Below are 57,671 nucleotides of genomic sequence, written 5' to 3'. Positions count from 1 at the left end.
CCACCCGATATTTCATTAGAGCAGTTGGAGTTGGGGCAGCATCCAGCACAACAACGCTTAGCCTTAGAAGAGCTGACCGCACATCAAGTATCTGTACGCCAGCTAAGACAGAAAAGTGATCTACATAAGGCGCAAGCAATCGTAGCTGATGGTCGACTGCAACAGCAGCTGCTGGCTCAGCTACCATTCAGCCCAACTAATGCACAGCAGCGGGTGGTGAAGGAGATTACTGCAGACTTAGCTAAAGCTCACCCGATGATGCGGCTGGTGCAAGGCGATGTGGGCTCAGGCAAAACTCTGGTAGCAGCGATGACAGCAGCATTAGCGCTACAACAAGGTGGGCAAGTCGCACTGATGGCGCCAACGGAACTGCTTGCAGAACAACACGCGCTGACCTTGGCGGCCTGGTTCGAGCCACTAGGGATAAAGCTCGCTTGGCTAGCAGGCAAGCTAAAAGGTAAAGCCCGACAAGCGTCACTCGATGCTATCGCCAACGGCGAGGCGCAATTAGTGGTCGGCACCCATGCCATTTTTCAAGAGCAGGTGGTTTTCCACGATCTGATATTAGTGATCATCGATGAACAACATAGATTCGGTGTGCATCAACGCTTAGCATTACGAGAAAAGGGCAACAAATCATCTGGCTACCCCCATCAATTAATCATGACCGCCACGCCCATACCTCGCACCTTAGCGATGACTGCCTATGCCGATCTTGATACCTCGATCATCGACGAGCTGCCACCAGGGCGCACACCGGTTACGACTGTCGCTATACCTGATAATCGCAGAGAGGAAGTTATCTCACGGGTCAGTATGGCATGTAGCGAAGGCAAGCAGGCCTATTGGGTATGCACCCTGATAGATGAGTCTGAAGTGTTACAGTGCCAAGCGGCCGAAGAATCAGCTACTGCACTGCAAGAGCTGCTTCCCCACTTAAATATTGGCCTAGTACATGGGCGGATGAAGGCTGATGAAAAGCAGCAAGTGATGACGCAGTTTAAGTCTGGTCAGCTGCAATTACTTGTCGCTACCACCGTCATAGAAGTAGGCGTGGATGTACCGAATGCCAGCTTAATGATCATAGAGAATCCAGAACGCTTAGGGTTGGCGCAGCTACATCAACTACGTGGCCGCGTTGGCCGAGGTAGTGTCAGCAGCCATTGTGTTTTGCTTTACCATGCACCGTTGTCAAAAACAGCCACTAAACGTTTAGGTGTACTACGACAAACCAATGATGGCTTTCAGATCGCCCAGCACGATTTAGAGATCCGCGGGCCAGGGGAACTGTTAGGCACCCGGCAAACCGGACTGGCACAGCTTAAAATAGCCGATTTGTTGCGAGATCAGGGCCTCATCCCGATGGCACAGCGGATCGCCGAGCAGCTCCATTCGCGATACCCAGCCTATCTATCACCACTGACGCAGCGTTGGTTACAACAAGAGTTGGATTATGGTGCCGTTTAACAATTACACAAAAAATTAAATATTTCGTTACATTTACCTGTTTTTATTCCGAAAAATCTACATACTAAGTAAAGCTATTCAGAAGAAATAGCTCCTCTTTCCAATGCATGCGGAATAAAAATATGAAAAGGATACTGCTCGTCGGAGCGATGTTGCTGCTGTCTGGCGCTTCATACGCCGCCGAAAACTACGATTTCCCATTCACCGACCCATTCAAAGCCACCGTATTTGGTACTCCGGCAGCTTATAAGGCTGATCTTCCGAAAGATGATGAGATCAATCGTGAAGTTCTCTCGCTAGATATTTTTCCGGAACGCGAAGTTCCTGAAGTTTTTTGGTATCAAGAAGAATTTGAGTATTCGGTCGTATATCAAGAGAAACCCGCGCCATTAGTTTTCTCCATCGCTGGTACTGGCGGTAAATATAATGGCGGCAAGATGAAAGCGCTGGAGAAAGCGTTTTTCAAAGCTGGCTACAACGTTATCTCTATCACCTCACCAACCCACGCCAGCTTTATTGTTGCCGCATCAGAATCACAACTCCCTGGCGACTTAGCCAATGACGCGGAAGAGATCTACGGCGTGATGCAAAAAACACTGGCTCACGCAAAAGATGAGCTAGGAGACAAGCTGCAGGTCACTGACTTCTATCTAACAGGTTATAGCTTGGGCGGTGCCCATTCCGCTTTTATAAGCAAGTTAGATGAAGAGAAAAAAGTGTTCGACTTTAAGAAAGTCTTTCTCGTTAACCCCCCTGTTAGCCTCTACAACTCCGTCATCATTCTTGACGGCTATGTTGAGTCGGTCGGCACCGCTGCCGTCAAGCAAACCATAGACAGCATTTTTAGACGCCTCGGCGAAAACGTATCTCATGCTGACCGTGTCGAATTAACCCCCGATTTCATTTATAAAATGTTTGTCGCTGCAGGCGTTAATGATGCAGAGCTGGCACAACTTATCGGCCTAGCCTTTCGCCTCAGCTCAACCGATATGATTTTTGCGATTGATGTGATGCAAAACTGGGGCGCGATTACCTATAAAAACCATGACATATCTAAGCATGAGAGTATCAGCCACTCATTTGCTCGCGGCGCACAAATAGGTTTTTTGACCTACTTTGAACAAGCCATGGTACCAATAGCTGAAGAGAAAGATCCCAGCATGGATCGTACCCAAATGATCAACCGTCTCAGTTTAACCAGCCTGGCTGGCTATCTGATGTCAGCAGATAAAATTTCTGTAGTCACCAACGCTGATGACATTATCCTAGCAAGCCCTGACCTTGCGTTTCTCACCAAAACCTTTGGTGACCGAGCGAAAATATATCCCTACGGTGGCCACTGCGGCAACATGGACGAAAAAGTCTGGGTTGAGCATATGCTGGCCTTTTTCGCGGCTGAGAAGTGAGCAGGGAGCAAATAATGATGAATAATATGAACCATATACGTAATGCATTGCTCGTTTCTGTTGCTCTGTTACTGGGGGCGTGTAGCGCCACTCCAGAACTAGAAGCTGATGCGGTCGAGCCGAAGTTGCCGATGCCAGCTCCGCCTGCAGATCCAGATGAGAAAGGAATTTCTTACAGTAACGATCCTTGGGAAGGCTTTAACCGTCGCTCCTACTACTTCAATGCCAAAGCCGATGAGTATGTGATCTTACCCATCGTCAATGGTTATCAGTGGATCACTCCTGATATTGTGGAAACAGGCGTAAGCAACTTCTTCAGTAACTTGGGTGAACTGACCACCTTTATGAACTCGGTATTACAGTTAAAGGGTGAGCGGTCAGCGACAACTGCCTTTCGCTTTGTGACTAACACCACCATCGGCTTGCTCGGTGTTTGGGATCCGGCAACAAAGATGGGCGTTTACAAAGAAAGAGAGGATTTCGGCCAAACGCTGGGGCACTGGGGCGTAGGTGCTGGGCCTTACTTTGTTATCCCTTTACTTGGACCATCAAGTGCACGTGATGCGTCAGGTCTATTGGTCGACACCTTGGTGTTCAATGCCATCATTAGCGAACTCGACATGAAAAGTGAAGAGGAGTTAGCACTCACTCTGATGCGGGCCATTGATACACGGAAGAATATTCCATTCCGTTATTATGGTTCAGGATCTGCGTTCGAATATGAGCTAATCAGATTCCTATACTTCAACGCACGTGAAATCGCCGTGAAGCGGTAATCGTTCTAAACAATAAACATGGCCGCTATCGCGGCCATGTTTGTTTTTTGACCAAGCTATTAAGCTAAGGTATTATCAAGGCTGTACAGGAAGTACCACACACGGAAGTAAGGAGTGCACAATGGATATGTGCGTAATCGAGCAAAAAACCCTCTCACTGATACAACATACCGCCTATCGCTGCCTATTTTGGCTTGCCTTAGTCACTTTATTTTCTTTATTTGGTGAAGCCATCGACGGCGCAATTAGCCTGTCGGACCTATCTTTTACTCTCAATTTTGTTATCCCCTGCGCACTGCTGGCATTGGTGTATATCGGCTTAGCACTGATCAGCAACAACTATGGCCAGGAACTAAGACTTATATGGAATGGGGCGCAACTTCAATACGACCGTTATGGCCAGTCACAGATCTTTTTACCTAGCCAGATACGCATGGCAAAACTGGAAGGAAAGGTCACTCCACAGCTGACCTTGTACTTATCAAATACGGACAGTCCGCGTCGACTCTCTTTAGAAGGGTTACCTTTAGCCGAATGTGAAGATTTACTACAGCAGCTTTCGTTTCGAATCGAGTCCAGTGAGAAAACAATGTTGCGGTCAAAAGCTGAAGGTGAATCGCTAGCGAATAACGTCAGTTTGGCGTGAAGCCTGCGAGACCCTTGGATAAAAATCGAAATAGGCTAAGCATACCTTTCCCTGCGATTGCCTATTTCTCTTTTAAAACCATACAGTTTGCTTTGTTTATTGGCGAGTCACCTAGTTTTTAACGCTATACTGACTCAATATATCCAAAGATAGTCTTGCCATGAATATTCGTCGTTTAGTTAAATGGACTGCAGCCACCCTCATAGCCGTGCCGATATTAGCTATCGTGGCTTTCTTGCTTTGGTTTAAAGGGGATTATTATCGCGGTCATTTAGAACGCCTGGTGACAGACAACACACCGATTGCTCTAACAATTAATGCCCCCGTCGAATACTCTCTCACAGATCCCTATCTGATCACTTTGCGCGCCCTTGAATTTAGCTTCAACTCGAAGCCAATTTTAACGCTTGATCGTTTTGCCCTGCGGATTGACGAACTTTCCCTATTAAAACGAGCAGTTGTTATTGAAGGGATCAGCGTAGACAGACCCGCCTTGGATATGAGTCCAGAGCAGTTAGAAGACCTGCTTGCAGCATTTGCAGAAGGGAAAGAGGCTGAGCCACAAGGCCAATCCAAAGAGGAGTTATTGCTCCCCTTATCAAGTTTGTCCCTGAAACAACTAAATATTGATGGCCTATCACTACGTTGGGAAGATCTTAAGCAACCTATTCGACTTAAAGAGCTCACTCTCGCAATCACCAACTGGCAGGTAATCCAAGAAGCTAAACTGTTACCCACAAATTGGCAGCTAGCGGTCTACCTATTTGCAGAGGAGGTTACCTGGCAACATGTTTCAGCTGAAGATCTAACGCTGCACGCACTCATGGATGAACACAGATTTCGCATAACAGATGCCAGTGTGCAGATCTTTTCCGGACAAGCAACTCTCGCTTCCAGCACGGTATTAGATGCAGGGTTTGCTACCACAATACACAGTGCTACCGTTGAGCAGATAACCTTAGATGACGCCCTGTTTGGCCCTTTACTGTCATTAGAGCAGGACACGAGCAATGCCGAACCAATGCCTGAGCGCCAAGACAAAGATCTGTTAACCACGATTTCACTCCCCATATCCACGTTCAATATTGAAAATCTTGAGATCAGCGAATTAGGTCTAAATAGTGAGATCCTTGGACAAGGATTAGCACTCAACAACTTTTCTCTCAACGCGAGAGATATGGTTCTGGTCAATGATTATAAATTCGATCCCGCAGTGATCAGCGGTACTGTCGAAGCAACATTTGATCGGCTGATATCGCAGCAACATCAACTCGACAATCTTATGGCCGAGTTAGGTTTATCCAACGGTACCCTGCTGTTGAACAAGCTTGAAGCGGAGCTGCTAAATGGTTCGTTAAGCCTTGTGGCAAAAACCCAACTCGCCGACCACCTGCAAACAGAAATCACCTTATTACAATTAAAAGATCTGCAGATTAGCGATACCTTGTGGGCACAAACAACTCCGCCAGCAGATGAAACGGATGAACCAACAGCGACGGTAGACGATGAACCAACGGCAATGCCATTGAAGGGCCTATACATCAAACAAGTCGAGGTTGAGCGCCTGCAATTAAACTTAACTCAGATGGAGCCCCAGGTAGCTGCAGATTCCCTCAATATGAGCTTAAGTAATTTGGCTCTCATCGAAGATTTTACGCTGGCAACTTACCCCGACCTGTTAGCTTTGCCATTTGCACTAACGCTCACAGGTGCCAACATTTCATCCGCTGATAGGGAGATAGATGCCACAACCATCGCCGTCAAAGGGGGTCAGCCGTTTGAAATTTCAAAGTTTAATATTGAGAGTAAGCAAGGCACGGTGGCAGGTCATGGGACCATTGAAACGCAGGACAGTACGTTACCATTTGAACTGACATTGGCAGGAAAGCAGCTGGATCTTACGCTGCTTGATCCTCTCGATACTGGTTACCCTCTGAGCGGCAAAGCACAGCTGGATGCCTCGCTCACTGGCTCGGCAGTTTCCAGCGATGCTTTATTAAACTCTCTCACCGGCCCTGTGCATCTGAGCACTGGCCGAGCCACCATGTACAACATCGACGTTGATATGACTTTACAGGGCTTTCTCGACAGTCAGGAGCTCACACTTACCGATGTAGGCGCATTTGCGTTACTTGGCCCCATCGGACTCGCGGTGAGCAAAGCTAGCGCTGTCAGCAGTGCCGCTGCTGGCGCACTGGCAGGTGGAGAAACGCAGATAGCCGAGACGGACATCAATATCAATTTTAACAGCGGAGTAATCGACTTTGGCCCCTCGGCCATTGCCACAGAGAAACACCGCGTTGCCCTTTTTGGCGATATCGATCTACCAAAGCAACGTTTTGACCTATTGCGCACCACCGTATTGGATGATGAAGCCTGTGTGCGGCTTGCGCGAAGTATCGATGGCCCCTTCAGTAACCCTGATGTGCAGGTCGCCAGTGCTATCACGGGGACGGTAACCGGTCTATTCAGTGGCGCATTCTCGGGCACAGAGAAATACTTTGGCGATGGTTGTGAGCCGGTCTACAGCGGCCCAGTAAAATCACCAAAGCCATTCGATTTCGAAGCGAATGCAGAAAAATTAGTACAGCAAGAAAATGACCTTTTAAAGACACTACCTGCAGCAGCCCAACGTGCCGAAGAGGAGATGAAGAAAGCCATGTTTGAGATTATCCAGCAGGCAAAAGAGCAATCAACTGATACCAGCGGATAGCACCAAATATTCTCCTTTAAACTGTGCAGCTAAGGGCTGCTTGCTATCTTCCAGCGTCACCGTCACAGACAGATGCGCCTGCTCGCCACGTCGCAGCGGGTGCACACTGCCCTCAACTTCCGCTCGACTTACGTAAGCGGTAGGCTCCTCCGTCAGCGGACGCAAATGGCGAATTTCACCGTGGCTTAAAGCGATACTACCGGAAAGCCCTTGCTCTTTAAGCATCATGTAGATCATCCCCCAGCCAGTTAAACAAGCTTGAGAATATGCACTACCGGCAAACAACGTACCGTGCAGATTAATGTTGGCGTTAAACGCGGCACGAGTTTCAAAGCGCTCACCGCTATACTCAATGATCCGGATCCCCAATGCTTGACTGATTGGAATGCCATCACGCCATATTTTTTGTAGTTCCTCACACCAATCAGCGTGGCGGGTACGATCATTCAGTGCAGGGAGTTCCTTCAGCATTTGCTGGTGATGGATCTGGCCAAAATGGGTTGGCCCCTCGCCAACTGCTTGATACCCCTGCTTCTCATAAAATGGCAATGCTTGCTGCCTTGCGTTGAGCACGATACGTTTCAGTCCCAATTCACGCGCTAACTGTTCCAGCGCGAATATCACCTGAGAACCCAGGCCACTGCCTCGCATATCGGGATCCACCGCCATATGGCGTAACTGCCCTTCATCTGCACTACTTTGGTAAAGCCGTCCAACGGCACGGGGGAGCCCCTGTTCGTCAACTAACATGCGATGATGGGCGTAAGGATCAAATTCATCCTTTTCCGAGCCCTTCGGCAGCTGAAACGGTGCCCTCATTACTTGCCAGCGAAACTCAAAATAGCGTTCAAGCTCTTCATCTGTCTTTGGCTCAATTAAGGTAAACATGGCCCCGCATCCTTGAACTCGTTTTGCACACCGACACTGATGCACAGTTATATTTGAGCACTTTTTATCCGTGCTTTTGCCGATGGAGTCAATCAATTTGTTTTCTCTGCAGATCACACAGCAATGCGACCGAGTAATCGAGAGCCATGCCACGCTTTCAATGGATAAGGCTTGGTAAGGCCTTATCTCAGGACTATGCTCGGTATCATATGGCAACGTTAGAGCAGATGTTATGAACAACCCGCAAGATCGATCGAACCAAGGTTTACTGCAGTTTTTTCTTTCGAACAAACAGCCTTTTGCCATAGCGACATTGAAAGTAAGAGAGATCGTTAACTTTCAAGCTCTGACCCAGTTGCCCCACAGTCACCCAGCTATCCTTGGCGCAACAACATTACGCGATGAAACCATCTCTATCATAGATATGGCGATGGCTATCGGTTATCCGCCGGTCGCAGAGGAAGACCTAAAGAACTGCAGTATTATCGTGACGGAATTCAGCCGTAAACAAACCGGCTTTCTGGTGCGAGGGATCGACAAAATCATCGAAGCCGAGTGGCAAAAAATTGCTGCGCCGCCCGCTAGTTTGGGGGCACAAACCTATATCACCGGCGTGATAAGAAGCGATGCAGGACTTGTTCAAATCATTGATGTTGAAAAGATCTTAGAAGAGATTGAGCCACCGGAAAGCGGCTCAGTCTCAACCGATTACGGCACTGAAGATCTGGCTCCTTTGGCAGATAAGAGCATACTGTTAGTAGATGATTCCCTCGTCGCCAGAAAGCAGATATCTCATGCATTGGATGATGTAGGTGCTTCATATTTTGTTACCAACAATGGCCATGAAGCGTTGGCTTTCTTGCAGGAGATGGCCAATGAGGGTGGCGCGGTAGACATTGTTGTCAGTGATATCGAAATGCCACTCATGGATGGTTACGAACTGACCCGAGAAATTAGACGAGACCCACGTTTGAGTAAAGCCTATGTCATTCTGCATACCTCCCTCTCCAGCACCATCAGTATGGATCAGGCAAAAGATTGTGGTGCAGACAAAGCTTTAACCAAGTTCAATGCCAACGACCTGATCCACACCATGCTGGAAGGTGCACGGCACGGTCGACAAAGTTAAAGTTGCAGTGAGAAGGTAACAGGACCATCGTTTTGTAGGCTGACTTGCATATCTGCACCGAACTGGCCTGTCGCAGTCGTTACACCGAGCTGTCGCAACTGGGTAACGAAACGCTGATAGAGTCGTTCCCCTTCGGCAGGTATCGCAGCGGAGCTAAAGCTCGGTCGCAGGCCTTTTCGCGTATCAGCGGCAAGAGTAAACTGAGAGACGACAAGTATCTCTCCACCGCTTTGCAATAGGCTGAGGTTCATCTTCCCAGCATCATCCTCAAACACCCGATAGTCGATCACCCGACGCGCAAGCTTGTCACAACCACTATCGGTATCACCTTTTTCAACACCTAAAAACAGCAGTAGCCCAGAATTAATCGCCCCAACCGTTGCACCATTAACTTCAACGCGAGCGAACTTAACCCGCTGGATCAGCGCTATCATTCTGCTTCATCATCCTTTTGTTCTGATTCGGCTTCCAACTCGCCAAGCGCTGCAGTCAACTCAGCGCCAAGCAACACAACGCTCCACGCTAAGTAAATCCAGATAAACAGCAAAGGAATCGCAGCAAGTGCACCGTATATCGCCTCATAAGAGGGGAAGTGAGTGACATACAGAGCGAAACCTTTCTTGGTCAATTCAAATAACACAGCGGCCAATACGGCACCTGCGAGGGCATTGCGAAAACGAACAAAGGTGTTCGGCACGAGCGTATAAAGAATAATAAAAGCACAAACGGACAACAGAAAAGGAAGAAAGCGCAACACCGTTGGTAACATGCCGCCAATCGCACTATCACTAAATATTTTTAAGGAAACTAAATAGGAGGTCACGGCAATACTAGAGCCGATGAGAACAGGCCCTAAGGTCAGCACCATCCAGTAGATAGAGAAGGAGATAATCGTCCTGCGCCCCCCAGATATCCGCCAGATACGATTCAGTGTCTTATCGATAGCGGATATCAATAGCAGCGCCGCAGCGACCAAAAAGCCTATCCCGATCGCGGTCATTCGCTTGGCATTCTCTGCGAAACCGGTCAGATGCTGACGTACCGCGTCACCAGACGCGGGGACAAAGTTATTAAATACAAAGTCTTCAATTTGCCCCTGCACCGACTGAAACACCGGAAACGCAGAAAACACAGAGAAGGTCACAGCAACCAGAGGAACCAGAGACAACAAGGTAACGTACGCAAGATAGCCCGCCACCATAGTGATCTCATCTTGCTGGATCCGCTTTCGAATATGTAACAACAGAGTGACTGCCTTGTCGACATACGCTCGCAGCGATTGGATCAATTCTTTACGATTAATCGGTTGCATACCCTTGCCATCTCCTATCGTAGGAGTCTAAAGTCTTAGCTGTTAGTCATATACAATAGCAAATTCAGACGGTTAATAATCTACTTAACGGTCACAGAACGTAAGGAGCTTTTATGTCAGGTCAAGGATCAGGAGGCAATGTACTTGCCGCTATCTGTAGTTTTTTTATTCCCGGATTAGGCCAATTGGTTCAAGGACGCATTCTGGCCGCACTGCTGTTCTGTGTCTTTATCTTTGCCGGTTATGCAACCGCGTGGTTGATTGTGCCGGGCATCATCGCATTAGTCCTGCACATCTGGTGCATCGTTGACGCCGCCATGTTCAAAGCCAGTGGCGAGTAAGCAGATGACGATATTTAAAGCCCTTTGTCTAACTTGTTGTTCCCTGCTTTTTGTCTGTGGGTGTGAATCAACCTATTACGCCACCATGGAGCAGGTGGGTGTGCACAAACGCGACATACTTAAAGACCGTGTCGAAGAAGCTAAAGAGGCGCAAGGTGAAGCGCAACAGGAGTTCAAAGATGCGTTAGAGCAGTTCTCCGTGCTGGTCAATTTTGATGGTGGTGAGCTGCAGGATATGTACGAGCAGACAGAAGACGCCTACGAAAGCAGTGCCGATGCAGCAGCAGAAGTCACAGAGCGTATTGATGGCATAGAGACAGTTGCAGACGCTTTATTTGATGAGTGGGATGACGAGTTAACACAATATACTAACGCCAATCTCAAACAACAAAGCGCGCAAAAACTTAAAGCAACCAAACGCCAATACACTAAGTTACTCAAATCCATGCGTCGTGCCGAAAGTAAAATGGCGCCGGTGCTCGCTGCACTTAAAGACAACACGCTTTATTTGAAGCATAACCTTAACGCGCAGGCTGTGGGTTCACTGAAGGGTGAGTATCAACGAATAAAGAAAGACACCGATCTTTTGATATTAGAGATGAACAAAGCGATCTCTGAATCTGAAGCATTCATCGCCACGCTAAAATAGGCATGAAAGCAAAAAAAAGGGTAACCATTCGGCTACCCTTCTAACTCCACCAACGCTGCTACTTATTCAGCAACGTTGCGTGCAGCACGCTTACGTTCATTTTCTGTTAACAGCTTCTTACGCAAGCGGATGTGATTAGGCGTCACTTCAACCAGCTCATCGTTGTCGATAAACTCCAACGCTTGCTCAAGTGTCATCTTAATTGGCGGACTCAATACCTGCGCTTCATCCGTACCAGACGCACGAACGTTGGTCAGCTGCTTACCTTTCAACACATTCACCGTCAGGTCGTTAGAACGGTTATGAATACCGACTAATTGGCCTTCATACACTTCGGCCGCATGCTCAGTAAATAAGCGTCCACGCTCCTGCAGGTTAAACAGTGAATAGGTCAACGCTTTACCTGTCGCATTGGAGATCAAGACGCCATTCATCCGCTGACCAATAGTGCCACCTTTATGTGGACCATAGTGATCAAAGGTGTGATACAGCAAACCTGAACCAGAGGTCAGAGTCATAAACTCGGTCTGGAAGCCAATCAAGCCGCGACTAGGGATGATGAAGTCCAAACGCACGCGCCCCTTACCATCAGGCTGCATGTTGGTCATCTCAGCTTTACGCAAGCCAAGTTGCTCCATCACTGAACCCTGATGAGGCTCCTCAACATCAACCGTCATAGTTTCAAACGGTTCTTCTAACTGACCATCGACTTCACGCAAGATAACTTCTGGACGCGATACGGCCAGCTCGTAACCTTCTCGGCGCATGTTTTCAATAAGGATCGCCAAGTGAAGCTCACCACGACCAGACACACGAAACTTATCCGGATCCGGCATCTGCTCTACACGCAGTGCAACGTTATGAACCAGCTCTTCTTCCAGACGGTCAAGGATGTTACGTGACGTGACATATTTACCATCCAAGCCAGCAAACGGAGAGGTGTTTACCTGGAAAGTCATGGTCACTGTTGGTTCATCAACACTGAGCGGTGGTAATGCTTCAATCGCACTCGGATCGCACAGAGTGTCAGAGATCTTAAGTTCACCAAGACCTGTGATAGCGATGATGTCACCAGCAGCAGCATCTTCGACTTCATGTCGCTCTAATCCAAGATAGCCCAGTACCTGGCCCACTTTACCATTGCGCTGCTTACCGTCAGCACCAACGATAGTTACCTGTTGATTTGTCTTAACGCGGCCTTTGGTTATGCGACCAACACCGATAACACCAACATAGCTAGAGTAGTCCAGCTGTGAAATCTGCATCTGGAACGGCGCATCCTGAGTCGCTTCTGGGGGGGCAACCTTTTCGACGATAGTTTCAAACAGCGGCGTCATATCATCACTGGCGTCGTCCACTTCTAACGTGGCAAAACCATTAAGAGCTGAAGCATAGACAATCGGGAAATCTAGCTGCTCATCAGTGGCACCTAAATTATCAAACAGGTCAAATACCTGATCGATAACCCAGTCAGGACGAGCACCTGGGCGGTCAATTTTGTTAACAACGACAATCGGCTTGAGTCCCTGAGCAAACGCTTTTTGCGTTACAAAGCGGGTTTGCGGCATGGGGCCATCAACAGCATCAACCAATAGCAGTACAGAATCTGCCATTGACAATACGCGCTCAACCTCACCACCGAAGTCAGCGTGTCCAGGAGTATCGATGATATTAATATGATAGTCGTTCCAATGGATGGCGGTGTTCTTAGCCAGGATCGTGATCCCACGCTCCTGCTCCAACTCGTTGGAGTCCATCACACGCTCACCATGATTGGCACGTTCGTTAAGGGTACCCGACTGCGCTAACAGCTTATCAACCAAGGTAGTTTTACCATGGTCTACGTGGGCAATAATGGCGATATTACGTAGCTTCTCGATCACCTGAGGCCTTCCATCTAATAAGGGTGGTCTTTACAAAGGGCGCCTATTGTATAGGCGACGTGACTTAAATCCCATTTTTTAATCGTGCAAAAGATAGTCAAAAATGGATATTTTGCATGAATAATCAATATTTCCTTTATAAACAAAGGGTTAAAAATCACCTTTGATATTTATTTTTATAAACGGCAATCAACTTGAAAGAAGTTAGATTTCTCACTAACCAAAAGTGTGATATCTGTATACCCCTCTTTACGTTATGGGATATAGCACCAGATTGGCACTATGCATCATGGTGGTGCAGAGACGCACAATTACAGTGCAAACTCTATCACCTTTAGATCCCAGAAAAGTAAATTAATTGTTTTAAAACAGCCACATAATATAGTGGCACGAATTTCGCTTTTGAAGCGCAAGCTTCAATATATCTAAACATTGACACCGGAGGATGAACTAGGATGTCAGTCGCAAATGTTCTCGAACTGATTAAATCAGAAGAAGTAAGATTCATTGATCTGCGTTTTACCGACACAAAAGGTAAAGAGCAGCACGTGAGTATCCCAGTAAGCCAAATCGACGAAGAATTCTTCGAAGAGGGCAAGATGTTCGATGGCTCATCGATCTCTGGCTGGAAAGGCATTAACGAATCAGACATGGTACTGATGCCTGACGTATCAACTGCGGTATTAGACCCATTCTCAGAAGAGTCTACGTTAATCGTCCGTTGCGACATCTTAGAACCAGATACATTGGCTGGCTACGACCGTGATCCACGCTCTGTTGCCAAACGTGGTGTTGAATACCTGAAGTCAACTGGCATTGCCGACGATGTGTTCATCGGTCCTGAGCCAGAATTCTTCATGTTTGATGATGTTCGCTTCCACACCGACATGAGCGGTAGCTTCTATAAGTTAGATTCAGAAGAATCTAAGTGGAACAGCGGTAAAGAATATGCAGACGGCAACCTGGGTCACCGCCCAGGCGTAAAAGGCGGTTACTTCCCTGTACCTCCTGTAGATTCAGGTCACAACATCCGCTCAGCAATGTGTATCGTGATGGAAGACATGGGCTTGGTTGTTGAAGCTCACCACCATGAAGTTGCTACCGCTGGTCAGAACGAAATCGCATGTAAGTTCAACAGCTTGGTTGAAAAAGCTGATGAAGTTCAGATCTACAAGTATGTCGTCCACAACGTGGCGCACCTGTATGGTAAGACTGCGACCTTCATGCCTAAGCCAATCGTTGGTGACAACGGTTCAGGCATGCACGTTCACCAGTCTTTGAGCAAAGGCGGAGAAAACATCTTTGCTGGTGACAAGTACGGCGGTCTGTCGCAAGAAGCGCTGTGGTACATCGGTGGTATCATTAAGCACGCTCGCGCGATCAACGCATTCGCGAACGCTTCAACCAACTCTTATAAGCGTTTGGTTCCAGGCTTCGAAGCTCCTGTTATGCTGGCATACTCTGCACGTAACCGTTCTGCTTCTATCCGTATCCCTGTGGTACCGAGCCCGAAAGCACGCCGCATCGAAGTTCGTTTCCCTGATCCAACTGGTAACCCTTACCTGTCATTCACAGCGATGTTGATGGCTGGCCTAGACGGAATTAAGAACCAGATCGATCCAGGCGAAGCAATGGACAAAGATCTATACGACCTGCCAAAAGAAGAAGCGTTGGCCATCCCAACTGTTGCTGCTTCACTGGAAGAAGCTCTGGCTGCACTCGATGCTGACCGTGAGTTCTTGACTGCTGGCGGCGTAATGAGTGATGACAGCATTGACGCATACATCGCGTTGAAGCAAGACGAAGTTGAGTTGCTGAACTCAACGACTCACCCTGTAGAATTCGACATGTACTACAGCGTGTAAGTAAGTTGACCATCCTCACAAAAGCCCACTGAAAAGTGGGCTTTTTTTTCGACAGCGCTTTTTGATGGTGACAAACTAGTCGATCCCAAATATAGTAAGAGATATGTAGGAAAAAGGTGAAAAGTTATGGTCGTAAAACGCATCGCCTTGCTCTTGTGTCTGTTAGGTGCAGCAACCGCTCACGCGGGTAAACTCTACACATGGAAAGACGCTAACGGTGTCGTCCACTACTCAGATAAACCAGTGCAAGGGAACAAAGCACAGCAGGTGCAACCTAAGGTTGGCACTAATGTGATCCCTCGATTGAATGATGGTGTTATCGAAACGAATAAAGGCCCGGAAGGCAAAACTTCGTTCAAGGTATCTATTCGTTCGCCCCACAATGAAGCTACAGTCCGTGACAACATGGGCCGGCTTTCTGTCGTTGGTCAGGTCGAACCTGAGATCCAAGATGGCTACAGCTATCGTCTTAAAGTCAATGATCAAGTACTAGGCACATCTGAAGATGAACCAGTATTTCATTTGATGAATGTTAATCGCGGCGAACATAAATTAAAGTTAGAACTGCTAGATCAAAGAGGCAAGGTTATTGCATCCTCCCCGGTACGGATCATTTATCTGCACCGCGCCTCGGTATTACAAGCTCGCTAAGCACAAGGAAAGTGCAGCAAGCTGAGTAAAGTGCTAGAGTGCAGGTGCATTCGCACCAAATTGGTGCGACACATGGGGAAGACGCACCGTGCTCTCACAGCAGAACGGATCACATCAGAACGCCTTGTCAGGGGTGACAACCACCCTGCTAGATGTTCTCAGCACCGCTATTATTCTTCTCGATCACCACTTGGTCATTCGTTACATCAATTCGGCGGGCGAACAATTACTTGAACAAAGTTCGCGTCGGCTGATTGGCGAACCGCTACCTAAGCTATTTGAACACCTCTCTCTCGATATCCAGCTGATCAACGAGACACTGACCCTTGGCAATAGCTTTACAGACAGCGACGTCTCAATGGTTAAACAAGATGGCATCCACATCGCTGTTGATGTCACGGTCTCTCCTTTTGAACGCGGCGACCAACGCTATGCGCTACTCGAGCTTAAGCAGATCGATCAGCAAAAGAAAATCAGCCATGAGCTTTATCAGGCCAGCCAACAACAAGCAGCAAGGGAGCTCGTCCGAGGCTTAGCTCATGAAATTAAAAACCCGCTAGGTGGGTTAAGAGGCGCGGCGCAGCTACTGGAAAAAGAGCTACCAAGCCCAGAGCTAAAAGAGTTTACCGGCGTGATCATAGAGCAAGCTGATCGGCTTAGAAATCTAGTCGATAGGCTGCTTGGACCACAACGCCCCTCTACCCATAAGTCCCATAATATTCATATGGTGCTAGAGAAAGTTTGCCAATTAGTGAACATGGAAGGCTTAGATCAGTTAGTCGTCAACCGTGACTATGATCCAAGCTTACCCGATATCGAAATGGATCCAGAACAGCTCGAGCAAGCTGTTCTGAATATCGTTAAGAACGCCGTTGAGGCGATGCATGGCAAAGGCACAATCAACGTTTCAACCCGTTCAGCCAGCCAGATAACTCTGAACGGCGAACGCTACAGACTGGTTGCCGAAATAAAAATCACAGACAACGGCCCTGGTATCCCTCCAGCCCTGCAAGACACTCTGTTCTACCCCATGGTGACAGGAAAGGCTGACGGGACAGGGCTTGGCCTCTCCATTGCACAAACATTGATCACACAACACAAGGGCCGCATTGAATGCATTAGCTGGCCCGGACACACCGAATTCATTATTCACCTGCCAATCAGGAAATAAGGGAGCAGTATGACTGACGCACAGGTTTGGATCGTCGATGACGATAGTTCAATTAGATGGGTACTTGAACGCGCTCTCGCAGCAGCAGAAATTAATGTAAGTAGCTTTGAATCAGGCGAGGATGCGCTGCAACAGCTTCGCTATCAGACCCCAGATGTCGTTCTGTCTGACGTGCGCATGCCAAATATGGATGGCCTGACGCTGTTAGACAGGATCCATGATGTCGGGTCGGATATTCCCGTGATCATCATGACTGCACATTCTGATTTGGATAGCGCGGTTTCGGCCTACCAAAGTGGTGCATTCGAATATCTGCCGAAGCCCTTTGATATCGATGAGGCTGTCGCTTTGGTGCAACGCGCCATCACCCACAGCCAAGAAAATCGCCGCAGTCGCCGTCGCCGAGAAGTTGAAATACCAGAAACCGAGATCATAGGTGAAGCACCCGCCATGCAAGAGGTGTTTCGCGCTATCGGTAGGCTCTCTCGCTCCTCAATTAGCGTTCTCATCAATGGTCAATCAGGTACGGGTAAAGAACTCGTTGCGCAAGCGCTGCATCGGCATAGCCCACGTTCTGACGAGTCTTTTATCGCATTAAACATGGCGGCAATACCTAGAGATCTGATTGAATCAGAGCTGTTCGGCCACGAAAAAGGTGCTTTTACCGGGGCCAATACGGTCCGTCAGGGGCGCTTTGAGCAAGCCAACAATGGCACACTGTTTCTCGATGAGATCGGCGATATGCCGCTGGATATTCAGACTCGCTTGCTGCGAGTACTTTCTGATGGCCAATTCTACCGTGTCGGCGGCCACTCACCGATAGAAGTTGACGTGCGCATTATCGCCGCGACTCACCAAAACCTGGAAGAGTTGGTGCGGCAAAACAAATTTCGTGAAGATCTGTTCCATCGCTTGAACGTAATTCGTGTGCACCTGCCACCACTGTGTGAGCGCGGCACCGATGTCGGCCAATTGGCCAAGTACTTTTTACGTAAAGCTGCTGAAGAGCTTGGTGTTGAAGCGAAGACGCTGGCAACAGATACCGAAACTTATATGTGTCAATTGCCATGGCCAGGTAACGTTAGGCAGCTTGAGAATACCTGTCGCTGGCTGACCGTGATGGCCTCGGGACAAGAGGTGCTGATCTCTGATCTGCCGCCAGAACTGCAGCAGTTACCTCCACCTGTCATCAGCGACGGCGAAGCCCCAGCTGCACAAACCTGGCAACAATCGCTCAATCACTGGGCTGAACAGCAATTGGCGACAGGTCGTATAGACATACTCAATGATGCATTACCGGAGTTCGAACGAGTCATGCTGAGTACGGCCTTACGCCACACTGGCGGACACAAGCAGGAAGCGGCCAGGCGTCTTGGCTGGGGGAGAAACACCCTAACCCGTAAACTCAAAGAGCTAGATATGAGTTAGTCTCTGTTACTAGCATAAAAAAATGGCCTCAGTTGAGGCCATTTTTTGTTTCAATCTTTAGCCCCTGCGAAGGGGCTTTAAATTAAGGATGAGCGCAGGTATCTGTCCAACCTTCAACCGCATCGAAACAGCCATTAGCATCTCGATACAGGTTGTCAGTTTGAGCACCAGAACCACCGTCTGCCGCATCATTGAAGATCAAGTCGACGGCACGTACGCCATCGGCAAACTGGTAACGGAACCAACCATCGCCAGCATCTTCCATGGTATAGCCAGGCCAGCTTGCTGGAGCACCTTCAACACCCCAGTAGTAAACCTGAACAGCAGTCCAAGCATCTGGCTTCTTAAACCAAACTTCGATGCCTGGCAGCACGCAAGTATCAACCCATGCGCCATCAATGTAACAACCGTCACCTTCACGGAAACTGTCAGTCGTCTGCTCACCAGCACCGTTATGGAACAACATGTTGGAACCAGTGACACCATCTTCAAATTGGTAGCTGAAGAAACCACCGCCCAAAGATGACATCAGCAGTCCAGGCCAATCTGTCGATGACGAAACACCCGCAGATGCCCAGTAGTGAACATAAGCTTCAGTCCAAGTTTCCGGCGCCTTGTAGTAAACCGTAATTCCCGGTTCCAATGCAGGCTCACCACAAATATCTTGCCACTCGTTTACGACATAACATCCATCCTGCTCAGCAAACAGATTTTCTGTTTGTGATGCGCCATCGTTAAAGATGATGTTCGCAGACGTTGCATTCAGCGGGAAGCTGAAGCTATATGAACCATCAGCTTCTGCGGTCATCGGAACACCTGGCCAATCAACGGCAGGCGCGTTGGCAGCATCCCAATAATAGATGTTAACGTCACTGCCCCAACCGGCTGGAGGAACAAATCCAAGCTCAAGGCCTTTTACCGGTGCAACGCAGTTGTCGTCCCACACATCGGCGACGTAGCAGGCATCTGTATCGTGGTATAGATTCGCAGTCTGATTGCCGCTGTTGTCATTGAAGATCATATCGGCAGCGCCCACGTTCACAGGGAACTGGAACGTATACCAGCCATCACCAACTAACTCGGCTTGAACACCTGGCCACGCACTGTTGTCTGCAGGGGCTGCATTCCAATAATGAACGTGGATATCATCGCCCCACTCAGCAGGCTTTTTGAAATGAACAGTCATGCCAGGAACAGGCAAAGCACAACTGTCGCTCCAGTTGTTATTCTCGAAGCAAGCATCACCGTCGGCAGTCAAGTTTTGAGTTTGCAGCCCTTGGCCATCATTAAAGATGATGTTGGCAGCTGTCACACCGTTCTCAAACTCGAACTTGTACCAATCGTCGCCCATGTGCTCCATAGCAGCACCTGGCCAGTCAACGGCTGGCTGAGGGTCTGCAGACCACCAGTAGACATTGGCGCCGACCCAATCAGTAGGCTTCTTCAACCATAAAGTCATGCCTTCCTGCACACCTTTCTCAACGGTGGTCTCTGCACTGCTTTGACTGCCGTTGAAGTTATCTACCGTGGCACGGAAGGTGAACTGGGTGCCATCTTCATAAGAAGAAACGTCATAATAGACTTGGTACTCAGGGGTGTAGTCAACGCCAAGAGACTCGAAATCACCTTCATTAACACTGACTTCGAAAGACACGTTGTACAGAGGCAAGGCTTCCGCGTCGATCCCTTCTAGCATGGCATTAACGTTTACACGGTGAGATACCTTGCTACCGTCAGCAGGTGCAGCGATAGTCAGCGTCGGCGCTTCAGCAGCATACTCGATCAGATCGTCAGCACGATAAACCACGGTGCTAAACGGCTCCACTGTCACATCAATCAGGTTTTCACCGTTGGCGGCAAGCTCTGTACCTTTCTGTGGCCAAACCTGACGATAAGTAGCACTGGTTGCGGCCAGGCTCACTGATTTTTCTTCTGCAGACGTGTTCAACACGACCAAATATTCACGTGGCGTTTCAGTTTCAACGCGCGAGAATGCAAAAAGACCAGCTTCACCTTCACTGTAGCGAACAAACTGCTTACCGCGACGCAAAGCAGAATGCTTCTTAGAAAGTTTGCTCAGCTTTTTGATTTGACGATAAAGCGGATGACGGCGATCGAAGTTATCATCGGCAGGTGTTGCGTCAGTACCGATCTGCGTCAAGGCTTGATAATCAGGTGTTTGCGAAGGCATCATGTCTTCACGTGCACCGGTATCACCGCCCAAGCCTGTGAAGCCCTGCTCATCACCGTAATAGACAACTGGAATACCACGGCTAAAGAACAAGATCTCGTTTGCGAGTTTTGCTCTAGCAAGACGCTCTTCTTCTGTGGCTGTCGGGTTTTCCTGATCGATGTGGAAACCGATACGGCCTACATCATGGTTACCAGCAAAGTTCATCAACAAACCAGCATGGCTATCAGCATCAGTGTAGTAATCATCTTGGCTGAACAACCAAGCCAGACCATCTGTCGCCTTATTAGAAGCTACAGTGTCTTTAATCTGGAAATACAAACCAAAATCGAGAACTGATGGCAATTTGCCTTCGGTAGTAAAGGTACTCAATACCTTAGGATGACCTTCAAATACTTCACCGAAGATAAAGAAGTTCTCAATGCCTTCAGCATCAGCGTGATCCATGATCTCTGGCGTCCAGTCAGCCCAGAACGGCATATCAACGTGCTTCACTGTGTCGACACGGAAACCATCAATTTTGAACTCGCTGATCCAACCTTTGAAGATATCTTTCATACCCGCCAACACATCTGGGTGCTGCGTGTTGATATCATCCAAACCTAAGAAGTCACCATAGATGGCCGACTCACCAGACCAGGTGCTATCACCCTGGTTGTTGTATAGCTCTACATTGTTAAGCCAAGCAGGAACCTTCACATCTTCCTGACCTGCAGGAATAAAGGTGGTGTATTGGCCATCAGCGCGGTTTTTATAAGGGCAAGTGTCCAAACCTTCTAGCAAATAGCCATCGGCATCATGACACTCTTCATACTTGATAACGTCAGCAGTGTGGTTGATGACGATATCAAAAAAGACTTTCATATCACGCTTTTTGGCAAGACGGATCAGCTGCTTCAGCTCATCGTTACTGCCCCAGTGCGGATCAATCTGGGTGTAATCTGTGGTCCAATATCCATGGTAGCCAGCCGATTCACCTTGAACAGCCTGGTTTTTGAATACTGGCGTCAGCCAAAGTGCAGTGATCCCCATATTGTCGAGGTAAGATAGCTTCTCTATCAAACCTGCAATGTCACCACCGTGATAGTAACGAATATCTGAAGGATCAAACCCTGTCTGTGAGCGATCACCACTCAGTCCACCAAGGTCATTGTTAGAATCACCGTTTTGAAAACGGTCGGGCAATACGAAATAAAACACTTCGTCTTCGATTTGCCTATCTTGTTTACAACCAGCCATAGACATGACTGCGCCAGCCATACACAAGGCTGCCAGGCTCTTTTTAAAGATCATCGCCTTACAAACTCCTTTTATTACAAATATCCGGTACAACACCCGTTTTGAGTGCTAACTACGCAAATAAACAAGTATCCGGCTGATGACGATAATCATCTAAGCCTAATTCTCTGAATCTGAATAGATTAACATCGACGGTCAAAACAATGGCAGATTAATTTCACATTTTTGTTACATTGGTGGTCAAACCAGCCTACAACAAATGATAACGATACCATTACGGCGTTTGTGGATTGACTGCAGCTGTTCCCAGCAGTGCCTATGCCGCCTGACGTCACGGAAAATAAATTCTATTGTCACTGCCCACCCTGTAGCGACAAAACGAAAACACTGTGCACAGATAAACTTTGAGCGTACACTTGTACGCTCAAAGTTTTGTACGGCAGATCTTATTCGTGAGCGACACCCAATACAGTCCGGCAGAAGAGTTGGCCAACACAGTTACCCACCTTATAGGCGCCCTGCTCGCGGTCGCAGCCTTGGCAATGATGATCAACGTCTCATTGGCTCAGCACGATCCTTGGCGACTGACGTCGAGCTTGGTTTATGGCATCAGCCTGTTAACCCTTTTTGCGTCATCTTCGTTCTATCACGCAATATCCTTCCCTAGGCTCAAAAGCCATCTAAAACTGTTAGATCATTGCGCCATCTACCTGCTGATCGCCGGTACTTATACCCCTTTTCTACTGGTCAGTTTACGAGGATGGATAGGTTGGACCCTGCTAGGCACCATATGGAGCCTGGCCATTGCCGGTTTAGCGCTAAAAATAGGCTTTGGTAATCGATTTAAGGCGTTGCGGGTTGGCAGCTATATATTAATGGGTTGGCTGGTAGTGATTGCCGGTGCCCCCCTTGCCGACGCAATTGGCCGTGGAGGTATGATCTGGCTGGTTGCCGGTGGCCTTTGTTATAGCCTTGGTGTCATCTTCTATCTCAATAAAAAAATGAGATTCAGTCACAGCATCTGGCACCTGTTTGTTTTAGGCGGCAGTATCTGCCACTTTTTTGCCATTTGGTATTACGTGCTAGCCGAGAGCAATTGACCCTTTCTGTCACAATCCAAACAATGGACACTTTGCAGCTGATGCCAACCTCACTAGCTGACTTTTTCCGCAAACAGAAAAGGGGCTCATATGAGCCCCTTTAACTAACGTTTCTTACAACTCATAACAAAGCGTTATTTCTTTTCACCTGCGTAGACAACCACAACGCGGTCATCACCTTTGACTCGGCTAAACGCATAGGGCTGTTCACTGAGCATTTTATGCTCACCCGCGCCCACAGCCACGTGGTTGTTACGGAACTGACCAACCTTCTGCCAGTGAGCCACCAGCGCTGCGCGATCCCCCTTAAGCTGATCCCAGTTCATAAATGAACGGGTCGGAGAATCAAACGCGTCGCTCATAGGTCCCGCTGGACGCCCGCTCTCATCGCCGTAATAAATCTGAACACCACCCGGCATCAATAGCAGGCCATTGGCGGCGCCTTTCTGCAGCTCCAGGTTCTCATAACGCTGGAAGAACAGCTTGGTATCATGACTAGAGATATAGGTCAGCAGGTTAAAGTCTGGGTCGGTATTAATATCTTTAGCATAAGTTGCATACAGATCTTCATTCTGATTAATACACTGCGCACCTTTCACCGCCTGCATTTCACCGGCGTAATCAAAGTTAATCAGGCTATCCATACCGTGGTCGAAGTAGAAATCCTTGTAAGCGCCATGGTGCCAAACTTCACCGACCATCCAGAACGGCTTGTCATCAATCGCCTTATCCGGGTTCTCAGCTTTCCACTCAGCCAAGGCTTTGGTCGCAGAGTCTTTTAACTTAGTCCAGACTTCAGCTTCAACGTGCTTTACCGTATCAGCGCGGAAGCCATCGATACCATACTTGCGAACCCAGGTGGTATGCCATTCCACCAGGTAATCAACCACAGTGTAGCCTTCACGCTCCACTGCACGTGTATCCGGCTTGTTCTTCAGGATCGGTGGCAAACCGACATGCTTTTCGCTTTCGGTCAAAAAGTCAGGTAGGCCAGCCAAGTTCATGGTGATGTCATCGCCACCCGGTGCGGTGTACCCAGCCATACCACTGCGCACCCAATCTGGTCCCCACCATTTCTCAGCCCACTCGCTGGAACCCCAGCGGATATAGTTGTTGTAACGATGCCAGTTCTGTCCCTTCTTCTCATCCGGCACCCAATCAGTCCACTGATCTGGCACTGGCGCGTTTGGCGCTAACGCATTGATGTCGAATGTTTGCATGTCATCTAGGGTTGGATAGCCGGCATGGTTCATTACCACATCGATGACAACGCGAATTCCGCGTTTATGTGCTTCCGTCACTAGGCGCTCAAGATCTTCATCGGTGCCGAAGTTTGGATCCAAACGGGTAAAATCCAACGCCCAATAGCCGTGATAGCCATAGAATGGGAAGCTGCCCTTCTCACCACCGCCGATAAAACCGTGGATCTGTTCGACAATCGGCGTTAACCAGATAGCGTTCATACCCAGTTCCTGGATGTAATCCAGCTTCTCGATGATGCCTTTGATGTCGCCGCCCTGGAATGTACCCGTCTCCAACTTACCGTCTTTCTTCCGGTTAAATGGGTAGTCGTTGCTGGTATCACCATTATTAAAGCGGTCTGTCATGATGAAATAAACAGACGCATTATCCCAATCGAAATCGCTGGGCTTGGCTTTCGCAGGCTCAAGCAACAGCAGGCCGCCGCTCTCCTTGCTAGGTTGCATCGAGACTTTACCGCCCGCAACCTCTGCGGTTTGCCCGGAGTAAAAATCTTTTACCAGTTCACCGTCTTTAAAAACGCTACTGACATTAACTTCGACGGCATTGCCATCCCAGGTTCCGCAATCAACTGCAGGCGGCTTACGCACCACAGCGACTTTCTTCGGCTTACGCATTACGCTGATCGCATTGCCGCTGTCAGCTTTAGTGTCTAAGGTGAACTCATACTCACCAGGGAAGAGAATGCGAATAGAAAAATCGGTATCAGTCGCACAATCCGACACTGGCACAGGGGTTTTGAATTTGATCTTTTCGGCGGCTTCAGGACCAAATGACGTTCCGCAGGAGAACTCTTTATCCGCTAAGCGGAAATGGTAAGTACCCTTCTCCAACTCTACCGTTGCTTTGTACTTGCCTTTGCCTTTGAATTTAGCGCGATTCTCCGCTGCATAATCATGTTCAGCGATACGCAGGAAGATAGGTGTTTTTATAATCGCCTGGGCACTAGGCACCAGCAACGACGTGACAAGCGCCGCAAGCGCTAGTTTTTTCGGAGCGAACATAAGCGAGTTCCGTTAGCTAATAAAAATTAAACCCGATTTTATACGCAATTTTTATCAAAAAGTCTTATAGCTAAATCACGTTAGGTGGTTAACCTTTCCTGTACTAGGCTTAAAACGTATTTTCCAAGGAGGACATTCCATGCTCAAACGCACATTAAAAATCAGTTTATTTACACTTTTCATTCTATTACCCGTGTTTCAAAGCCATGCAGCGGATAACCCGCTGGTTGGCATGATCACGCAACAGCTGGGCGTCAGTCAGGATCAAGCCACCGGTGGTTTAGGTGCCCTACTCTCCTCTGCCCAACAGGGAATGTCCGGTGATGATTTTGCCGCCCTGACCGATGTCATTCCTGATATGAGTAGCCTGCTGTCGGCAGCTCCTTCACTGGAAGGTGCTGCAGGTGGTGGCGGTGGCCTCGCGTCAATGGCAACCGACATGCTTGGTGATAGTGCAGGCAGCGATACCATCGCCCTCACTCAGGCTTTCGAGAGCCTTGGACTGGATTCAAGCATGGTCGGTCAATACAGCAAAATACTGCTCGACTTTGTTAATTCAGAAGGGGGGAACGCACTGATGCAGTCCCTTAAATCGGCGCTGCTTTAAGCCCCAAGCAGAAATGACAACGGCAGCGAAGATCGCTGCCGTTATTTGTTTAGCCCCTATCTCTGCATCAGTACTAGCGCAGCCTTGATGCAAATCTTTGTTTGAATTTCGCCACTTTAGGCGCCACAACCAAAGAACAGTACGGCTCGTGGCCGTGCATGGAAAAATACTGCTGATGATAATCTTCTGCGGGATAAAATACCGCCAACGGTACCAACTCAGTCACGACAGGATCATCCCATTCAACCGCTTGCTTCTGGATCTCTGCCGCCGCTAACTGTTGCTGTTCGTCATCATGAAAGAAAATGGCGGATCGATACTGACTGCCGATATCCTCACCTTGACGATTAAGTGTCGTTGGATCATGGATGGTAAAAAACACTTGTAACAGTGTCGCGTAACTAATGACTGCGGGATCAAAAACAATCTGTACAACTTCCGCATGGCCTGTGTCACCGGTGCACACGGCTTTATAGCTGGGATGCTCCACGCTGCCGCCGGAATAACCCGACGTCACCAGCTTCACCCCTTTTAGTTCGGTAAAGACCGCCTCAAGGCACCAAAAACAGCCCCCTGCCAATGTAGCGATTGATGAGGGAACCTGACTCTGCTCTGTCATTACGTATTACACCTTAAATATTAGCGCTTAAGTTGTTGTTGCCATCACCAAAGACACGGCAACACAAAGCTGATTTATCATTAAATTACTGACGGGAGCCGCCATGGTTAACAAACTGATACGGATTAAGTTTAACTGAAGATCGCGACATAGACAGCAGGTGATAGAGAACGGAACACATTCCTGTAACCCGCCAACAATCAGTTGTCCGCCTTAATCAGCATCACCCGAGTCACCCCACAATTTTTTTAGCCATTGTGACTGCATACCACTTCGCGACCACCGCTCTCCTTGCTAGACTGCCTCATCCAGCATAAGAGCTTGAGTGAAAGGTGGCGTGAGTGAGCGAAATTAACAAGGTGACGATTGTCGGTGGCACCCACGGTAATGAGTTTACCGGTGTCTATTTGGTTAAAAAGTGGCAACAGCAGCCAGCAGAGGTTACGCGCAGCAGCTTTACCACGTCGACCTTGTGGGCAAATCCGAAAGCGCATGAACAAAACAAACGCTATTGCGATCAGGATCTCAACCGCCAGTTTACCCGAGCCCAACTGGACGACGTCAATCTAGTTGGCTATGAGCAGTCCCGCGCCAAGATCATTGACGCAGAACTTGGCCCGAAAGGTGATGCAAAGTGCGATTTCGTTATCGATCTGCATACCACCACCAGCAACATGGGACCCTGCTTACTCCTCACCCAGCAAGGCAAGATCTACCGGCAGCTAGCGGCTTACGTCAAAATGCAGATGCCGGAAGCGGTAATCTTTAGAGATGAAGATCATCTCTCCGCAGCCCAGCATCACCTGCTAGCCACCGTGGGTACCTATGGTGTCATCGTTGAAGTCGGCCCGGTGCCACAATCAGTGATCCGTCAGGATGTGCTGGAACAAAGTGCCGAATTAACCCGCCATATTCTCGATTTCATCGAACACTGCAACTTAGGCACTTTGCCCTCGCTGCCGCAACAGGTTAAAGGGTATCGTTATCTAGAAAGCATCAAGTTACCGGTTGACGCCAACGGGCAGCGTTTAGGTATGGTGCACAATCATGTACAAGATAACGACTTCAAGCCGCTCCATCCGGGAGACCCGTTGTTTATGACCTTCGCCGGTGAAACCATCACCTATCAGGGCGCTGACACCGTCTATCCGGCATTTATCAATGAAGCGGCTTATTACGACAATAACCTCGCCATGTCATTGTTAGAAAAGGTCGTCATCGATGTTGAATAAGCCAGACTCATCACTGCGTGTAGTGATTGCCGATTACCGCGATCCGACGCAAGGCGAAGCACTGCTGCAACTTCTGAACGAATACGCGATGGATCCCATGGGTGGTGGCGCCCCCATCACTGCTCATACACGAGCAAACCTCCTCCGCTCACTGGCCAACGAGCCACAAGCGGTGACATTTTTGGCTGAACTAGACGGCAAATATGTAGGGTTAGCAAACTGCTTTTTTGGCTTTTCTACTTTTGCTTGCGCCAAGTTGATAAATATCCACGATTTTGCCGTTTCACCAGACGTACGTGGCCAAGGCATAGGTCAAGCTTTAATGGCGGCAGTGGAAAATCATGCCAGAGCGCATGGCTGTTGCAAGGTCACACTCGAAGTGCTTGAAGGCAACAAGGTGGCGCAGCGCTTATACCGGCGCTGCGGCTTTGCTGGATACGCCCTAGACCCAGAGGCGGGTCAGGCAATGTTCTGGGATAAAAAGCTGAATTAGCCGCTGAAAGCCTTCGCTCAAGCGTTCACATCGGCGGTAAAAACCTCTGCTTTTGCCGCCGCACTGCGCTGTTTTAACCGGGTTAAGTAGTACTCAAGATTATCGAAGCCTGCGAGCTGATCTCGCCGATCTAACAAACCAAGCAACTGCCCCACGACGATATCCGCGACAGTAAAGCTATGCCCTACCAGATAGTCTTGGCCGACTAGCTCGGTATCCAACGCTTGCAACAGACGCTTAAGCTTTACCACAGCTGTTCCCGCCTGGTTTTTCGTGACAAATACCTGGCTCACAGCCGCATCTAACGTGCTTAGTCCAAACATCAAATAGCTCATACAGCGGCTGCGCCCCAACTTATCGTTAGGCAACAGTTCATGGGCTGGTGTATTCGCCAACAAGTGCAAGATAATGGCCCCAGACTCATGCAACACCAGCTCACCATCTTCCCATACAGGTACCAGGGCAAACGGATTGCGTGCCACGAAGTGTGGTTGTTGATGTTCACCTTTGGCGTGATCCAGTACCACTTCATGATATGGAACGCCTAGTTCATACAACAGCCAACGTACACGGGCTGAGCGATCAAAACGAGCAAACGAGTAGAGAGTAGGCAGTGAGTCTGTTTGGGTCACAACTTGCACATCCGATGGCAATGACAGCTCTAAGCTAACCAAGCTTGATCATGACTGCAAGTGTTTGCCAACCATCAAAGCCACAGATCACACGGATTGATTAATGAACCAGAGCAAACACAGCGATCATCAATGGGCGGGCGGCGCCGGTTTTAACCGAAGCTCGACCAGCAAACCGTTATGGTCGGAACTATCTGAGACATAAGATGCAGCCTGCTCAACCTCGAAGCCTCGAAGCCAAAGCTGATCAATAGCAAAACCAAATATCCGTGTACGTCGATCTGGCATGGGTCTCACCGCCCGCAACTGCAACGGTTTCAGGGTCTGCCCGATGCGATCGATACGTTCCTGGCGCCAGCTATTGAAATCGCCAGCCACGATCACCGGGCCACGATGCTGCTTAACCAAGGCGGCAAGTAGATCTAGCTGCTGCTGATATGCCTCAAGCTCCCAAACAAAATTGATCCCATGTAGATTCACCACCAGCAGCGACTGGCCATCATGAAGTGGATAACGATTGGCTAGTAGTGATTTCGGTACGCCGATCCAAGGCTCTGCGGTGCGCATCCCGCAAACTGCGCTAGGGCTGACCACGGCACTGGTCATCACGCCAGCGGCTAACTGATTATAAGTAAAAGCCTGTAACAGGAGTGACGGCCTTTCGCCAAGGATGGGAGCCAGTTCAGCTCGTGCAACAACCTCCTGAAGTAGCAACAAGTCGCGTTGTGCGGTTAGTTCGGCCAACTCCTGCTGCCAGCCGGGTTGCTCCAATTTATAGCTATTCCACACCGCAACGCGGAGCAGCGGGCCAAGGGTTTTGCGTGAGGTCTGCATTGGCGCGGCGGCTTGCAATAACTGCCGCTCCGGCAAGCCTTCGACGCAATCACTCAACGCCTGGTGCGGTCGGTCCGGCTGCCAGTAACTCAACCCCTCCGGCACCTCGATATTAGCCAAACCACTAAGCACCCAGAGGATCAAAGTACTAATAATGGCTTGCAACGCGCTCACTACTGAGCGCCCTGGTGGGAGATATAGGCAGCCACCTGTTGTTCCAGCTGCTGTAAGGTGACCGCACCATTGGCAAGCAAAGCGTCATGGAATGTACGAATATCAAAACGCTCACCCAATGTCAGCTCAGCCTCCTTACGCAGCCGCTTTATCGTTAACTCACCAATTTTGTATGAGAGTGCTTGCGCCGGCCAAGAGATATAGCGATCCACTTCAGTACGGATATTGTGCTTGGATAAAGCGGTATTCACTTCCATATATTCAATCGCCTGATCACGGCTCCAACCCATGGCATGGATCCCGGTATCAACGACTAAACGGCAGGCGCGCCAAGCCTCATAGCTAAGACGGCCAAAACGCGTATAAGGGTCCTGATAAAATCCCATCTCTTGCCCTAACCATTCAGAGTATAAACCCCACCCTTCACCAAAGGCTGAGAGGTACAGATGACGCCGGAACTCGGGCACACCCTCCATCTCCAGAGCCAGTGCATTTTGCAGATGATGGCCTGGCACCGCTTCATGCAGGGTGAGCGCCTCTAATACATAAAGCGGGCGCTTGTCTAAAGCATGGGTGTTAACCCAATAGTAACCGGGGCGATCATCACCGCTGGGGCCAACATAACGACCCGTGGTGTATTTAGGCGCAATATTCGCAGGTACCGGCTCTACACCATAGGTGCGACGCGGTAGGGTATTAAAAAACGCAGGCAACGCCGCGTCGGCCTTTTTTGCCAACCAAGCGGCATAATGCAGCAACTGTTCCGGGGTTTTGGCGTAGAACTGCGGATCAGTGCGGAGAAACTCGATGAACTCAGCCAGCGAGCCAGAAAAGTCGGCATCCCGCATCACCTCACCCATTTCACTGCGAATACGCGCCATCTCCTGCAAGCCCAACTGGTGTATCTCTCCCGCCCCCATATTCGTGGTGGTGTAATAGCCGATACGATTGGCGTAGTACTGATCGCCATTTTCCAATGCGCTCACGGCTAAGGTGTCACGCGTCGCGGGCTGATACTCCTGCATAAAAAACGTCAAATAGTCACGATAGGCAGGCATGACTGCCGTTTTGACCAACTGTCTTGCCCGCAGTTTAAGAGCCGTGAGTTGTTCGACAGGAAGATCGAGATCCAATGTTTTCAGGGGTTGGTAGAAGTCACTCTCTACCGGATCATCAACAATGAATGCAGAAATAGTGGTTTCATATCCGGTCAGCACCGCCTTTGGCACTGTGCGCCCAGTCGCTATCCCTTTGCGCATCCAATCAATATTCTGCTGAAAATAACGGGGGATCTCAGCCAGTCGAGCCAAATAGTCCTCAACCGCCTGCACGCTGTCCATTGTGGTCATAGAGGGAAGGTGAGCAATGCCCGCATGAAAGCCATACTCTGAGGTCAACGGCATCATCTGTGCGTTGAAACGTAGCTCATCGATCTCGTTCTTGATGGCATACTGCATCAACCGCAGGTTAATCCTATCCTCGGATTGCAGTTCCGCCGACTCAGCCAGTAAATTGAACTGCTCATAGTAATCGGTCAACTTAGTACGGTGCGCAGCCAAAGCTTGCGGGGAAAGATCGGGGAGACGATCGGCACCAAGAGCACTACCGGAATAGCTTGCTAGCAGGGGATCTTGTTCAAGTCGGTACTGCCACACCTGCGCCAATAACTGCTGCAACTCCTGCTGCTCTGGTGCAGGCGCATCGCCAGTGTCACTGCAACCGGCAAACCACAATGCACACAATATAATTAAAAAACGCATCACTTTGGCTCTCTTTCTCAACTAAAAACGACGTTTCCGCCCTGTTTATTGCCCATGACTATACCGTAACCACGCCTTTGTTACTCCCTACCACGGCGATCAACCTTTAGCGGATTGCGCGAAATCAACACCATTGAGTAACGACACCGCCATACTGTTTGCTATTGCAGATATGGAATACCGATATGACCTCAATACATGGCCACAAAGTGCTGGAACTAATCTTGTCAAGCGCCCCCAATCAGTCCCTCACTGAGCTGAGACAATTAGTGATTAATAACTTCGGCACGGACGCCATCTATCACACCTGCTCTGAGTCCGATATGGATCTGGATAGCTTGCTAGCCTTCTTTGTTGCACGAGGCAAAGTGGCAGGTGACGATGGCGCGCTAAATGTCGATGAAACCAAGATCTGCCAACACCACTAACACCAGTCCTGCTAACTTTACAAACAGCTCGATCTCCGCTTGTCATACAGGCGGGTAAGCTGGCTCGCCTGTGATATACTGAACCTCCTACAAGCTCCTGCTTTTTAATCGTTTTTAGAGGCTTCCTTCGATGGATACGCTGTCGGCAGCGGTGACGCTGTTTCTAATCATGGATCCTTTGGGCAATCTGCCCATTTTTCTCTCGGTATTGAAGAATATCGAGCCTAAACGCCGACGCGCGGTGCTGATACGCGAGCTGGTGATCTCTCTGGTGATCATGATGCTGTTTCTGTTTGCTGGCAGTAGCATTCTTGATTTTCTGCAATTGACCCAAGAGTCGGTGAGTATTGCCGGCGGTATCATTCTGTTTCTTATTGCGTTGAAAATGATCTTTCCGCAGCCTGGAGGCGTAACGGGATTAGCTGTTGGCGAAGAGCCGTTTATCGTGCCGTTAGCAATTCCCTTAATCGCTGGCCCATCGATATTGGCAGCCTTGCTGCTATTGGCCCATCAAGATCCGAATCGCATGGTCGATTGGTCACTGGCACTGATCGGAGCCTGGACAGTCAGTTCTTTGATTCTACTGTTCTCCGGCCTGTTCCATCGTATGCTTGGCGAACGCGGCCTCACAGCAATGGAACGACTAATGGGGATGTTATTGGTAATGATTTCAGTGCAGATGTTCCTGGATGGCATCTTTGCCTACTTCGCCCACATGGATGCTGCAGGATGAGTGCATTAATGCGCCTATACCAAGCAGCAAATGCGCTAGAGGCAAATCTGCTGAAGGGGATGTTACAAGCCGAAGGCTTCGACATTCAGCTCAGAGGCGAAAACCTCGCCGGGGCAGCGGGCGAACTGCCACTGTCGGTACAACAGGTCGATCTGTTCATCGTAGAAAAAGATTACCAAGATGCTCTGCGCTTGCTTAGTCGCTACGAGGGCAACAGCAAGACCGAATGGTTCTGCCACCACTGCGGTGAGAAAAATGGTAGCAATTTTGAACTCTGCTGGCAGTGTGGCCAGCCGAAATCGGAGTAATTCATGGCGAGTACGGCACAACTTAACCAACAACTACGTGAGCTGACACCATGGCAACAGCTGGCTTTCTCAGCTTGTCTGAGTGAACGCATGCTACCTAACTACCTATTATTCAGTCATGCGGTTGAATGGGGAGACGGCAACATCCTCAGGAACAGTATGAATGCGGTATGGGATGCCCTACGCAGCAAAACCACCCAGTTTAATCACGAACGGTGGCAAGAAAAATTAGCTGACCAGATCCCCGATCCTCAGCAATTCGACATGTATGGTGTTTGGCCCGCACTCGACGCCACTACCGCACTGGACACGCTATTTTGCCAATTTGCCGAGCCCAGTAGTCCGGCAGTGGTGGAGATCAGCCGCCTCAGTCGCCACACCGTAAAACAATACATTCAGCTCAGCGAAGGCGAAGAGGTTGATCTGAAAAACCACCCTTTGATGCAGTTTGAGTTTGAATATCAAGGTGAATTGGCTGAGTGGTTAAGCGACAGAGCGCCGACACAAAAAACTATCGCCGCCTTGCGGGAAGCATTTCTCACCCCGCTGGAGTCCAACTTGGGCTTGAGCCAGGAGGAATGAAACATTTCGTTGCAATTATTGCCCATAGCAAGATTGCCAGTCACTAGGTCAGATCTTCAAACTGCTGGCTGTTTTACATATTAGTAACCCAGCAACCAGCAATGGAGTAGGTATGAAACGGGTTTTATTTATTTTTATCATCGTTGCCACCATCGGCTCTGCCGTTGGTTATCGCTGGTGGTCACTCAATATGGCACCCGTGGCAGCGAAGAAGGCCAGAGGGGCCGTTGCCGTTGTCGTGGCACCAGTCAAGTCCGTGCTTTTAGAAGACAAAGTTGAAGCGCTGGCCACGGCAAAAGCGAATGAGTCTGTCGTCATTACCGCCAACGAGACCGAAAACATTGCTGCGATCTACTTTGAAGATGGGGATCAGGTCAAAAAAGGCCAGCTATTAGTTAAGCTCCGTGATGCCGAGCAGGTCGCCAACCTGCAGCTCGCGGAAGTCGCGCTGGCAGAACAGGAACGTGAATATCGGCGGATTGCAGACTTAGTAAAAAACCGCACTATTGCCGGTTCCGAACTGGACCGTATTCAGAGCTTGATTGATGCCGCCAAAGCCCGCATCGCCGCCGAACAGGCCAAGATCGATGACCGCCAGATCCGCGCACCATTTGCAGGCCAACTCGGCTTCAGACTGGTCAGTAAAGGTGGCCTAATCACGCCGGGAACCGTGATTACAACCTTGGATGATCTCGCCACCATCAAGCTAGACTTTACCGTTCCGGAACGGTTTATGACATCACTGACCAAAGGCTCGATTGTGCGCGCCTATTCAGATGCCTATCCCGACCAGGTGTTTGATGCCCACGTAGATACGATCAACCCGCGGGTGAACCCGATCACCCGTGCTATCACTGTTCGTGCACAGTTAAAGAACCAAGACTTGCAACTGAAGCCCGGTATGCTGCTCAAACTTGAGTTGATCCATGACCAAAGGCAATCACTGGTGATCCCTGAAGCAGCCATCATCGCGTTGAAAGATAAGCATTTCGTATTTGTGGTGGACGCAGAGAACAAGGTCAGTCAGAAACAGATTGAAGTAGGTCTACGTAAGCCTGGAATCATTGAAGTTGTTGCAGGGCTTAGCATTGACGAGCAAGTAATAACCCAAGGCGTATTAAAGGTACGCAGCGGCGCAACTGTCACCATCCAGGAAGAGACATGGCGTGAAGGAGGCGGGGCATGATCCTCACCGATCTGTCAGTCAAACGGCCGGTCTTTGCTTCGGTTATCAGCCTGCTACTCATCGCCTTTGGCTTAGTCGCTTTTGACAAGCTGCCATTGCGTGAATACCCCAACATTGACGCCCCTGTGGTGTCAGTCGAAACCCGGTATCGTGGCGCTTCAGCGGTAGTGGTTGAACGCCGTATCACCAAGCTGATTGAAGATAGGATCAGTGGTGTGGAGGGGATCAGAAACATCAGCTCCGAGAGTAAAGACGGACGCTCCTCTATTACCATTGAATTCACTGTCGAACGCGACATCGACGCCGCAGCCAATGACATTCGAGAGCGCGTTAGCCGGGTTTTGAACAACTTACCTGACGAAGCCGATCCGCCAGAAATTAGTAAAGCCGGCGCGGGGGATGACACCATCATGTGGCTTAATCTGGTGTCCGACCGAATGGAGCTGTTGGAGCTCAGTGACTATGCCCAACGTTACTTAGTCGACCGCTTCAGCACCATTGATGGCGTTGCCCGCATCCGTGTCGGTGGTGGCCGTGACTACTCTATGCGCATCTGGTTGGATCGCTCAGCGCTGGCTGCCCGTGGCCTGACAGTGAACGACGTTGAAGATGCGCTGCGCTCACAGAACGTCGAACTACCTGCCGGTAGTGTCGAATCGGTGGATCGCCAGTTCACCGTGCGTGTGCAGCGCGCCTTTAATACCGCAGAACAGTTTCAGGATCTGGTACTGACTCAAGGTGACGACGGTTATCTCGTGCGTTTAAGTGATGTTGCCAAGGTCGAACTGGCCGCTTCCGAGGAGCGGCTATCATTCCGTGGCAACGGCGTACCCATGGTGGGTATCGGGATCACCAAACAATCCACTGCCAATACCCTGTCGGTAGCACGTGCGGCGCGCGCGATGGCTATCGAAGTAGACCGCACCCTGCCGGAGGGGATGGAGCTGATCAACAGTTACGACAGCTCAGTCTTTATCGAGCAGTCAGTGAAAGAGGTTTATCAAACCCTCTTTATCGCCATTACGCTGGTCGTGATCGTTATCTATCTGTTTCTCGGCAGCGCGCGTGCCATGCTGATCCCGGCGCTGACGGTGCCGGTGTCATTGATGGGCACCTTTATCGTGCTTTATCTGCTCGGTTACACCATTAATATGTTGACCTTGTTAGCCTTGATCCTCGCCATTGGTATGGTGGTAGATGATGCCATCGTGATGCTGGAAAACATCCATCGTCGAATAGAGCTGGGGGAATCCCCTTTAGTTGCAGCATTTCTCGGCGCACGCCAAGTCTCTTTTGCGGTCATTGCCACCACGCTGGTATTGATCTCGGTATTCATGCCTATCACCTTCCTCGAAGGCGATCTTGGCAAGCTATTTACCGAGTTCGCTGTCACCATGAGTGCGGCCGTGGCATTTTCCAGCTTAGTGGCACTCAGCCTTTCACCAATGATGTGCTCGAAATTGCTTGTGCCGCACGAGCAGCCAGGCTGGTTAACTCGCCAGGTAGACAGAGCACTGAATAAGTTTCGTGATAACTACATCAGCGCGCTACGCACCTCGATCCATAAACCAAGCCTGACCCTGGTATTGATTCTCGCTGCGCTGATCAGCTGTGCCTGGCTGCTTAAACAGGTACCAGGGGAGTTCACTCCAAAAGAAGATCGCGGCGCTTTCTTCATTGTTGTTAGCGCACCAGAAGGCGCAACGTTTGATTACAGCCAGAGCTACATGGACGAAGTAGAACGGCGCCTGATGCCGTTAGTAGAGCGCGGCTCAGTGAAACGACTGCTGATCCGCACACCGCGGGCATGGGGGCAAACCCAAGATTTTTCTGGTGGCTTTGCCATTATCGTATTGGAAGATTGGGCCAACAGGGAAAGCGCCTGGCAGCTGATGGGGGAAGCCCGAAGCAAGTTAGGTGACCTCGCCGGGATCCGCGCCTTTCCAGTCATGCGCCAAGCACTGGGTGGCGGTACCGGTAAACCGGTACAGTTTGTGATCGGTGGTAGCGACTATGATGAATTGGCTCGCTGGCGTGATCTGCTCATCAACGAAGCAAAAAACAATCCCGGCTTAATCGGTATCGACCACGATTACAAAGAGACCAAGCCACAACTGCAGGTACGCATAGATACCGAACGCGCAGGTGATTTAGGCGTATCAGTGGAAACCATAGGTCGTACATTGGAAACCATGTTGGGTAGCCGTATCGCCACCACCTTCCAACACCGTGGGGAAGAGTATGATGTGATCCTCGAAGGTAACCGTGAAGATCAAAGCGCGCCAACGGATATGACCAATATCTATGTGCGCAGTGATTACAGCAAAGAGCTGATCCCGCTATCTAGTTTGGTCAATATTGAAGAGTTTGCTGACGCTGGTAACCTGAATCGCTACAACCGTATGCGCTCAATCACTATTGAAGCCAATCTGGCAGACGGCTACACCTTAGGCGAAGCATTGAGCTATCTGGATGAGCTGGCTTATCGGGTGCTGCCCGGTGATGCGGTGATCAGCTACAAAGGCCTATCCCAGGATTATCAAGAATCAGGTGCCTCGATCTACTTTGTGTTTATGCTGGCACTGATTGTCGTCTTTCTGGTGTTGGCAGCACAGTTCGAAAGCTATATTCACCCCATTGTCATTATGTTGACCGTGCCTTTAGCCATGATGGGCGCCTTGATTGGTCTCTATCTATTTGGCCAGTCGCTCAATATCTATAGCCAGATAGGTATCATCATGCTGGTGGGGCTAGCGGCGAAGAACGGCATCCTGATCGTTGAGTTTGCTAATCAGCTACGTGATCAAGGAATGAATTTTGATGAGGCCTTACTGCAAGCATCCGGCCAGCGCCTGCGTCCCATTCTAATGACCGGGGTAACCACCGCCTTTGGTGCACTGCCATTGGTGTTGTCATCCGGTGCCGGTAGCGAAACCCGCTTTGTTATTGGGGTAGTGGTACTCGCTGGCATTTTGATCGCCACACTGTTTACCCTGCTCATTGTGCCTGTGATGTATGCACTATTGGCCCAACACACTAGCTCACCAGATGCGATCAGCCACCGCCTGGAACAAGAGTTAAACAAACCCTAACTCATGCCTGTCGGCAAGAAGGCGGCTCCAGCTTTGCTGAGCCGCCTTTTATTTGTCACCCTCTCCCCCAACCAAGATTGTCACAATTATTTCACAAAACCAGAATAAGCTTTTCCTTATAAAACATCATGTTATTTACTTTTGCATAACATTTGCATAATAATGCGGGACATTTTGTGACCAGTCGTTCAGCCGGGCAGTCGGATGACTCACACAAGAGATGCTCGCCCGGCCGTTTGACAATGGATTAACAGAAGTCTGGACACATAACCCAGTCACTTAACCATTGTAAAGGCAGTAAAAATGACGCAGCACAGTTCCAACAGCAAAAAGCGTTCACGACGCAATATGCTGTTTATATCAGCAATTTTTGTTTTCTCCGCATTTAGCACATATGCGGTGTACCAAAATCATCAAGCGGTCGACGTTACCGCCCCCACCAGTCAAGTACTGATCCAGGGGAAAGACTCTGAACAACTCGCCAAACTGGTGACTGATCTTGGCGGCAAAGTCACTCACCAGTTGGATGTGATCAATGCAGTGGGTGCGGAACTGACGCAGCAACAGATAAACGCCCTGAGCCAATCCAGTCTGGTAAGACGGATCCAGGCCAATGGCGTTGCAACACTGGACTCGGTAACGGGTTGTGGTGTCACAGGCGACCATATCTTGAAAATTGACCAAGACCATATCAGCTGGTCATTGTTCAATATGGGAAGCGAGCCAATTACGCTGTCGCAAATCGATTTCAATTGGCCGGAAAGCTATGGGCAACTGACCAGTATCACTTTTGGTGACCTGTTATATGAGGAGCTGGATGAAGCCGAGATGCCAAGTGGCAGTTTATTGCAAACCTCAGAGCAGATGTTGTCAACCGCACTGGCGCGTCAAATCCCTAGCGATGGTCAAGTCAACCTGCAACTCAATTTCGTCAATAACGAACCGCTATACAACATCGCTGAGCAATCCGACTTCCAGCTGATAGCTGGGTTTGCAGAAGGTTGCGAAACCAAATTAGTTACCGGCTATGACGGCTTAGATAACAGTGTCGAAAACAGCTATTACACTCATCCTATTGATGCCGACCAAGTCCATTCCGAAGGCAATACAGGTGCCGGAGTCACTGTTGCCGTTATCGATTCGGGAATTTGGTCAGCCAATAGCGGTTTGGGTCAAAACACCCAACTGGAAAGCCGTATTCTAGCCACTTATGATGCCATTCAGGATCTTGAAGGCAGCGCATTAGATGAGAATGGTCATGGCTCCCATATTGCTTCAATGATCGCCAGCAGCCTGGAAAGTACAGCCGAGGGTGCCTTTACCGGCGCATACCATGGTGTGGCTCCCGATGCAGATCTGGTTATTGTTAAAGCGTTTGATGTCGAGGGCAAAGCCACTTATCTGGATGTTATTCGAGCAATTCAGTTCGTCATCGACCATAAAGATGAGCACAACATACGCGTGCTCAATCTGTCATTCAGCGCCCCAGCGTCTTCCTATTACTGGAACGATCCAATCAATCAAGCGGTGATGCAGGCCTGGCAAGCCGGTATTTTCGTTGTGGCAGCGGCTGGGAACAACGGCCCAGAGGCGATGACCATAGGTGTGCCAGGTAACGTACCCTATGTAATGACAGTGGGTGCTGTCAGTGATAACTATACCCCAGACGATATCTCTGATGATTTCCTTGCTAGCTTCTCATCTGCAGGGCCTACCTATGAAGCGTTTGTAAAACCGGAAGCAGTAGCACCTGGCGGGCATATGTTGGGGATCGTTGACCCAATCACAGCACTGTCACAACAATTCCCGCAATATCAGCTTGGCAATCATTTGATGGTATCGGGCTCATCACAAGCCGCCGGCGTAACATCGGGCATTGCCGCACTTTTACTAAGCGCCGATCCCACATTAACGCCAGATACCGTAAAATGCCGGCTAATGGCTAGTTCAGCAATCGCCGTTGACGAAAATGACGAACCCGTTTACAGCGTGTTTCAGCAAGGGGCTGGATACATGAATGCCAAGCGGGCGCTTGAATCAACAGCGCAAGATTGCGCCAACATAGGTATTGATGTCGTCGCGGATCTAAATGACGAAGAACACTATCAGGGACCCGCATATGAAGAGTCGCCTGGTGTATTCCGCATTGACGGAAATAACGACGATACGATTGTTTGGGACTCTGGCAACGCTTGGCATGTCGGTAACGCTTGGCACGTCGGCAACGCTTGGCATGTCGGAAACGCTTGGCATGTCGGCAACGCTTGGCATGTCGGCAACGCTTGGCATGTCGGCAACGCTTGGCATGTCGGCAACGCTTGGCATGTCGGTAACGCTTGGCATGTCGGCAACGCTTGGCACGTCGGCAACGTTCACCAAGCAAGTCATCAAGAAGAGTCTAAAAAGTTGGTCTCCGGATCCAATTGGGTTCCTCAACAATAAGCTTATTATAAAAAGGTAAGAATAAATGCGCGGGTTTAACAATCTCCTAAACATGAGTAGTGTTTTATTACTTAAACTCGCGCTTTGCTTGCTTCCAATGACTGCTTTTGCAGAGGACTCTAATCCTAACTATTATTTCAAGCCATCCCCATTCAATGACAAAATAGCGCAAAGTACAATTCGCCAAGTATTTAGAGATAAGCAAGGCTTCGTTTGGCTTTCTACGCAGGGTGGATTAACAAGATTAGACGGCAATTCTGTCATTAATTTCACCAATGATATTAGCAATTCTAAAAGCATTGCATCTGACAACATCATGTTTGTTGCCCAAGATAGAGATAGCGACACAATCTGGGCCGTTACGTATACAGAAGGACTTAGTAAATACCAAGCAAACTCAGATAACTTTATAAACTTCGCTCTACCAATAGATTTAATTTCGGAAAACAGATCAATATGGAATGTTATCCATGATAGTAAAAATTATCTATGGCTAGGTTTAGATGGCGGCGGAATTATATGTTTCGATCTAAAAAAAGAAGAGTACAATTCATGTGCCACACCAACTCTCTCTTTAGTTCTAAATGAATATACGATTCTTGATGCAATCGAAGATCATAATGGAAACCTCTGGTTTGGTACCGACGGGAATGGTCTAATAAAATATATTCCAGCTACGGACTCGGTTATTCATTTTTCTGCAAATAAAGATCTTTTTGAAGGTCAGACTCCGACTAAAGTTCATTCGTTGTTAGAAGATAGTAATGGTAATATATGGTTTAACACAAACAGAAATATTACCTACAAGTACTCGCCAACAATAAGAAATATAACAAAAATAGACACTAGCAAGCTAGATGGAAGTGGGAAGTCAAGAGGACTTTTCGAAGATGACGAGCATAATATCTGGCTGGCAACAGAAGGTGGCTTAGCCTATTTAGACAAGTCCAAGAATGAATTTCTATCGTACCCAAAACAGAATAATGGGATGGATGGAGAAATGCTTCTTGATATTTTTCAGGATCCGGGCGGATTACTTTGGATTGGTTCACTTAACGGGATTTTTATTGGTAGAAAGAATGACTTTTTGACCATCAGTAAAGATAACGGGCTGTCCGCAAGTTCAGTTATGGGCTTTGGTGAATCATCTGATGGCTCCATCTGGATAGGCACCTATCAATCTCTTCATTATCAAGATGGCATAAAACACCCACCTGAAGTAATTAATGAATACAATGGACAACTTGTAAACACACCAAGAATCATGATGATTTCATCAAAAGATGGGGTTGTCTATATTGGTACACGATCTGACGGGTTAGCAGTCATCGATACAAATATTGGGACAGTAGAACACTTCAAAAATAACCCTGCAGATATAAATAGCCTCAGCAACGACAGCATTACCAGCGTTTTAGTAGATAGTAACGATACGTTATGGGTTGGTACTTTTGGTGGGGGGCTTAATAGGAAAGAAAAAGGTAGAAATAATTTTGAAAGATTTCGTCACCTCCCCCAAGATCTAACATCAATTGATAGCAACAAAATCTTTGTTCTAACTGAAGAAAAATCCGGTGAAATATGGATAGGAACGGATAGAAACCTAAACAGATATAACCCTGACGACAACAGTTTCACCTCTTTCCCACTAGAGTTTAACTCGACATCCGCATCTGGCTCTTTTATAACTGGTATAGTTGAAGATCTGCAATCCAACCTATGGATCGCCCTTCAAGACAGCATTTTACTACGATGGAATTCAAGTGATAGAAAGCAAGGGAAACTAGTATTAAACACCTTTAGCAATGAGCTTAGAGTAGCTGACAAGCAGCTCTACTCTATGAATGTTGACGATTCTGGTTATATTTGGATAGGAACAAGCAAAGGCTTGATGAAAATCGATCCATTAACAATGACAAGTACGAATTTTGATAAATCTCACGGCCTTCAAGGAAATGACTTTAATTTCGGTTCAACATTTAAAAGTAGTTCTGGGGAACTTTTTTTTGGAGGCAGTAACGGCTTTAATAGATTTCACCCTTCAAAAGTAGCTTTAGAAAGTAGAAAAATGAAAGTAGCTTTAACGGGGCTATATAAACTAAATAAAAAGCTTGTAACAGATGTTGCACTTCACGAACTATCCAACATAACCTTCGACTATCAAGATTATTTAGTGTCTTTAGAGTTTTCAGCACAAGATTACGAAACGATTGGTCGTGTTTATTACCGTTACAAACTCGAAAATTTCGATACTGACTGGGTCAATCTAGGAACTCAGTATAGAGCGACCTTTACGAACCTGCCTCCTGGAAATTACCAGCTAAAAGTTCAGGCGACTAAAACACCCGGCATCTGGGACGGCTCTCCCATGACCCTAGACATCACCATCACGCCTCCACCATGGCGAACCTGGTGGGCATATACCTTATATGCCTTGATGCTTGGTTTTATAGTGTGGCATTTCTGGCAGAAGCAACGGGCGAAAACACGCCTCGCTTATGAGCAAAAACAAGCGCTAGAGAGGGAAGTTGCCGCTCGCACCGACGATCTGGTGCAACTCAACCAGCAGCTGGGGCATACCGTTGAAGAGTTAAATGACGCTAAAGAAAGAGCAGAAGAAGCCAATCAATCAAAAACCGCATTCTTAGCCAACATTAGTCATGAGATCCGCACACCGATGAATAGTGTGTTGGGGATGACAGAGCTGTTATTGCGGTCCCCCCTTAGCGAACAGCAGCGACGTTTCGCGATCACCACCCATAGATCCGGCGAGATGCTATTGGGGTTAATTAACAACCTGCTCGATTACTCAAAAATTGAGGCGGGTAAAGTTGAACTTGAACAATTGCAGTTTGATATTAAACAACTGGTCTCTGAGACCTGCTACCTGTTTGCGGATCAGGCACAACGTAAGGGGCTTGAGATTAACTATATTGTCGACCACCGCTTACCTGAACTGGTCATTGGCGATGCCAACCGACTACGCCAGATCCTTGCCAACTTGGTCAGCAACGCAGTGAAGTTTACCCAGGAGGGGGAAGTCGACGTCGTGCTCATGCAGGAGCTCGAAGGGATACGCATCAGCGTTAAAGACAGTGGCATCGGTATGACGCCTGAAGCACTGGATCACGTTTTTGACGCATTTTCTCAGGCCGATGTTTCTACCACCCGCCGCTTTGGGGGCACAGGCCTGGGACTGTCGATTTGTAAGCAGCTGGTGGAATTGATGAAAGGTGAGCTGTTTGTCGAATCAACACCAGATCAAGGCAGCTGCTTTAGCATCTTAATGCCCCTGGTTAACGTCAATAACGGACCAACCTCAGGTAACTATTTAGCCATCAGAGGTGACGTCCGTACCGCGCTGTGTTCACCCGGTGTCGAGGCGATGGTCAGTAGCCAGTTAGCACTACTCGGCATCCACGCTCGCCCAGTAGGTGAAACGCCGCTGCTCGCCGCTCTGCTCGAACCGGGCAGTGAAAACTGTGTCATTGCGGATATTCAGCTGCTAAGGCGGGAAGAGATCCAGATGCTCTCTGGCCTACCAACGCAAACACAGCGCCGCTTGATCTTACTCACGCCAATCGCTACCGAACAGCTGAGTGATGAACTGAGGCACTGCCAACGCCTGACCAAACCAATTGACGGTCGCACGCTGCATATCGCCTTAAGTATCGCGACCAATCAACCTATCCCCGGCCAGCAGGGAATGACCAGCTTCCGAGACAACAGCGATGTAATGAATCGCTTTAACGCATCGATCATGGTCGCGGAAGACACGTTCGCCAATCAGGAAGTGCTGCGCGCAATGCTTGAAATGATGGGCTGCCAGGTGTTCATTGCTTCCGACGGCAGAGAAGCGGTCAGCATGTTCAAACAACACCCCGTCGATCTGGTACTGATGGATTGGCAGATGCCCCGACTGAATGGGTATGAAGCAGCAAAGCAGATCCGGCAATTCGAAGTTGAAACCGACAAGCCTGCAACCCCCATTCTGGTAGTGACCGCAGGTATGATGGACACCGAACGCCAGCGCTGTTTGCAAGGTGGCATGAATGGCTATCTGACTAAGCCACTCACACTGCGCCAGCTCTATGATGCACTAGAAGAGTTTTTACCTGCGGAATTACATAGCCACGAACAGATAATGTCTGCCGCACCCGCTGGTGCAGTACAGCAAAATGACAGTGACGACGTTGTCGATATGGCAGCGATTAATAATATCCGCCAGATCCAGCAGGAAACAGGTAGCGATATCCTCAACCGTGTCTTTAGTGCCTTTAAAGAAGAGGTTGCCAACAAGCTGAGCGAATTGAAGCAAGCACTGAATAACCGTGACCGCCAACAGATAGCGGCTTGCGCCCATGCCATCAAATCGCTCAGCTCCAATGTTGGCGCTAAACGCCTAAAACAGCTCAGTCATCAAATAGAGCTGACAGCCCGTGACGGGGATCTAGCCTCCTGTAAAGCGTTACTGGTAGGATTAGAGGAATGTTATCTTCAAGCTATCGATGCTCTCAGTGACGTAATTAGGACGCCTTAAATGCATGCTGTACCCGCACCATTAACAGAGAAGCCCGTCGTACTGGTGTGCGACGATGACATCACCATTCGTTTGATGATGCGGGAAACGCTGGAACGTGAAGTTATCACAGTCATTGAAGCGGCCGATGGCAGACAAGCCCTGGAGATGTATAAACAGCACTCCCCTGACCTGGTGCTGCTAGACGTTAGCATGCCTCATTTTTCCGGCTATGAGGTCTGTGAAGTTATCCGTCAATCACCGTTGGGCGCTGATGTACCAGTGGTGATGGTGACCTCTTCAGATGATCTCAGCTCAATCAATCGCGCCTATGAAAGTGGTGCAACCGATTTCTTAGCCAAGCCGATTACCTGGCAGATCCTTGGCCAGCGAGTGCGTTATATGCTGCGCGCCAGTCGCGCCTTCCGCGATCTAAAACGCAATGAGGAGCGACTAAAGCGTAACGAAGAGCACCTCAAACAGAACGAAGAGCGCCTGCGAGTATTGGCTTACTTCGATAACTTGACTGGCCTACCGAACCGCCAGATGTTCAACGAAGATTTGCAGCGTAGTATTGCGCAAGCCAAGCGTGAAGGATTGAAGGCCGCACTGCTATTTATCGATCTCGACCAGTTCAAACGCTTTAACGATACCCTAGGTCACGCCTTCGGCGATAAACTGCTGAATCGCGTCGCTGAACAACTAAAAACCCGCCTACGTCCCGGTGATCTGCTGACACGCGGCGTAGATAGATTAGAAGATATGTCGCTGGCGCGCCTTGGTGGCGATGAATTCACTATCTGCTTGACGCAAGTGGCACAAAACGAAGATGTCGCTCGTGTCGCCAGCCGCGTGATTGAAAGTATCTCTCAGCCGATGGTGGTGGACAGCTATGAGGTGGTAGTAACCCCCAGTATCGGCATAGCTATCTACCCCGATGATGGCGACGAAATCGACTCGCTGCTAAAAAATGCTGACACGGCAATGTATAACGCCAAAGCCAAAGGGCGAGGTCGATTCCAGTTCTATAGCGGTGAAATGAACGCCAGAGCGCTGCAACGATTACGGATGGAAAACGAGTTACGCAAAGCTATCGACAACAATGAGCTCAGAGTCGCTTACCAGCCGAAAGTAGATGTACAACAGCGGAAAATTATCGGCGTCGAAGCGCTGGTGCGTTGGGAGCACCCGAAACAGGGTATCGTCTCCCCGGCCGAATTCATCCCGCTGGCAGAAGAATCTGGACTGATTGTCGATATTGATAATTGGGTATTACACAAAGCCTGCCACCAAGCCAGCGAGTGGTTAAACATGGGGATCACCTGCCCCGTCGCGGTTAACGTCTCAGCACTTAACTTCAAGAAAACCAATCTGGTAGAACGGATCAAAACAGCGTTAAGGGAAGCGGACCTACCCGCATCTTTGCTCGAGCTAGAGATGACAGAAAGCATTGTCATGAGCGATATCGAGCTCAATACTGAACGCCTAACCCAACTCAAGGAGATGGGCACGTCTATCTCTATTGACGACTTCGGCACGGGTTACTCGTCGCTAAGCTACTTGCGTCGCTTACCGATCGATCAGGTAAAAATCGACCGCTCTTTCGTCAACGAAATTGATTGCAATAACGAAGATATGGCGATCGTAAAAGCAATTATCGCCATGTCCACCACGCTGAAAATGGAAGTGATCGCGGAGGGGGTTGAAACCACCACCCAAACTGAAAAATTGAGTAAGGCTGGCTGTCACCGCCTGCAAGGCTTCTTGTACGCCAAACCGATGCCCGCCAAGTTTGCCACAGAAACTCTGCTGGCTGGGTTTGACGCGCTGCCAGCAGCGAAAAAACTGGCAACGGCAACTAGTAACTAGTAACTAGTGTTTTAAATAAGTCAGTGAGTTATTTAGGCTCTCACTGACTTAATCAAAAGAAGCCTTGACTGGCTTATCTGCAGACAATTGGTTCCAGCGACGCCACAAAGCAAACACGCCAAACAGCATAATATCGACGATTGCAGCACCGCTAAGTTTTAACTGGCTCCCTAAGATCCCCTTAAAAACGGCCAGTTGAATGAGGTGCATCATAATCACCAGGCCCATGACCAGCTTCATCACCAGAGACAGGTTTCCAGCAAAAGGTTGCCAGAAGTTACTGAAAAACACCGCCCAAACGCCCAACATGACGAGATAACCCAACGGCAGCATCACTTTATACATCAAACAGATCCTTCATCTTGATTCTGAAACAATCGATAGGCCACCTGGCCAGCGGTTTTCTCCCGGTACAAACGCCAGGCCTGCGGCAAAGGAGGAAGTACCAACTCCTGCTCAGTTTCGAGATAAACCATGCCATCTTTCGCCAGCCAACCATTTGCTTCAATCAATGCAAAGAGATCATGCAGTAGCCCCTGACGAAATGGCGGATCGATAAAGATAATATCAAACGGCTGCAGTGGCTTTTGCGCCAGTAGCGTCAATGCATCAGCACATTTCACTTCACCGCTGGTGGCTTTTAATGTCGCTAAATTTTTTTCCAATTGCAGCGCCACCGGCTTCGCTTTTTCAATCAACAAAGTATATTGAGCATGGCGCGATAAACTCTCAAATCCAAGTCCACCACTGCCGGCAAACAGATCCAAACAACGCGCATCTCTGACATCATGCATCAGCCAGTTAAACAGGGTTTCTTTCACCCTATCAGTGGTCGGTCGTAGCCCATCCCCCGATAGCACAGGTAAGCGACGGCCACGCCATTGACCACCAATAATCCGTATTTGCCCTGTGGGCGCACGATTTGCTTGTTTCGCCATCGCTGACCACCCTATATAAAGTTAAATTATGTTAATATCTCGGCGCATTTTAGTGCGAACACGGCGTAACGCCAGTGTAACGTGCAACCCGTCGCTAGATCCCGGCATTATCAGAGTAATTACTACGGTTTGAACATGGCAGAGAAGAAAAAAGGCTTTTTGTCCTGGTTTGGTAAAGAGAAAGCTAAAACAGAGACAGCAGATGCGGCTGCGGCCGAACAAGAGATAGCGGCCCCCGAACAAACCGAGGCGTCGGAGCCTGTCACCACCGAATTGGCAGACAAAGCTACAGCCGCAGAAGCTAGCGGAATAATTGCGGACGAAAGCGAAGCCACGCAGGCAGAAGCGTCGCCGGCTACGGAACCCGTTGTTGCCACCCCGCAACCTGAAGTGCAAGAGAAGCCGACCCGAGAAAGCTTTTTCAGCCGTTTAAAGCGCGGTTTAATGCGCACCCGCAGCCAGATAGGCAGCAGTTTTGCCAACCTGTTTCTCGGCAAAAAAATTGATGATGAGCTATTTGAAGAGCTGGAAACACAACTACTGTTAGCCGATGTTGGTGTCGATACCACAATGAAGATCATCGACTCACTGACCGATCAAGCGGATCGCAAACAGCTGAAAGATGGCGATGCGCTGCTTGGCTTACTGAAAGAAGAGATGGCCGGGCTACTGAACAAGGTTGATTCTCCACTGGATACGGACGCCAATGAGGGTCCGTTTGTGATTCTGATGATCGGCGTCAACGGCGTGGGCAAAACCACGACCATTGGCAAGCTGGCTAAGCAGTACCAGGCACAAGGCAAAAAAGTGATGCTGGCTGCGGGTGACACCTTCCGGGCCGCCGCGGTCGAACAGCTTCAGGTATGGGGCGAACGGAACGAAATCCCTGTTGTTGCCCAACATACTGGAGCGGACTCAGCATCGGTCCTGTTTGATGCACTGGAAGCCGCAAAAGCACGTAACGTAGATATCCTAATTGCTGATACGGCCGGTCGTTTGCAAAACAAAGCGCACCTGATGGAGGAGCTGAAAAAAATTGTCCGCGTGATGAAGAAACTCGATCCGCAAGCTCCCCATGAAGTGATGCTCACCATCGATGCCGGCACAGGCCAAAATGCGATCAGCCAGGCGGAACTGTTCAATGAAGCCGTGGGACTCACCGGCATCACGCTCACCAAATTGGATGGCACAGCCAAAGGTGGCGTCATTTTTGCGGTGGCAGACAAGTTGGGGATCCCAATTCGTTACATAGGTATCGGCGAAGGGATTGAAGATCTGCGAACATTCAATGCTAATGAATTCGTTGACGCCCTGTTCAGCGACGAAGATTAATAACTGATAGCAGCCAGCAATGATCCGATTCGACCACGTTAATAAGCTCTACCCTGGCGGTCACCACGCCATAAAAGATGTTAGCTTTCATCTGCAGAAAGGGGAGATGGGCTTTTTAACCGGCCATTCAGGCGCAGGTAAAAGTACCCTGCTGAAACTGATCGCATTATTGGCGAAGCCGACCAATGGCCAGATCTTTATTAACGGTCACAGCTTGAGCCGAGTAAAGAAGCAACAGATCCCCCTGGTGCGCCGAGATATCGGCATCATTTTCCAAGATCACCGCTTACTTACTGATCGTAGTGTATTTGATAATGTCGCTTTACCTTTAGTGATCGCTGGTCACAGCCATAAAGAGATGAAACGCAAAGTCTCGGCTGCGCTTGATAAAGTTGGTCTGCTTAACAAAATCAATAACCTACCGTTACAGTTATCCGGTGGTGAGCAACAGCGGGTCGGCATCGCCCGAGCGATTGTCAACAAACCGCCCATCCTGCTCGCCGATGAGCCGACCGGGAATTTGGACCCCGAACTCTCGGCCGAAATTCTTAAGTTATTTGAAGAGTTCAACCGCGTGGATGTTGCCGTACTTATCGCCACCCACGACCTCGGGCTTATCGCACGAATGAAATACCGTACGCTGACACTGCGCAACGGCCAACTGATTAATGATGGTCTGTTTCAAGATGATCGAGGACAACTGCTATGAGTCTGCTATTTAAGGAGCGTGCCGATAGCAATAGCATGAAACCAAAGCTCTCCTTTGCAGAGCAGGTTCGTAGTTTCTTTATCAATCACTTACGCCAATCGATTGCCGCGCTGGGCGATTTATGGCGCACGCCCGTCGCTTCTCTCATGACCATGGCGGTACTGGGACTCAGCCTGTCACTGCCAGCGGCGCTGTATGTGTTGCAAAAAAACGCGGTGGCGGTAAGTAGCGCATGGCAAAACGCCGCCGAGATCAGCCTATTTTTGCGCCAAGATCTCTCACCAGAAGTGCAACGGGCATTTAGTCATCGTATCGGCCTGCATCCTGAAGTCGATAGCGTCACCCTGATATCGCCAGACGCGGGCTTAGAAGACTTTAAACTGCAATCAGGCTTTGGCGATGCGCTTGCTTATCTTGATCGTAATCCGCTGCCTGCCGTGGTTGTCGTCTTACCGACGCTGGCAAACCGTGGCCCTAATGAAGCCCGGGCGCTACTGCAAAAGCTCGAGTCTGCTCGGGAAGTGGATATGGGAAAAATGGATATTGACTGGTTAGAGCGGCTAGATGCCATTATCGCCTTAATCCAAGACTCCTTTGGTGCGCTAGCAACACTGCTATTGGTCTCCGTCGTACTGATTGTCGGTAACACCATTCGCCTAGCGATTATGGGCAGAAAGGAAGAGATTGAAGTGATGAAACTAGTTGGCGCAACCGACGGTTTCATTCAGCGCCCTTTCCTTTATACCGGTCTTTGGTACGGGATCGTCGGCGCGATGATCTCATGGATCGCGATATCACTGATCATCTGGTGGTTAGCCGACGCCATTCAATACCTATCGGGGCTTTACCAAAGTAGTTTTGAACTCACCGGTATCAGCCTACTCGAAGCACTGTTCCTGCTGCTGCTTTCGTCACTACTGGGCCTGTGTGGTGCTTACATATCTGTTAAACGTCACATTGCGCATATCGAACCTGCTTGAACATCGAATGAAACTTTCTTAGTGGTTGACGGGTCTTATCGAATGGATCAGAATTCGATCTCGTCTGGATCCTGGGCGTATAAGCTCACAGACATGAAGATTTGAGTAAGAGGTACACATGACAACATCAACTCAGTCAATGGCACTTACCGTACCGTCGGGCAATATTGAGTCCTACGTGCGTATGGTCAACGCCATTCCTATGCTGACCGCTGAGGAAGAGAAAAGCTTGGCTGAACGCCTGCAGCAAGACGGCGACCTCGCCGCTGCCCGCCAGTTGATTATGTCTCACTTGCGCTTTGTGGTGCATGTGGCGAAAGGTTATGCAGGTTATGGTCTACCGCAAGCAGATCTGATTCAGGAAGGCAGTATCGGGCTAATGAAGGCCGTTAAGCGTTTCGATCCCACCGTGGGAGTACGCTTGGTCTCGTTTGCTGTGCATTGGATCAAAGCAGAGATCCACGAGTACGTACTGCGTAATTGGCGCATCGTTAAGATCGCGACCACCAAAGCGCAACGTAAGCTGTTCTTTAATCTGCGCAAGAATAAGAAACGTCTTGGTTGGTTCAATCAGGAAGAGGTGAGTACCGTCGCTGAAGAGCTAGGTGTGAGCCGCAAAGAAGTAATGGAGATGGAAGCCCGCATGAGCTCCCATGACCAAGCTTTTGAACTGAGTAACGACGATGACGAAAAGGGCACCAGCTTTAGCCCGGCGCTTTATCTAGAAGATAAAACGTCTGATTTCGCGGAAAGTGTCGAACAGGAAAACTGGGATGCTAACGCTGCGAGTCGTCTGAAATCAGCCATTGATACGCTGGATGAAAGAAGCCGCGATATCCTGCAAGCCCGTTGGCTTAGCGATGAAAAACAAACCCTGCAAGACCTAGCTGATAAATATCAAGTATCAGCAGAACGCGTCAGGCAGCTGGAAAAGAACGCGATGAAGAAGTTACGCCTAACCATGGCATAACTTGCGAACGGTCTCCTCTAGCATAAAAAACCGACCTATTATGGTCGGTTTTTTTTATTTATCAGCCCAGCTCATGAAATATGCCAGCCTTTGTCACTTGGTGTCGCTGCCAATGCAGACATAAACCCTGCAATATCAGCATCCGCCCTGTCCCAATAGACAAAGAGTTTCTGCTGTTCAGCGACATGCTTAATTTGTTGCAGACAGTAATCGATGAGAAGACGGCCAACCCCACGACGACGGGTAACATCCCTCACTGTTAAACCGATTAATGATGCCGCTTGCAGATTGAACAAACCCGCGCCAATATAGCGGCCGTTAAATTTAGCCAGCACCCAATGCACGCCAGCTTCAGCCGCCTGCTCTTCAAGCTGCTCTAGCTGCTCGGGTGTAAACAGTTTCGCCAGATCAGTACGCATCCCCTGATCCAGCAACTCAGTCGTTAATGCCGTTAAACGCATAGGAAAAAGTTCTCATTATGTCTTGGGTGGATTCTAGCAGCCAAACCGGGGAAGTCGACAGCCCCAACAACATCTCCTGTCGACTCGGTTGTGGAGCCTGTTGCATTGCCCCCTCTATTACCTCACCGATCCCAGGTATGCCCAGTGGAAAACCTGCAGGTAAGCGCTGTGTACAGTTAAACGAAGACAACCTATGTATGCTGTTTGGCCAACCACAACGGCCAGCACTATGTGACGCTTTTAAAGCCTGTGCCTCGGTATGTGGTGACAATGATGAAGCCGCCATGTTTAACCTGACGTTGCTGGAACAAGCCACCGCCAGCTAGTCCTCAGCCGCAGTGAGAGATGTTTCAGGCGTTAAACATCGATGGCAGGATCCGGCAACGATTCACAACGCCAAACCATTGCTGTCAGCAGCACCGGTAATATCTGTGTCTGGCAATCTGACTGCCAATGGGGCTGTGCCAATTTTTTCCCGAGCCGCCCAGTTTTCATCGTCGATCAACGCCGAAGCAGGTACAAGCTCGATACCCAATGCGGTCAGTTCGGGTAGTCGTTGTTGAAGCAAGGAGAGCGTTTCTGGGTAGGGGTGAGCGATCCCTACTGCATATCCCTGACGCAACGCCAGCTTTATCAGTTGATCAAACTGCCTGGAGATAGCAGCTTGATCTTGCAGATTATCCAGGAAGACATGGCGTCGCAACGCTGGTACGCCAGTGGCCAACGCAACATCCTCAGCGCAGGTATTCACACTGGTACGGCTATCGATAAAGTAGAGCGGATAATAACGCAGAAGACGCATCGTCCAAGCCATATGGGGAAGGGACTCGGTCAAGTCACTACCCATATGATTATTCACCCCCGCGACGTGGGGCAGTGACTGCAATGCTTTAATCAGCATGCTCTGCAACTCGGATTGCGACATCTCATTGGTTAATGCACCGTGCCCTAAGCGATTACCCGCCTTAGCTTCCATAGGCATATGTAACATCACTTCTTTGCCGCTCTCATGGGCAAGTCGTGCTAAGTGTCGGCTATGGGGAGTAAAAGGTAAGAACGAGAGCGTTACCGGGCCAGGCAACGCGATCACCTCTCTATCCGATGCGCTATTGCCGACATCATCAATCACCAAGGCAACACGGGCCGCAGGCTGTTCAGCCGCGAGATCTGAAGAGAGCAGGGAGAAAAAAATAGCCAAGAGGAATCGCCAATGGCAACTCGGCTCTTTTCGGCAATGATGCCAACGACGATACATAGGGCTGAGCATGCTCCGGTTAATCTCAGCCCTTGCAGTCAATCTGGATGATCCAGTGCTTGGAGTGCCGTTCTGAGTTGATTGTCTTGATTAGCGATCTGGATCTTCTTCTCGCCCTGATATGCTACCACCGTATTCAATGGCAGGGGGTTTATTATAGGGGTTAGCAGACTTTCGAGAACCACCTGTGAAGGTACAAATCTGTCCGGTGTGATCCCCTTCCCATCAATAGCCAGGCCATCAGGTGTGAAATAGTGCGCCGTCGTCAGTTTCAAAACCCCCTCTCCTGGCTGAACAGGAAATAGCGACTGGATAGAGCCCTTACCAAAGGACTGTTCACCGAACACGGTTGCCCGCCGATTCCCCTGCAACGCACCAGCAACAATCTCAGCGGCGGACGCTGAGCGACCATTGATCAATACAGCGATAGAGATACCACTGATCTTTTCACCGGTATTGGCGAAATAGATCACATTGGCCTCGTAATAACGACCACGAGTCTTTACGATCACCCCTTCATCAAGAAACAGATCCGCAACCTCTAGCGCGCTATCTAGCAAGCCGCCGGGGTTGTCCCTAAGATCCAATATCAGTCCTGACAGTTGTGGTGCTAGCGCCAACTCCTTCAATGCAGTAGCCACCTCTTGCGGTGTGGTCTGGGTGAAGCTGTTGATCTTTAGATACGCGGTGGCGTCATTTAGCATTCGCTGACTCACGCTTTTCACGTCAATTTGGCGGCGTTCGAGAGCAAAGTTAAGTAACTCTGGCTCTCCCTCGCGCTGCACAGTGAGGTGCATCAGCGATCCTGCCGGCCCACGCATCCCCATCAGCAGTGTTTCAGCATCAGAGTCCGCTAATAGCTGACCATCAACACTGATCACTCGATCACCCGCCACCACACCAGCTTCGAGCGCAGGAGAGCCGGGAAACAGATTCACAATGGTTACCTCTTGCTCGGTTATCGCGAGCTCCATGCCAACACCGGCATACTCTCCTGAGGTCACATCGGTCAAATGAGCAAATTCATTGCGATCCAAATAGTCGGAGTGGCGATCCAAATGGGAAACAATAGCGGAAATGGCATCATCAACGAGGGCATCATAAGCCACTTCATCGACGTAAAATTCTCTGATTTGTTGCAGAATGGAGTAGATCCGTGCCGCGTCCTGAAACGCAGGTGAATCTTGAGGTTTGGAAGCCAAGCCACTGCCGGCCAAGGTCAACATCATGCCTGTAGCCAAACCGATAAAGAAAGTCCAAGACCGCGATAGCAAGTGTTGCATAAGCAACTCCTGTGTCAGTCTGGCTCTGAGAGAAGGATCCGTTACTTCCGCAGTAGCCGGTTTAAACCTAGTGTACCGTGACACCTAACCCGCGTAACGCTGACGCTAAGGTTAACTACGATGACACCAGGCTGATGGATCGAGTGCTTGCCCCTGATGGCGTATTTCAAAGTATAGACCAGCGGAGCTGCGGCCCCCGCTTTTCCCCACCAAAGCGATCGGTTCACCGCTTTCTACGCGGTCACCCACGCGTTTTAATAGTGCTTGGTTGTGGCCATAGAGGCTCATGTAACCATCGCCATGATCAACCACCATTAACAAACCGAAGCCTTTCAACCAGTCAGCATAAACCACGACACCTTGATGTACTGTGTTGACGTCTGTGCCCTCTTTGGCGTTTAACATCACCCCTTTCCAGACGATATTACCCGTTCGCTGAGAACCAAAATTGCGACTAATTCGTGCATTCACAGGCCAGGAGAGTTTGCCTTTCAATGCCTTCAGGCCATCCATCTCCAACTTTTCTCGTTGCCGACGGCGCTCAATCATGTTGCGCACAGTGCGCTCATTTTCTTGCAGCTGCACCAGCTGCTGACGACCACCGGAGAGGTTTCCCTTCAACTTGCCAAGAGCGCGCTCTCGCGCCAACTGACGCTCTTCCATCTGTGCTTTTTCAGAGGCTTGACGACGTTCTAAGGATTGCAGGCGACTGGCTTGTTCAGCCAGGCGGCGCTCAACCCGAGCTAACTGACGACGGGTTTTTTTCAGCGCTTCCAGGTTCTCCATCCGCGCCTGATTCATATATTGATAATAAGTCAACGAACGTTCGATCTTGCCCGGTTCCTGCTGATTCATTAACAGCTTGATATAGTCATGATCACCAGACATATAGGCACTAACTATTTGTGCCTGCAATGCGGATTGTTGCTGACCATATAGCACTTTCAATTCTGCTTGCTGCTTCTGCGCATCGGCCAAATCATCTCGGGTACGAGTCAACTCCTGCCGTGTCATACGAAGCACTTTGGCCACTTTCGCGATCTCTTGCTCTGCATCCCGCAAGGAACTAAACAGCGCCTCACGCTTCTCTTTTTGTTCCTGCAATTGTTGCTCGGTGCGCTTAATCTGCCCTTGCAGTTGGTACAGGCGATCACCTTTTTTACTTTTCTCCGTCGCTCCCACATGAGCAATGGCGAAACAGAAAATCAGACATAAGACAAAACACAGCCTGCTCAACCAGTGAGCAGGCTGTGTTTTTAAGGAGCTAGAATACTTCAGCTCCATATGGGTTAGCTGGCCTTAACCAGTACGTTACCCGTCATCTCTTTTGGAATTTCCATGCCCATCAAGTCCAGCAAAGTCGGCGCCAGATCGCTGAGCTTACCACCTTCAACCATGTTTGCTTGCTTACCTACATAGATAAGCGGAACTGGCTCACTGGTATGAGCGGTATGCGCCTGACCCGTGGTGTTATCCACCATCTTCTCAGCATTACCGTGGTCGGCAGTGATCAAGCACTGACCGTCTACTTCTCGTAATGCCTCAACGACACGGCCAATACAGTGATCAACCGCTTCACATGCCTTAACCGCCGCTTCATAAACGCCAGTGTGTCCTACCATGTCGCCGTTAGGATAGTTACAGACGATAAAGTCGTATTCGCCACTCTTAATCGCCGCGACTAGCTTGTCGGTCAACTCTTCTGAGCTCATTTCCGGCTGCAGGTCATAGGTAGCCACTTTAGGAGAGGCAACCAGTTCACGCTTCTCGCCTACGTACTCGTCTTCACGACCGCCACTGAAGAAGAAAGTAACGTGCGCATATTTTTCAGTTTCAGAGATACGCAGCTGCGTCTTGTCATGTTTCTCCAACCATTCACCCATGGTGTTAACCAAAGCTTCTGGCGGGAAGGCACATGCGGTTTTAATGTCTGCGGCATACTCGGTGAGCATGACAAAGTCAGCCAAGGCTGGCGTTGCTTCACGTTCAAAACCGGCAAAGTCAGCATCAACAAACGCACGGGTGATCTCACGAGCACGGTCAGCACGGAAGTTCATAAAGATCAGGCTATCGCCATCTTCCATTGCCGCACTGTCTTCGCCATCGGCCTGCAGCACGGTGGCCTTTACGAATTCATCGTTTTCATCACGGGCATACGCAGCTTCCAGGCCTTCAACCGCTGTGCTGTAGGTATGAGCGCCTTTGGCCTGTGTCAGCAGGTTATAAGCTTCCTCCACGCGCTCCCAACGGTTATCACGATCCATCGCATAGTAGCGACCCACTATGCTGGCGACACGGCCTTTGCCCAATTCAGCAAACTTATCCTGGAACACCTGCAGTGAACCTTTAGCGCTACGCGGTGGCGTATCTCGACCATCTAAGAAGGCATGCAGATAAATTTTCTCTGCGCCACGGGCCGCAGCCATCTCGACCATGGCCATCAGGTGGTCTTCATGGCTATGCACGCCACCCGGAGACAACAGCCCCATGATATGAACGGCTTTATCGGCACTAACCGCTTTATCAACTGCACTAGCCAATGCAGCTGTTTCTGCGAAAGTACCTTCTTTAATCGCCAAATCAATACGCGTCAGATCCTGATAGACAACACGACCCGCACCCAAATTAACGTGACCAACTTCAGAGTTGCCCATCTGCCCTTCAGGCAAACCCACATCAAAACTTGAGGCAGAGATAAGAGAGCTAGGACAATCGGCCCACAACTTATCTAATACCGGTGTGTTGGCATTCAAAATGGCGTTGTTCTCTGGGTTTTCGCTATAACCCCAACCATCCATGATGATAAGTGCTGTAGTTTTTTTCGCTGTACTCATGAATATTTCCTAGTGTGTGCTAACTAAAATAGAAATAAAAAATTCGTTGTACTGTCACGGGTGCATATAGAAACACCCTCATGGTGCCATATTAGACATCTTTTCCAGCCATTTTTTAACCCCACAGACGACACTTGGCTGTCCATGTCGCTTGTTACAGGTATAATTCAGGCGCTCAGAGTGCGCCAACCGCACAAAACATTATCGAATAGAGGACATTTCATGCAGCAATTGGTCGAGTTTGTCAGCAGCGCTCCATTATTAAGCTTGGCTTGGGTGG

General features: G+C 49.3%; 47 protein-coding genes and 1 pseudogene (2 of these 48 only partly in view). 31 read left to right on the top strand and 17 right to left on the bottom strand.

All coding sequences use genetic code 11. The features are described from left to right. The 5 genes from recG to EZV61_RS07705 form a co-directional block, all read left to right on the top strand. Positions 1 to 1,467 carry the 3' portion of an ATP-dependent DNA helicase RecG gene (gene recG, locus EZV61_RS07725; RefSeq protein ID WP_131414862.1) on the top strand. The gene continues 624 nt to the left of window position 1, outside the view, so 1,467 of the gene's 2,091 nt are visible here — the last part of the coding sequence; its start codon lies beyond the left edge, outside the window; its stop codon occupies positions 1,465 to 1,467. A 122-nt stretch (positions 1,468 to 1,589) separates the two neighbouring features. Then, the gene (locus EZV61_RS07720; protein ID WP_131414861.1) at positions 1,590 to 2,873 is read left to right on the top strand and encodes an alpha/beta hydrolase; all 1,284 of its coding nucleotides are present in this window, start codon (positions 1,590 to 1,592) and stop codon (positions 2,871 to 2,873) included. A 14-nt stretch (positions 2,874 to 2,887) separates the two neighbouring features. Continuing rightward, complete coding sequence (locus tag EZV61_RS07715) at positions 2,888 to 3,649, top strand: MlaA family lipoprotein (RefSeq protein ID WP_205695343.1); 762 nt, start codon at positions 2,888 to 2,890, stop codon at positions 3,647 to 3,649. A 121-nt stretch (positions 3,650 to 3,770) separates the two neighbouring features. Further along, positions 3,771 to 4,295: a hypothetical protein gene (locus tag EZV61_RS07710; protein ID WP_130566877.1), complete on the top strand. Its 525-nt coding sequence runs from the start codon at positions 3,771 to 3,773 to the stop codon at positions 4,293 to 4,295. A gap of 160 nt (positions 4,296 to 4,455) precedes the next feature. After that, a complete protein-coding gene (locus tag EZV61_RS07705) occupies positions 4,456 to 7,008 on the top strand; it encodes an AsmA family protein (RefSeq protein WP_131414860.1) in 2,553 nt (850 codons plus the stop codon). Here EZV61_RS07705 and EZV61_RS07700 read toward each other — a convergent pair. Beyond that, complete coding sequence (locus EZV61_RS07700) at positions 6,988 to 7,896, bottom strand: bifunctional GNAT family N-acetyltransferase/hotdog fold thioesterase (RefSeq protein ID WP_114337599.1); 909 nt, start codon at positions 7,894 to 7,896, stop codon at positions 6,988 to 6,990. The two genes, EZV61_RS07705 and EZV61_RS07700, sit on opposite strands and share 21 nt — an antisense overlap. Positions 7,897 to 8,128: 232 nt before the next feature. Between EZV61_RS07700 and EZV61_RS07695 the strand changes: the two genes are divergently transcribed. Next, positions 8,129 to 9,025 carry a chemotaxis protein gene (locus EZV61_RS07695; protein ID WP_130566874.1) on the top strand — a complete coding sequence of 299 codons (897 nt, stop codon included), beginning with the start codon at positions 8,129 to 8,131 and terminating at the stop codon, positions 9,023 to 9,025. Here the strand turns inward: EZV61_RS07695 and dtd are convergent. Both dtd and EZV61_RS07685 read right to left on the bottom strand, forming a co-directional pair. Then, a complete protein-coding gene (gene dtd, locus EZV61_RS07690) occupies positions 9,022 to 9,459 on the bottom strand; it encodes a D-aminoacyl-tRNA deacylase (RefSeq protein WP_114337597.1) in 438 nt (145 codons plus the stop codon). The genes EZV61_RS07695 and dtd overlap by 4 nt on opposite strands. Further along, complete coding sequence (locus EZV61_RS07685; RefSeq protein WP_114337596.1) at positions 9,456 to 10,337, bottom strand: virulence factor BrkB family protein; 882 nt, start codon at positions 10,335 to 10,337, stop codon at positions 9,456 to 9,458. The genes dtd and EZV61_RS07685 overlap by 4 nt, the downstream gene beginning before the upstream one ends. Positions 10,338 to 10,450: 113 nt before the next feature. Between EZV61_RS07685 and EZV61_RS07680 the strand changes: the two genes are divergently transcribed. Together EZV61_RS07680 and EZV61_RS07675 are read left to right on the top strand one after the other, a co-directional pair. Continuing rightward, a complete protein-coding gene (locus EZV61_RS07680) occupies positions 10,451 to 10,678 on the top strand; it encodes a hypothetical protein (protein WP_114337595.1) in 228 nt (75 codons plus the stop codon). Between the two features lie 4 nt (positions 10,679 to 10,682). Beyond that, a complete protein-coding gene (locus EZV61_RS07675; protein WP_114337594.1) occupies positions 10,683 to 11,327 on the top strand; it encodes a DUF2959 domain-containing protein in 645 nt (214 codons plus the stop codon). 62 nt (positions 11,328 to 11,389) lie between these two features. Here the strand turns inward: EZV61_RS07675 and typA are convergent, their stop codons facing one another. Next, positions 11,390 to 13,210 carry a translational GTPase TypA gene (gene typA / locus EZV61_RS07670; protein WP_114337593.1) on the bottom strand — a complete coding sequence of 607 codons (1,821 nt, stop codon included), beginning with the start codon at positions 13,208 to 13,210 and terminating at the stop codon, positions 11,390 to 11,392. Between the two features lie 455 nt (positions 13,211 to 13,665). Here typA and glnA point away from each other — a divergent pair, with 455 nt between their 5' ends. The 4 genes from glnA (at position 13,666) to glnG (ending at position 18,325) form a co-directional block, all read left to right on the top strand. Beyond that, positions 13,666 to 15,075: a glutamate--ammonia ligase gene (gene glnA, locus EZV61_RS07665; protein ID WP_114337592.1), complete on the top strand. Its 1,410-nt coding sequence runs from the start codon at positions 13,666 to 13,668 to the stop codon at positions 15,073 to 15,075. 126 nt (positions 15,076 to 15,201) lie between these two features. Further along, complete coding sequence (locus tag EZV61_RS07660) at positions 15,202 to 15,726, top strand: DUF4124 domain-containing protein (RefSeq protein WP_114337591.1); 525 nt, start codon at positions 15,202 to 15,204, stop codon at positions 15,724 to 15,726. An 88-nt stretch (positions 15,727 to 15,814) separates the two neighbouring features. Then, positions 15,815 to 16,897, top strand: coding sequence for a nitrogen regulation protein NR(II) (gene glnL / locus EZV61_RS07655; RefSeq protein WP_240695169.1), 1,083 nt, complete (start codon positions 15,815 to 15,817; stop codon positions 16,895 to 16,897). Between the two features lie 9 nt (positions 16,898 to 16,906). After that, positions 16,907 to 18,325, top strand: a complete 1,419-nt coding sequence (gene glnG / locus EZV61_RS07650) for a nitrogen regulation protein NR(I) (RefSeq protein ID WP_114337590.1) — start codon at positions 16,907 to 16,909, stop codon at positions 18,323 to 18,325. A gap of 82 nt (positions 18,326 to 18,407) precedes the next feature. Here the strand turns inward: glnG and EZV61_RS07645 are convergent, their stop codons facing one another. Next, the gene (locus EZV61_RS07645) at positions 18,408 to 21,809 is read right to left on the bottom strand and encodes a starch-binding protein (protein WP_131414859.1); all 3,402 of its coding nucleotides are present in this window, start codon (positions 21,807 to 21,809) and stop codon (positions 18,408 to 18,410) included. A 398-nt stretch (positions 21,810 to 22,207) separates the two neighbouring features. Here EZV61_RS07645 and trhA point away from each other — a divergent pair, with 398 nt between their 5' ends. Next, positions 22,208 to 22,855 (top strand): PAQR family membrane homeostasis protein TrhA, encoded by a 648-nt coding sequence (gene trhA / locus EZV61_RS07640; RefSeq protein ID WP_240695168.1) that lies wholly within the window; start codon positions 22,208 to 22,210, stop codon positions 22,853 to 22,855. Between the two features lie 134 nt (positions 22,856 to 22,989). On the opposite strand, the gene EZV61_RS07635 is transcribed toward trhA, so the two are convergent. After that, positions 22,990 to 25,119 (bottom strand): alpha-amylase, encoded by a 2,130-nt coding sequence (locus tag EZV61_RS07635; RefSeq protein ID WP_114337587.1) that lies wholly within the window; start codon positions 25,117 to 25,119, stop codon positions 22,990 to 22,992. Positions 25,120 to 25,258: 139 nt separating this feature from the next. On the opposite strand from EZV61_RS07635, the gene EZV61_RS07630 reads away from it, so the two are divergent. After that, positions 25,259 to 25,726, top strand: a complete 468-nt coding sequence (locus tag EZV61_RS07630; protein WP_114337586.1) for a DUF2780 domain-containing protein — start codon at positions 25,259 to 25,261, stop codon at positions 25,724 to 25,726. A 73-nt stretch (positions 25,727 to 25,799) separates the two neighbouring features. Here the strand turns inward: EZV61_RS07630 and msrA are convergent, their stop codons facing one another. After that, complete coding sequence (gene msrA, locus EZV61_RS07625) at positions 25,800 to 26,345, bottom strand: peptide-methionine (S)-S-oxide reductase MsrA (RefSeq protein WP_130566868.1); 546 nt, start codon at positions 26,343 to 26,345, stop codon at positions 25,800 to 25,802. A 341-nt stretch (positions 26,346 to 26,686) separates the two neighbouring features. Here msrA and EZV61_RS07620 point away from each other — a divergent pair, with 341 nt between their 5' ends. Continuing rightward, positions 26,687 to 27,577 (top strand): aspartoacylase, encoded by an 891-nt coding sequence (locus tag EZV61_RS07620; RefSeq protein WP_131414858.1) that lies wholly within the window; start codon positions 26,687 to 26,689, stop codon positions 27,575 to 27,577. After that, positions 27,567 to 28,070: a GNAT family N-acetyltransferase gene (locus EZV61_RS07615; protein WP_131414857.1), complete on the top strand. Its 504-nt coding sequence runs from the start codon at positions 27,567 to 27,569 to the stop codon at positions 28,068 to 28,070. Before EZV61_RS07620 ends, EZV61_RS07615 begins: the two co-directional genes overlap by 11 nt. A 17-nt stretch (positions 28,071 to 28,087) precedes the next feature. Here EZV61_RS07615 and EZV61_RS07610 read toward each other — a convergent pair whose 3' ends face one another. From EZV61_RS07610 to EZV61_RS07600, 3 genes are all read right to left on the bottom strand, one after another. After that, complete coding sequence (locus tag EZV61_RS07610; RefSeq protein WP_165419338.1) at positions 28,088 to 28,702, bottom strand: glutathione S-transferase family protein; 615 nt, start codon at positions 28,700 to 28,702, stop codon at positions 28,088 to 28,090. A 129-nt stretch (positions 28,703 to 28,831) separates the two neighbouring features. Next, a complete protein-coding gene (locus EZV61_RS07605) occupies positions 28,832 to 29,710 on the bottom strand; it encodes an endonuclease/exonuclease/phosphatase family protein (RefSeq protein ID WP_131414855.1) in 879 nt (292 codons plus the stop codon). Continuing rightward, a complete protein-coding gene (locus EZV61_RS07600; protein ID WP_131414854.1) occupies positions 29,710 to 31,470 on the bottom strand; it encodes a DUF885 domain-containing protein in 1,761 nt (586 codons plus the stop codon). The genes EZV61_RS07605 and EZV61_RS07600 overlap by 1 nt, the downstream gene beginning before the upstream one ends. Positions 31,471 to 31,655: 185 nt before the next feature. Here EZV61_RS07600 and EZV61_RS07595 point away from each other — a divergent pair, with 185 nt between their 5' ends. The 9 genes from EZV61_RS07595 to EZV61_RS07555 all read left to right on the top strand — a co-directional run bounded on the left by EZV61_RS07595 (position 31,656) and on the right by EZV61_RS07555 (position 46,629). Next, complete coding sequence (locus EZV61_RS07595; protein ID WP_131414853.1) at positions 31,656 to 31,898, top strand: YecH family metal-binding protein; 243 nt, start codon at positions 31,656 to 31,658, stop codon at positions 31,896 to 31,898. Between the two features lie 130 nt (positions 31,899 to 32,028). Continuing rightward, a complete protein-coding gene (locus EZV61_RS07590) occupies positions 32,029 to 32,631 on the top strand; it encodes a YhgN family NAAT transporter (protein ID WP_131414852.1) in 603 nt (200 codons plus the stop codon). Then, positions 32,628 to 32,939: a putative signal transducing protein gene (locus EZV61_RS07585; RefSeq protein ID WP_131414851.1), complete on the top strand. Its 312-nt coding sequence runs from the start codon at positions 32,628 to 32,630 to the stop codon at positions 32,937 to 32,939. The genes EZV61_RS07590 and EZV61_RS07585 overlap by 4 nt, the downstream gene beginning before the upstream one ends. 3 nt (positions 32,940 to 32,942) lie before the next feature. Continuing rightward, positions 32,943 to 33,521, top strand: coding sequence for a YjaG family protein (locus tag EZV61_RS07580; protein ID WP_114337576.1), 579 nt, complete (start codon positions 32,943 to 32,945; stop codon positions 33,519 to 33,521). A gap of 112 nt (positions 33,522 to 33,633) precedes the next feature. Next, entirely contained in the window at positions 33,634 to 34,707 is a 1,074-nt protein-coding gene (locus EZV61_RS07575; protein ID WP_114337575.1) for an efflux RND transporter periplasmic adaptor subunit, read from the top strand. Continuing rightward, positions 34,704 to 37,799: an efflux RND transporter permease subunit gene (locus EZV61_RS07570; protein ID WP_131414850.1), complete on the top strand. Its 3,096-nt coding sequence runs from the start codon at positions 34,704 to 34,706 to the stop codon at positions 37,797 to 37,799. Before EZV61_RS07575 ends, EZV61_RS07570 begins: the two co-directional genes overlap by 4 nt. A 303-nt stretch (positions 37,800 to 38,102) precedes the next feature. Beyond that, the gene (locus EZV61_RS07565; RefSeq protein WP_131414849.1) at positions 38,103 to 40,241 is read left to right on the top strand and encodes a S8 family peptidase; all 2,139 of its coding nucleotides are present in this window, start codon (positions 38,103 to 38,105) and stop codon (positions 40,239 to 40,241) included. Positions 40,242 to 40,266: 25 nt separating this feature from the next. Beyond that, positions 40,267 to 44,781, top strand: coding sequence for a hybrid sensor histidine kinase/response regulator (locus EZV61_RS07560; protein WP_131414848.1), 4,515 nt, complete (start codon positions 40,267 to 40,269; stop codon positions 44,779 to 44,781). Then, complete coding sequence (locus EZV61_RS07555) at positions 44,782 to 46,629, top strand: putative bifunctional diguanylate cyclase/phosphodiesterase (protein ID WP_131414847.1); 1,848 nt, start codon at positions 44,782 to 44,784, stop codon at positions 46,627 to 46,629. It abuts the gene before it with no gap. Between the two features lie 48 nt (positions 46,630 to 46,677). On the opposite strand, the gene EZV61_RS07550 is transcribed toward EZV61_RS07555, so the two are convergent. Both EZV61_RS07550 and rsmD read right to left on the bottom strand, forming a co-directional pair. Then, on the bottom strand, positions 46,678 to 46,974 hold the full coding sequence (locus tag EZV61_RS07550; protein ID WP_131414846.1) for a DUF1145 domain-containing protein: 297 nt from the start codon (positions 46,972 to 46,974) through the stop codon (positions 46,678 to 46,680). Next, entirely contained in the window at positions 46,974 to 47,567 is a 594-nt protein-coding gene (gene rsmD / locus EZV61_RS07545) for a 16S rRNA (guanine(966)-N(2))-methyltransferase RsmD (protein ID WP_131414845.1), read from the bottom strand. The genes EZV61_RS07550 and rsmD overlap by 1 nt, the downstream gene beginning before the upstream one ends. A gap of 174 nt (positions 47,568 to 47,741) precedes the next feature. On the opposite strand from rsmD, the pseudogene ftsY reads away from it, so the two are divergent. The 4 genes and pseudogenes from ftsY to rpoH all read left to right on the top strand — a co-directional run. Next, a pseudogene (gene ftsY / locus EZV61_RS07540) lies at positions 47,742 to 48,899 on the top strand (signal recognition particle-docking protein FtsY); the annotation flags it as partial. 19 nt (positions 48,900 to 48,918) lie between these two features. Further along, the gene (ftsE, locus tag EZV61_RS07535; RefSeq protein ID WP_114337567.1) at positions 48,919 to 49,608 is read left to right on the top strand and encodes a cell division ATP-binding protein FtsE; all 690 of its coding nucleotides are present in this window, start codon (positions 48,919 to 48,921) and stop codon (positions 49,606 to 49,608) included. Then, on the top strand, positions 49,605 to 50,588 hold the full coding sequence (gene ftsX / locus EZV61_RS07530; RefSeq protein WP_114337566.1) for a permease-like cell division protein FtsX: 984 nt from the start codon (positions 49,605 to 49,607) through the stop codon (positions 50,586 to 50,588). Before ftsE ends, ftsX begins: the two co-directional genes overlap by 4 nt. 118 nt (positions 50,589 to 50,706) lie before the next feature. Beyond that, positions 50,707 to 51,558, top strand: coding sequence for an RNA polymerase sigma factor RpoH (gene rpoH / locus EZV61_RS07525; protein WP_114337565.1), 852 nt, complete (start codon positions 50,707 to 50,709; stop codon positions 51,556 to 51,558). Between the two features lie 71 nt (positions 51,559 to 51,629). On the opposite strand, the gene EZV61_RS07520 is transcribed toward rpoH, so the two are convergent. Next, positions 51,630 to 52,019, bottom strand: a complete 390-nt coding sequence (locus EZV61_RS07520; protein ID WP_114337564.1) for an acetyl-CoA sensor PanZ family protein — start codon at positions 52,017 to 52,019, stop codon at positions 51,630 to 51,632. 71 nt (positions 52,020 to 52,090) lie between these two features. Between EZV61_RS07520 and EZV61_RS07515 the strand changes: the two genes are divergently transcribed. Further along, entirely contained in the window at positions 52,091 to 52,345 is a 255-nt protein-coding gene (locus EZV61_RS07515; protein WP_131414907.1) for a YkgJ family cysteine cluster protein, read from the top strand. A 62-nt stretch (positions 52,346 to 52,407) separates the two neighbouring features. Here EZV61_RS07515 and EZV61_RS07510 read toward each other — a convergent pair whose 3' ends face one another. The 4 genes from EZV61_RS07510 to gpmM all read right to left on the bottom strand — a co-directional run bounded on the left by EZV61_RS07510 (position 52,408) and on the right by gpmM (position 57,391). After that, entirely contained in the window at positions 52,408 to 53,316 is a 909-nt protein-coding gene (locus tag EZV61_RS07510; protein WP_240695167.1) for a divergent polysaccharide deacetylase family protein, read from the bottom strand. Continuing rightward, positions 53,313 to 54,557 carry a S41 family peptidase gene (locus EZV61_RS07505; protein WP_114337562.1) on the bottom strand — a complete coding sequence of 415 codons (1,245 nt, stop codon included), beginning with the start codon at positions 54,555 to 54,557 and terminating at the stop codon, positions 53,313 to 53,315. Before EZV61_RS07505 ends, EZV61_RS07510 begins: the two co-directional genes overlap by 4 nt. Positions 54,558 to 54,668: 111 nt before the next feature. Beyond that, the gene (locus EZV61_RS07500; protein ID WP_158537987.1) at positions 54,669 to 55,793 is read right to left on the bottom strand and encodes a murein hydrolase activator EnvC family protein; all 1,125 of its coding nucleotides are present in this window, start codon (positions 55,791 to 55,793) and stop codon (positions 54,669 to 54,671) included. 53 nt (positions 55,794 to 55,846) lie between these two features. Then, on the bottom strand, positions 55,847 to 57,391 hold the full coding sequence (gene gpmM, locus EZV61_RS07495) for a 2,3-bisphosphoglycerate-independent phosphoglycerate mutase (protein WP_131414843.1): 1,545 nt from the start codon (positions 57,389 to 57,391) through the stop codon (positions 55,847 to 55,849). 222 nt (positions 57,392 to 57,613) lie between these two features. Here gpmM and EZV61_RS07490 point away from each other — a divergent pair, with 222 nt between their 5' ends. Then, positions 57,614 to 57,671, top strand: the start of a protein-coding gene (locus EZV61_RS07490; RefSeq protein WP_233496438.1) for a rhodanese-like domain-containing protein. It continues 362 nt past the right edge of the window; only the first 58 of its 420 coding nucleotides appear in the window; it begins with the start codon at positions 57,614 to 57,616; the stop codon falls past the right edge of the window.

The organism is Corallincola luteus, assembly GCF_004336975.1.
Taxonomy (GTDB): domain Bacteria; phylum Pseudomonadota; class Gammaproteobacteria; order Enterobacterales; family Neiellaceae; genus Corallincola; species Corallincola holothuriorum.
The sequence above is the reverse complement of the archived record's forward strand: the minus strand, read 5'-3'. Positions and strand labels throughout refer to the sequence as shown.

Coding starts and splice junctions, on each gene's coding strand:
- EZV61_RS07630 (WP_114337586.1), top strand. CDS start 25,259: ATGCTCAAACGCACATTAAAAATCAGTTTATTTACACTTTTCATTCTA.
- EZV61_RS07565 (WP_131414849.1), top strand. CDS start 38,103: ATGACGCAGCACAGTTCCAACAGCAAAAAGCGTTCACGACGCAATATG.
- EZV61_RS07645 (WP_131414859.1), bottom strand. CDS start 21,809: ATGATCTTTAAAAAGAGCCTGGCAGCCTTGTGTATGGCTGGCGCAGTC.
- msrA (WP_130566868.1), bottom strand. CDS start 26,345: ATGACAGAGCAGAGTCAGGTTCCCTCATCAATCGCTACATTGGCAGGG.
- EZV61_RS07570 (WP_131414850.1), top strand. CDS start 34,704: ATGATCCTCACCGATCTGTCAGTCAAACGGCCGGTCTTTGCTTCGGTT.
- EZV61_RS07685 (WP_114337596.1), bottom strand. CDS start 10,337: ATGCAACCGATTAATCGTAAAGAATTGATCCAATCGCTGCGAGCGTAT.
- EZV61_RS07520 (WP_114337564.1), bottom strand. CDS start 52,019: ATGCGTTTAACGGCATTAACGACTGAGTTGCTGGATCAGGGGATGCGT.
- EZV61_RS07715 (WP_205695343.1), top strand. CDS start 2,888: ATGATGAATAATATGAACCATATACGTAATGCATTGCTCGTTTCTGTT.
- EZV61_RS07590 (WP_131414852.1), top strand. CDS start 32,029: ATGGATACGCTGTCGGCAGCGGTGACGCTGTTTCTAATCATGGATCCT.
- rsmD (WP_131414845.1), bottom strand. CDS start 47,567: ATGGCGAAACAAGCAAATCGTGCGCCCACAGGGCAAATACGGATTATT.
- EZV61_RS07720 (WP_131414861.1), top strand. CDS start 1,590: ATGAAAAGGATACTGCTCGTCGGAGCGATGTTGCTGCTGTCTGGCGCT.
- EZV61_RS07660 (WP_114337591.1), top strand. CDS start 15,202: ATGGTCGTAAAACGCATCGCCTTGCTCTTGTGTCTGTTAGGTGCAGCA.
- EZV61_RS07595 (WP_131414853.1), top strand. CDS start 31,656: ATGACCTCAATACATGGCCACAAAGTGCTGGAACTAATCTTGTCAAGC.
- glnG (WP_114337590.1), top strand. CDS start 16,907: ATGACTGACGCACAGGTTTGGATCGTCGATGACGATAGTTCAATTAGA.
- ftsX (WP_114337566.1), top strand. CDS start 49,605: ATGAGTCTGCTATTTAAGGAGCGTGCCGATAGCAATAGCATGAAACCA.
- EZV61_RS07700 (WP_114337599.1), bottom strand. CDS start 7,896: ATGTTTACCTTAATTGAGCCAAAGACAGATGAAGAGCTTGAACGCTAT.
- rpoH (WP_114337565.1), top strand. CDS start 50,707: ATGACAACATCAACTCAGTCAATGGCACTTACCGTACCGTCGGGCAAT.
- EZV61_RS07600 (WP_131414854.1), bottom strand. CDS start 31,470: ATGCGTTTTTTAATTATATTGTGTGCATTGTGGTTTGCCGGTTGCAGT.
- EZV61_RS07560 (WP_131414848.1), top strand. CDS start 40,267: ATGCGCGGGTTTAACAATCTCCTAAACATGAGTAGTGTTTTATTACTT.
- EZV61_RS07705 (WP_131414860.1), top strand. CDS start 4,456: ATGAATATTCGTCGTTTAGTTAAATGGACTGCAGCCACCCTCATAGCC.
- EZV61_RS07555 (WP_131414847.1), top strand. CDS start 44,782: ATGCATGCTGTACCCGCACCATTAACAGAGAAGCCCGTCGTACTGGTG.
- ftsE (WP_114337567.1), top strand. CDS start 48,919: ATGATCCGATTCGACCACGTTAATAAGCTCTACCCTGGCGGTCACCAC.
- EZV61_RS07675 (WP_114337594.1), top strand. CDS start 10,683: ATGACGATATTTAAAGCCCTTTGTCTAACTTGTTGTTCCCTGCTTTTT.
- EZV61_RS07575 (WP_114337575.1), top strand. CDS start 33,634: ATGAAACGGGTTTTATTTATTTTTATCATCGTTGCCACCATCGGCTCT.
- gpmM (WP_131414843.1), bottom strand. CDS start 57,391: ATGAGTACAGCGAAAAAAACTACAGCACTTATCATCATGGATGGTTGG.
- EZV61_RS07710 (WP_130566877.1), top strand. CDS start 3,771: ATGGATATGTGCGTAATCGAGCAAAAAACCCTCTCACTGATACAACAT.
- EZV61_RS07505 (WP_114337562.1), bottom strand. CDS start 54,557: ATGCAACACTTGCTATCGCGGTCTTGGACTTTCTTTATCGGTTTGGCT.
- glnA (WP_114337592.1), top strand. CDS start 13,666: ATGTCAGTCGCAAATGTTCTCGAACTGATTAAATCAGAAGAAGTAAGA.
- EZV61_RS07635 (WP_114337587.1), bottom strand. CDS start 25,119: ATGTTCGCTCCGAAAAAACTAGCGCTTGCGGCGCTTGTCACGTCGTTG.
- EZV61_RS07585 (WP_131414851.1), top strand. CDS start 32,628: ATGAGTGCATTAATGCGCCTATACCAAGCAGCAAATGCGCTAGAGGCA.
- dtd (WP_114337597.1), bottom strand. CDS start 9,459: ATGATAGCGCTGATCCAGCGGGTTAAGTTCGCTCGCGTTGAAGTTAAT.
- EZV61_RS07550 (WP_131414846.1), bottom strand. CDS start 46,974: ATGTATAAAGTGATGCTGCCGTTGGGTTATCTCGTCATGTTGGGCGTT.
- EZV61_RS07580 (WP_114337576.1), top strand. CDS start 32,943: ATGGCGAGTACGGCACAACTTAACCAACAACTACGTGAGCTGACACCA.
- EZV61_RS07695 (WP_130566874.1), top strand. CDS start 8,129: ATGAACAACCCGCAAGATCGATCGAACCAAGGTTTACTGCAGTTTTTT.
- EZV61_RS07615 (WP_131414857.1), top strand. CDS start 27,567: ATGTTGAATAAGCCAGACTCATCACTGCGTGTAGTGATTGCCGATTAC.
- EZV61_RS07680 (WP_114337595.1), top strand. CDS start 10,451: ATGTCAGGTCAAGGATCAGGAGGCAATGTACTTGCCGCTATCTGTAGT.